Here is a 57,671-nt window from a genome sequence, read left to right on the forward strand (position 1 = left end):
GGCCGTGGTCGAACTGGGCCGAGCTGAACAACTACTGGAAGCTCGCCGGCGACCCCACGATCGCCTATAGCCCCGCCTCCAAGACCATGACGGTCTTCGCCCGTGGCCAGGGCACCCCGACCGCGCAGATGGGCTTCACGCAGAGCGTGAACGGCGGTACCTGGTCGCCGTGGTCCTCGGCGAACCTCTACTGGACCTTCGTCGGGCCCTGAGCCGCAGGCGACCGGCCGTAGGGACTTCGCCCCTATGGCCGGTTCACATCCCTGTACCGCACCGGGCCGGGGTTGCACTATGGAGCCATGTCCGGGAATCAGGATGCTGTGTGGAACACCGCGATCGGGCCCGACGACTACGAGGCGTCCGGGGAGAAGTATCAGAACGCGGTCCTGGAGCAGTACAAGCTCTGCGTCACGATGTCGGACAACCTGAGCGCGCGGCGGAACCTCGCCAACACCTTCTTCCTCACGCTGAACAGCGGCGTCGTCGCCGTGCTGGCCGCCGCCTCCAGGGGCCAGCGCGCGGCCGGCGTCTCGGCCTGGGTGGTGGTGCCGGGTTTCGTCATCCTGCTCGCGGAGTGCCTGGCGTGGTTCGTGCTCATCCATTCGTACAAGCAGTTGAACGCGGCCAAGTTCGCGGTGATCAACACGTTGGAGGAGCGGTTGCCCGCGTTCGCGTACGTGCGGGAGTGGGAGATGGTGCTCGCGGCCCGGGGGCGGCAGCGCTATCCCCAGCTGACCTGGGTCGAGAAGTCCGTGCCCCTCACCTTCGCCGCCGCCTACCTGGTGGCCTTCCTCGGAATCCTGCTCTGACATGCCGACGCTCGCGGTGACCGGGCACATGGATCTCGGGGCTGATACCGTCGCGCTGGTCCGGCGGGTTCTCCGGCGGCTGTTCGACGAATGGGGTGCGGGCGAGGAGCCGTTGGTCGGCGTGTCCTGCCTCGCCGCGGGTGCGGACACCGTGTTCGCACAGGTCCTGCTGGACGCGGGCGGCTCGCTGACCGCGCTGATCCCCTCGCGCGACTACCGGGCCGCGCACGTGCCGGCCGAGCACACGCCGGACTTCGACCGGCTGCTGGCCGCGGCCGACGACGTCGTGGTGCTGCCCGCCGAGCGCGCCGGGCGGGAGGCGTACGACGAGGCGAACGCCGCGCTGGTGGCGCGGGCCGATCTGCTGGTCGCCATCTGGGACGGCGCCCCGCCCTCCGGGCGGGGCGGTGGTATGGCGGACGCGGTGGCCACGGCGCGCGCGGCGGGTGTCCCGGTGCGGCTGGTCTGGCCGCCGGGCGCGGTGCGCGGTTCCGCAGAGGCCTGACACGCGGCGTGATGATCGCAATTTCCGGCGGCCGCGCATAGCCGGAGCTTGAGTGAGAGTGAAACCCACGCATGGCTTTCCCCCACATAGGCCACAGTGGCGCATCTCTCCGCTAGGCTCTCGCGTGTCTTGGTGGAAGCATGTATAGCCAGTGCACGCTTTTCGGTAATGACAATCAAGATGCCGTGCGCCATGCTGCGAACAGGGGCGCAGGGGCTACGGTCGGCACCGGACTCGGGAGGCTGCGAGTGAGAACGCTGGTGGTGACCGAGGGCGGCCGGGGACTGGCGGTGGAGTCCTGGGGCCCGGAGGACGGGTATCCGATCCTGTATCTGCACGGCATGCCCGGAAGTCGCCGCGGGCCACGACCCCTTGTCAACCACTTGCATAACTCCGGCCTCCGGCTCATCGCCTACGACCGGCCCGGATACGGCGGCTCGGGGCGGCTGGAGGGCCGCAGCGTGAGCCATGCCGCCGCCGACGTCGCGAGCATCGCGGACGCGCTCGGCCTCGAGAAGTTCTCCGTCATGGGCCGCTCCGGAGGCGGTCCGCACGCGATGGCGTGCGCCGCGCTGTTGCCGGAACGGGTCGAGAACGTGGCCGTTCTGGTAAGCCTGGCGCCCTTCGACGTGGATCCCGCGGAACTCGACTGGTTCGCCGGGATGACACAGTCCAACATCCACGCGTTCACTCTCGCCGCCGAGGATCACGGATCGCTTCACGAAGAACTGCTCCAGCGCCATTCGGCACTGAACTCCGATCCCCAGCAGATGATCAGATCGCTGGTCCCGGAAATGTCACCGGGAGACCGCCGCATCGTCTGGGAGACGGGCGTGCGCCGCATGCTGGTGCAGAACTTCGACGCGGCCTTCGACCCCGAGGAGGCGGACACGGACGTCCGGGACCACGGCCTGCAGGGCTGGTTCGACGACGTCGTCTCCCTGGTCAAACCCTGGGGCTTCCAGGTGTCGGACATCGAGGTGCCGGCCCTGCTCTGGCACGGCGAGCTGGACACCTTCTCCCCGATCGACCATTTCTACTGGCTCGCCGACCACCTCAAGAACGCCACGACCATGCTCGCCCTCAACACCGCCCACTTCGGCGCGATCCCCGCCATGCCCCGGATCCTGCGCTGGCTGGCTAACACGGCGAACCGGGCCGGTGCCGTGTCGGGGCGGTGACGGCGCATCCGCCCGCCCCGGGTGTCACAGCGCGCCGAGCTCGCGGCCGCGCTTCGCGGACGCGACGTCCATGCGCGCTCCCTTCGCCGATCGCTGGGCGGTCTCGACGCCGGGTACCGCAGCGGCGCCGGAACCCGGTGTTCCGGCGCCGACGTGCTCAGCCCCCTGTTTTCCGGGCTCTGATCGCAATCCTCTGACGGCCGCCTCCGCTCACAGCGGCGTCGCGTCCAGCTCCCGGTCGGCACGCTCCCACCGGTCGAGCCGTGCTGTGCTGGGGTGTTTCTCGCCGCGGGTCGCCGCCAGCAGCTTGCGCACCCGCGCCCGCTCGGTCTCGGCCTGCTCCTCCCGGCCGGTCTCGTGCCACGTGACCGCCAGGTTGGCCTGGCACGCCAGCAGGTCGGGGTGGCTCTCGCGGGCCGCGGGCTCGGCCGGGGCCAGCACCGTCCGCAGGTGTCCGGCCGTCGCCTGGTACAACTGCTCGGCCTCCTCCGGCCGGCCGGTCTCGGCGAGGGCGTTCCCGAGGTTGATGGCGCAGCCCAGGGTGCTGAGATGGGTCTCGCCCAGCGCCGAGGTCAGTTCGGCGAAGGTGATCCGGAGGCGTTCCAGCGACTCCTGGGTGCGGCCCAGACGGCGCAGGTAGATCGCCACGTTGTTGGCGCAGACCATGGCGTCGGGGTGGTGGGGCTGCTTGGCCTGGTACTTCGCCAGCGTCGTCTGCGCCAGGTCCAGGGCGCCCTGGACGTCGCCGCTGCCGGCGCGGTGCGCGGCGGCGTTCAGCGCGTAGCCGAGCAGCGGCACCGACTCCACGGACTCGGGGGCGCCGAGCTGGTCGCGGAGCCGGGCCAGGAGCTTGCCGGCCTCGGTGTAGTCGCCCGCCTTGCGGTAGCTGGTGGACAGCGCGCGGGCCGCCTCGATGGTGGCCGGGGCGTCGTCGCCGAGGGCGTCGCGGGCGTCCCGGTAGGTGACCTTGAGCAGCTCCAGGGCGCCTGTGCGGTCGCCGCAGTCCCGGAGGTCGCGGGCGAGGTTGATGGCCGACTTGAAGGTCAGGAAGTCCGTCTCCCCGAGCACGTCCCGGCGGTCGTCGAGGGTCTGCCGGTCGATCTTCAGCGCCTCGAAGGGCTCGCCGGCCGCGCGCAGCGCCACGGCCAGGTTGCTGGCCGCCAGCAGGGTCCGGGGGTGGTCCCGGCCGATGTAGGCGAGGAAGTCGGCGTGGTTCGCGCGGTCCAGTTCCAGCGACTCCTGGAACCGGCCCAGGGCCCGGTAGTCGCTGGCCAGCCCGCCGACGGTCATCAGCGTCGCCAGGTGTTCCGGCCCCAGGTCCGGGTGCGCCCGCTGGCGGGCCACGACGTCGGTGTCGATCTCCAGCGCCCGGGCCGGGTGGCCCAGCGCGCGCAGCGCGTTCGCCAGCTCGAAGCGCATGCTGAGGTTGCGGGCGTCGTCCGGTCCGATCTCCGGGTCGGCCTCCCACAGCGCGACCGTCTCCTCGGCCAGCTCGGCCGCCGGTCCGGGCTCGCCGCGCAGCCGGAGGTGGCGGACCCGGTCGACGTAGAGCTGCCGGGTCTCGGCGTTGCCGCGGCGCGCCTCGGAGTGCAGCAGGTGCGGCCAGATCTCGGCGTAGACCGGCCAGGTCCGCGCGTTGTCCACGTCGCCCTGCGGCGGGCGGGCCGCGACCAGGACCTCGTGGATCGCGCGGCGCAGCGTCTCCCGGTCCTGCGGATCGGGGATCTGGTCCCGGACCACCTGCTGGATCAGCCGGTGGACCTGCAGCGGCTTGTTGGTGCCGCGCGGCACCGTGACCAGGCCGTAGTTGTTGAGCAGCTGGACGTACTGGCCGATCGGGCCCTTGCCGGAGCGCAGCCGGGTGTCGTACGGCAGCAGGGCCCGGCTCATGGCGTCGCCGTACACGAGGTTGGCCGCGACCGGCTCGGGGCCGCAGAACGCCAGCAGCTGCAGCAGCCGTGCCGCGCCCGGGGACAGCTCCCCGATCCGGGCCACGTTCAGCCGCCAGGCCGCGATGACCGAGCGGTCGTACCCGGAGGCGTGCCCGCGCTCCAGCGTCGCGGCCGGGTCGCTGCGCAGCAGCTCCAGATAGGCCTCGACCGGCATCCCGGTCTCGGCCAGCCAGGAGCCGGCGATCTCGACCGCCAGCGGGAGGTTGCCGACCTCGTCGGCGACCAGCCCGGCGTGCCGCTGCGACAGCCCGGGCACGCGGCGGGTGAGCAGGGCGACGCTCTCCTCGGGGTCGAACACGTCGACCTCCAGCGCGGGCACGACGCCGGCCCACTTCGAGTTGTTCGAGGTGACCAGCACGTGGCCGTTCGCGGCCGAGGGCATCCGGTCCAGCAGCCGGTCGGGGTCCTCGGCGTTGTCGTACACCAGCAGCCAGCGCCCGCCGCGCCGGCCGGTGCGCAGGTCCTCCCGGACGGCGTCGGCGGCCTCGCCGACGTTCTGGACCTCCAGTCCCAGCCGGCGGGCGAGTTCGGCGAGGTCCTCGGTGACGAAGTTGGGGTGCTCGGCGCGGATCCACCAGACCACGTCGTAGTGGTGCTGGAACCGGTGGGCGTACTCCACGGCCAGCGCCGTCTTGCCGATGCCGCCGATGCCGAGCACCGCGTGCGTGAGGTCCGCGCCGGTGCCCGCGGTGAGCTGGGCGCGCAGCCGGGCCAGGCTGTCCTCGCGCCCGGTGAACCGGACGATCCGGTTCGGCACGTTCCAGTGGTCGGGCCGGGACCGGGGGTACCGGACCCTGGTCCCGATCCGCTCGGCCTCGGTCAGCGCCTGCTCGGCGGTCATCGGCGAGCCCAGCGCCGCCAGCAGCGCGCCGGCCACGTCGGCCTCGCTGCGGTTCACCGTCTCGACGGCCGGCGACCAGCGCAGCGGGCTGCCCGGCACCGGCGGCTCGACGTGCAGCGCCACCAGCCTGCCGAGCTGGGTGGGCACGTCGTTGCGGCTGGCCCACACCGACCGGCCCAGCGCCGACTGCTGGTAGGCGGCGGACACCAGGACCAGGGTGAAGGGGGCCGACCGCATCTGCTCGGCGGTCAGCGGGTCCAGGGCCCGGCCGTCGGCCGCGGACGCGTCGTCCACCGACGACTCCAGGCCCGCGCCGCGCAGCAGCCAGCGCAGCCACGCGACCCAGGTCCGGTCGGCCGCCAGGTGGCTGATGCAGACGTCGGCCAGCGCGACCGGCGCCCGCCGGAAGAACTTCTGCCGGTAGCGCAGGCGCAGGCCCTCGTCCATCCGGGCCAGCGAGGTCACCCGGCCCTCGGTGATCAGCCCGACCAGCCGTTCCATCGCGGCCAGCACCGACTGCGGGTTCCCCGGCGAGTCGCCGAAGACGGCGAGCAGCTCCTCGTAGGAGTAGAGCGCCTTGTAAGGGATCTGCGCGACGTTCCAGTACGCCGCCGGATCGTGGGACCCGATCCGGCTCACGAACGGGGCGAACCGCGCCTGCGCGACGGCCAGGCCGGTGTCGAGCCGGTCGGAGTCGGAGTCGTCCACCCGGGTCACCACCGGCAGGATGCGGACCGGGGAGCGCAGCCGGTTGGCGCCGCGGATCTCGTCGACCCGGGCCGCCATCTCCGCGGTCCCGTCGATGTTCTGGCCGCTGAGCGTGAAGCACACGACCAGGTCGTCGGGCAGGTCCTTGGTGCAGATGGTCTCGATGTCGCTGTTCCCGGTGCGGCTGTCGATCAGGATGTAGTCGTAGGCCTGCTTGAGCTGCAGCCGCATCTGCTCCAGGTACCGGTTCCCGCCGAGGTGGTGGTAGAAGGCGTACCAGTCCATGGCCGAGATCCCGGAGGAGTGCACCGCGGCGGTGCGGCCGGCCCGGATGAAGTGCAGGCTGCCGTCCGATCCGAAGTCCCAGTCCAGCTGGACCGCGTTCTCCGCCACGTGGGCGTTCTCCGCCCACCAGGCGACCGGGTCGATCGCGCCGCCGGCCGCGCCGTCCTCGCCGGTCAGCCGGGCGTTCGCGGAGTCGCAGTACTGGTCGATCATGTTGATGATGCCCGGCACGTCGCGCAGCCGCTCGTCGCCCAGGAGGGGCTCGAAGAACCGGTGCAGCCCCGGCGCCTCCAGGTCCCAGTCGATCATCAGCACCTTGTGCCCGGCGGCGGCCAGGATCCAGGCCGCGTTCGCCAGCGCCATGGTCCGGCCGGTGCCGCCCTTGTACGAGTAGAACGTCACGATCCGGCCGCCGGCGGCCTCCGAGCCCGTCATGGTCACACCTCCGTCGTCGTCGACCAGTGCTGTGTCGTTCCGTCCGCGATCGGTCACCGGGACCCCCGGAACCGGAACAGGCCCGCGGCGAACTCGGCCACGGTCGAGAAGTGGGAGGGGAAGCGTTCGCGCGGGCCGTCCCCGGACGCCGCGTGCTGGACGTTCGTCTGCAGGGTCTGCAGGCTCGCGGACAGTGTCCCATCCACCGCGGCCCGCAGCTCCGCGCCACGCTGGCCGGTCTCCGGATCGGAGTCGTCCCGGACCACCATGAACGTCTCCCAGGCCGGCCGTTTCGCGGCCGGGTCCACGTACGCCGCGACCTGGTCCCGCCAGGCGGTGTCGAGCAGGGCCCAGTTGTCGATCAGCAGGACGGTCGGCGCGCTGGGCAGGGTGCCGGCCAGCAGCGCCGGCGCGACGTCGTCGAACCCGACGATCTCGGGGGCGTAGCCGAGGTGGTCGGCGATGGTCCGGACGTCCGCGGCGAGCGTGCGGTCCCGGCGGTCGCCGTACGGGGCCACCCAGTCGGTCTGGGCGTCGCCGTAGTGGCCGTCGGCCGTCCGGCCCTCCGGGGACCGCTCCCGGGTCGGGGCGAGGACCACGATCCGCAGCACCAGCCGGGTGCGCGCGGCCCGGAAGGCGTTCTGCTGCCCCAGCAGCGAGGGCAGCGTCCGGGCCGGCAGCGGGTGGTCCCGGACGACCCGGCTGATCGTCCGGGCGACGTCGTCCACGACCAGGTCGTAGGGGCTGCCCCGCCGCTTCGGGTCCTCGTCGAACATGAGCGGGTACAAGCCGTCGACGGTGTCGGCCCGGCCCCCGCGCGGCGTGTTGAAGTCGACCTCCAGCACGGCCGGCGGGATGTTCGCCGGCTCCACCGGCGCCCACGTCACCGGGACGAAGTGGAGCGCGACGTCCCGAGCCCCGACGCGCTGGCGGAACGCCGACCACTCCAGCCCGCAGCGCCGGGTGCTGAAGTACTGCGGGGAGATCAGCGGGACGAAGACGTGGCACACCGACAGGGCCCGCAGCGTGGGCTGCTCCGGCGCCTCGGCGTCGGCGGCGTAGCCGAGGTCGCCGGGCCACTGCCGGGGCAGCAGGGTGCTGAGCCGCTGCGTGAGGTCGTCGAAGAAGGTCAGGAAGAGGTCCCGCTCCATGCGGGGACGCTCCGCCTCCGGCTCCTGCGGGCGCGCATAGCTGAGAAAGAACAGCGGTTCGCGGACGGACCGTTCGTCACCGGACTGCCGGAAGCCCCCCATACCCTTCTGTCCCTTCACGTCATTCCGATTCCGCACTGAAGGCATTGGCATCCTGCGAGAACTCCGAGATGTCACACGGGGGGATCTGCGTCGACCGGGCAATCCTGACTATGGTGCGGGCGATCGCGATGGTGGCCCGCTTGTAGTCGTGGTCGTACATCCCGAAACGCAACTCCCAGAGTCCTTGCGTCCGATAGCGGTCGGGCTGCCCCGCGTCCTCATACTGCACCGGCCTCGCCGCCTTGGGCAGGGGATCGGGCAGACTGGCCTCGTCGACCCACAACACGGGGATGATCGCGTCGTAGGCGATCGAACCCGCCTCCCGGGCCAGCTGCTGCCGCCGCTCGAACGCCGCCCACTCGCGCCCGCACCAGGTGCTCTCGAAGTAGGCCGGTTTGTAGAGGGCGACGAAGGTCCGGCAGGTCGCCAGGGCCTCCTGGACCGCGACTTCCCACTGGGTCGCCGTGCCCATCGCCCGGTCCAGGTAGCCGGCCTGCGCGCCCGGCTTGACGACGGCCAGGTGGCGGATCGCCGTGCACAGGTCCTGATAGAACTCGATGACGTCCTTGTCGGCCTCACCGCGGAATGCGCCGATGTCATTGGTGGGAGGCATCCGCGCGTAACTCAGGAAGAAGTAGGGAGCCTCGGCAAGGCTCACCATTCCTTCCTCTGCCACCTGTGGATTCCTTCCGACCAGCCGGGCCGACGCACTGCGGAGTGTACCGGTCGCGAGTAGTGACGCAACGTTCTGTTAAACGAGTTCGGGGTTATCGATGAGTGCTTTCGGCGACGCGGGCCACCAGGCGTTCGCCCAGGTCGGTCAACACCCCGGAAACCGTGAGGGTATGAGCGACCCGGGCGACCGCCCGGCGCCAGGTGGCATACTGCGCTCCCGCCTTGGACCGTTCCGGCTCCGTGGCCGCCTCGCGCAGCCATCGCGTCCGCCAGACGTCGGCGACGGCGGCGTGGGCGTACAGGCCCTGCAGTGCCGCCCCGGGTGGTCGTTCGTCCTCCGGAGGCCGCCACGGAACGGGGAAGGTCAGGGGCGAGGTCGGGTCGTAGAGGTCGAACATGTCCATCAGGGCACCGAGTTTGACGTGCTGGAACTCGTGGATGATCAGCAGGGCGAGATCGTCGGCGGTGTCGGGCAGCGCCACCGCGATCGCGCCGAACGCCTGGCGTGCGGTCGCGCTCGTCTGCGTACCGGGTCGGGGCGCCAGCGGCACGATGGTCGACAGTCCCGCGCCGATGGCGGGCGCGTAGCCGGGGTATTCGGTGACGATGAGGTGCCAGGCTTCGGCGAACATCCGCCGCCAGGCGGCGACCGCCGCCGGTTCCAGCCGGCCGACGAGCGGTTTCCCATAGCAGTCACGGCAGGGGTCGACGTCGTCGAGGGTGACCGTGAGGCCGTCGGCGACGAGCCGCGACCGGTCCCGGCGATCGGCGATCGCCGCCCGCAGATACTCCTGATCGGCCGACTCGGGCGTGGCGTCGAGATAGCGCAGGGCCCAGACCCGGAGGAACGGATGGATCAGGGCCTTGCGCAGGGCCTCCGGATCCCGCCGTTCCAGGGCGTCGATGGCCTGCCAGGGCCGCCGGGAGAACTCCCCGCGCTCGCGGGACACCGTGAACACCTGGTGGAGCAGTCCGCGGTTGATGCTCTCCTGAGCCGCCGCCAGCTGCCGGACCGCGGCGACGTCCCCGAAGCCGGCGGCCAGATCATCGAAACAGGCCCCGGACATCTCGTGCGCCGCGGGGGTTCCCGTGATCGCCGCCGCGGGACGCGAGGTCTCCGTCTCCGTCATGTAGGTGATGACTTTCAACAGGTCGGCGCAGTGCACCGACGGGTTGTCGAAGCCGTTGTCCTTGCTGTACCGGTGCGCGTACAGCCCGCCGCCGCAGATCTCGACGACCGGGCACCGGCGGCAGGTCTGACACAGCCCCGCCGCGCCCGCCTCGCGGAGCGCGAACCCCGGGTGCGCCGCCGCTTCGTCGAACGAGTGCTCCAGGACGTGGAAGCCGGTGCGCGGGGCGCCGTCGTAGGCGGTCTTCAGCGAGTCGGCGAGTTCGATCGATCCGTCGGTCTCGACGACGGCGAGGTCGCAGGGCTCCGTGCCGAGGGCCTCCTTGAGGCTCTCACCGCCGGCCAGCGCGGACCGGATCGAGTCGAACACCCGGATGGGCAGGCGCTGCCCGTCCGCGGACCAGCGTCGGTGTACCGCGATCAACCAGTCGGCGTACGGTGCCGTGCCGCCTCGCTCGGGCCGGGACGGAGGCGTGTCCCAGTTCGCATGCGGTAGCAAGTAGTCGATCCGTGGGGGATCCAGGCCGGCCAGCGTCTGGTAGCTCTCCACGGGGTCGTTCCTCGGATCGATCGTGCACAGGAGCCCCGAGAAGGCTCGCCGGTAGCGGGGCGAACCCAGGCGCTCCACCCCCGCGACCACTTCCCGGAAGCTGCTCGCCCCGTTGTGGTGGACACGGTGGCGGTCGTTGGCGGCGCGGTCCCCGTCCAGCGAGACGCCGACCTTGACGCCGGTCTCCAGAAGCGTCCGGCACAGCTGCTCGCCGTCGGTGCCGGCGAGCAGCACGCCGTTGGTCTGGAGGTGGAGTTCGAGCCGCGTCGCCGGCGGCAGCGCCGCACGGAGGCGGTCGGCGATCCACCGTATGCGCGGACCGCCGGCGAGGAGGGGTTCTCCGCCGTGGAGGACGACCCCGACCGCCGGGAGCCGGTGCGCGGCGGCGTGCTCCCCGATGCGTGCGGCCAGGCCCTCGACGACCTCGTCGCTCATGGCGACCGGGCGGGTCCGCCAGCTCTGGTCGGCGTGTTCGTACATGTAGCAGTACGTGCAGGCGAGATTACACCGGCTCTGGATCTTCACCACGAACAGCGAGAACGGCCGCACAGAACCGTCCAAGGCCGAACCGGGGCCCGGCTCAGATCATGGAGTCGAACGCGGCCACCGGCACCTGGTCCCCGGCCCCGCCCAGTACCCGGCCCCGCTCCACCGGCGCGCGGTCCGCGACGAGCCGCCGCACCGGAACCCCGTTCAGGTCGGCGACCTTCGAGATCAGCGTCTCGGAAGCATTGGTCTGCGGCTGCCTGTCGGACGTCTTCATACGATCCCCCTGGGCTGGCGGCGAGTCCTCCGTTCTGGGAAGCATTGCGCCGATTCCGGACGGTGGCAAGGTGAGAGCGCTGCGGTAAGGGGTGTTTCGGGGACATCGCGGGAGCCCGCGCCGTGCCGGGTATATCCAGGTATATCAGAGGCCTCATGCGCATCGAGGGTTACGGGATGACTCGCTCCACCCATCCTGAGTCAGACCCCTGACGCGCCACGGGAATCGAAGCATGAGGTGAAGGCAGCCCCGGCTTTCCGGCCGGGGCTGATCCCCGCGATCAGGCGGCGAGGGGTTCGGCGCTGACCCGGAAGTCGCGAGCCGTGCCGATGATCGCCGCCTCGACCTCCGCCGCCGTCGTGCCGCGGAAGCGGAACCGTCCGCCCACGTGCTCGTAGTAGGCGTCCGCCGCGGGCAGGATCTCGCCGGCGGTGAGCAGCGCCTCGGCGTACGGCCCCGGCTCGCGGCCAAGCATCGAGGTGACCGTGGTGATGCGGCACGGACGCGCGGCCGGCGCGGGGACCAGGAGGAAGCCGCCGACGCCGGCTCCGGAGCCCGGGCTGGAGCCGGTGGACAGCGCGGCGCTCCACGGCTTCGGGTCCAGGCCCAGGCCCAGGCGGAAGCCCGCCTCCATCAGGTCGTAGCCGTGGATCTCCCGCCAGACGAAGGGGATCTCGCCGCCGCCGACCCGCGCGCCGACTTCGAGGAACGCGCAGGCGCCGGTCTCCCGGTCGACGAACACCTCCAGGTGGAACACCGTGGGCTGGTCGGTCAGGGCCGCGAGCGCGCGCGAGCCGAACGTGCCGATCGCGCGGGCCAGCTCCGGGTCGTCCTCCTCGACCGAGCCCAGACACGTGCCCTCGCGGAAGCCCAGTGGCGTCGTGTTCAGATACCGCGCGGCGCGGAACGGCCCGAAGGACGTGCCGTCGAAGCACCCGTCGACGTGGTAGATCTGCCGCGGGTCGTAGGCCTGGGCCAGGACCGGCTCGGAGAAGTCGAGCGCGGAGCAGTCCTCCGGGCCGGTCAGGTGGACCACGCCGGCGCTGGAGCTGCCGATGCGCGGCTTCACGATGACCGGCCAGCCGTGCCGCGCGCCGAAGGCGCGGACGTCGTCGGCGGTGCGGACCGCCGTGAAGGCCGGGACCGCCACGCCGGCCGCCGCGACCGCCTCGGCCATCAGCAGCTTGTCCCGGAACGGCAGCAGCTCGGCCTCGGTCGGCCCGGAGCAGCCCCACTCGGCCCGCAGCCGGGCCGCGACCAGCAGGTCGTCCTCCTTCAGCGCGATGATCGCGGCCGGCTTGCCGAGGTCGGCCGCCAGCTCGTGGATGCGGTCGCCGACCGCCTGCTGGTCGTCCGTGGCCTCGACCAGGGCGACTGCGGCGGCCAGCGGGGTCACCGAGCAGGCGCCGACCTCGGTCGTGATGTAGCTGACCGCGTTCTCGCGGTGGTCGACGTAGCGCTCGTACTCGGCATAGCGGGCCCGCCAGCGGTGGATGACCACCACGTGCGGACGCATCAGGACTCCTGGTCGAGCTCGTAGAAGCCCGCGCCGTCGAGGTAGCGGACGGTGCCGAAGTCGCGGACGACGACCTCCTCGACCTCGTGCATCAGGTTGATGATGATCGGGCACGTCAGGTCGTCCACGGTCCGCCGCAGCGTCCCGCCCGGCGGCACCAGCTGCCGCGCCTCCACGAAGCTCTCCAGCGCCTCCACCTGCGGCAGCAGCGGGTAGGAGCGCAGGCGTCCGGCGGTCGTCGTGCAGTTCATCGCCGAGATGAAGTACCGCTGCAGGCGGTAGTCGTCCTTCCACCGCTCGGCGAACCGCTCGGGTCGCACCGCCGCGTCGACGATCCACTCCAGCTGCGACTCGCCGACGGCCAGCCGCACGTAGCTCGGCCAGTCCACGCCGGCCATCCGCGCGCCGACCTCGACCACGCACGGTCCGCTCGGCGTCAGCTTCACCTCGATGTGCGCCGCGCCGTGCGCGATGCCCAGCGCGTCGAGCACGTCGAAGCAGTACGGCACGAGCTCGTCCTGGACCTCGCCGTGCCGCGGCAGGATCCGCAGCCCGCAGGTCAGGTCCGTGATGCCGTTCGCGCCGATCTTCTCGTACTTCCACATGTCGGTGACGTGGTGCTGTCCGTCCCGGCTGACCGTGTCGACGATGTACTCGCCGCCGACCAGGTACTCCTGCGCGACCACGCCCTCGTTGCGGATGTCGAAGACGTTCTCGGCGTCGACGATGGCGCGGTACCCGGCCACCGCTTGCTCCGGCGTGTCGCAGAACGAGACCCCGTCGCCGGCGGCGCTGCGGATCGGCTTGACGACGATCCGCCCCCCGACCTCCCGGTGCCACGCGGCGAGCTGTTCCGCGCTCGTGACCAGGATCTGCTTCGCGGCCCGCAGCCCGGCGGCGCGCACGGTCTCGATCATCACGTACTTGTCCCGGCGCGCGGTGCTCAGCGCCGTCCCGTTGGTCAGCAGCCCCAGGGCCTCGCTGACCTGGTCGGCGAGCTCGACGCCGAGTTCGCCGCCGGCCACCACGGCCGCGGGCCGGTGCGCGGCGACCGCCTCGACGGTGGCCGACAGGTCGCCGGCGTGCGTGATCAGGGCCTTGTAGCCGGACATGTCGAACGCGGCGGCGTAGCCGCGGGGCGGTTCGGGCGTGCTCAGCAGCCGGACCACCTCGTAGCCGGCCTTGACGAACTCCGGGGCCAGCCGCTTGGTCGGCGCGTACACGTCGGTGATGACGACCGTCTTGGACGGGCTCGGCGGGCTCATGGGCAACACCCTTTCTGCACGGCTCCGGCACAGGCTGCGGAAGATCGCTTGAGTGTGCGCCGGGGGACTTCGGATCCGCTGCAGATCCACTGTGAATCCACTGCGGCCCGGGCTTGCCGCGCCCCGCGGTGCCGCCCAGCGGACAGGACATGCGGACAATGCAGGGTCCGGAGTCATACAGCGGATTCGCAGCGGATTCGAAGAACATTTCCAGAGCCCCTTGCGACGCTCGGCCCATGACCGACTCGACAAGCACGCTGCGCCGGCTGTGCTGGGTGTTCCCGGACCGGGAGTCCACCCGCACCAACGCCAAGTGGAAGGCGTCGTTCTGGGACACGTACGCCGAGATCGCCAAGGAGCTCGACCTGTCCTTCGACCGGGTCGCGCCCGAGGCCGTCACCGTCGACGCGCTCGACGTGCGGAACCCGAAGACCTACGTCGACGGCGTCCCGGTGACCCCGCAGGACACGGTGTTCATCACGTCCCCCTACACGCTGCCGTACCAGTCGGTCGACGCGTTCAACCAGTTCACCCTCTACTCGGTGCTGGAGCAGGCCGGCTTCTACCTGCCGCACCCCTCGATGTTCGCGCCGATCGGCAACGACAAGCTGGCGACCCTGCTGTTCTTCAAGGACTGCCCGCTGCCGCCGGTGCCCACGGTCCGCGTCACCGCCGGACGCGACCTGCTGTTCGACGAGTACATGGCGGCCACCGCGCACCTGCCCTGGCCGGCCTTCGTCAAGCCCGCGGGCTGGATGGCCGCGCGGGGCATCAACCTGGCCCACGACTCGCACGACGTGCGGGGGCTGCTGAGCCTGGCCCAGGGCGGCGACACCACGCTGGTGTTCCAGCCCTACCTCGGCAAGGGCACCATCGACTTCCGGGTGTACGTCGTGGACGGCCGCGCGCACACCACGATGGTCCGCGAGCCCGGCGAGGGCGCGATCTTCCCGCAGGTGACGACCGGCGCGAAGGCGTACTTCACCCAGACGCCGGCAGAGTTGCTGCCCGCGGTCGAGTACTGCGCGGAGAAGCTGCCGATCCCGTACTTCTGCGCCGACTTCCTGTACGACGGCAAGCAGTTCTGGCTCTCCGAGATCGAGCCCGACGGCATGATCTTCTGCCCGGACCCGGGCGACCCGGCGATCGTCGAGGCGACCCACACGCTGATCCGCGACCGCTTCCTCGCCTACCGCGACCGTCACAGCGCCCTGTTCGCCGGTTCCGCCGTCTCCGAGGAGGCCTCGTCATGACCCCCCGGTTCGCCAGCACCCTGCCCGACGCGCTCGACACCGTCCGCGCCACGCTGGCCAAGCTCCGCTCGGTGCCCGCGCTGGCCGACCGCTACGCCGACGTCGTGGCGCTGGACAGCCTGGAAGACCTGATCCACGTGCCGGTGATGGTGAAGGACGACCTCAACGTCGCCCTGGACCACCTCAAGCCGAAGGCGCACCGCGGCGCGACCTGGACCTTCCAGAGCGGCGGCAGCACCGGTTCGCCGAAGCTCGGCTACGCCCCGACCGGGCTGTACATGAACGAGGTCTACGAGCAGTGGAAGCCGCTCGGTCCGGACGACCTGTTCGTCAACGGCTGGGGCGCCGGCAAGCTGTGGGGCGCGCACTACCTGATGGGCTGCTACGCCGACCTGGCCGGCTGCACCGGCGTCGGGCTCGGCGCCGTGAACCGGACCGAGTACGACGTCTGGCTCGAGTTCTTCGCCGAGCGCGGCGTCACCTCGTTCGGCGGCACCCCCAGCGTGCTGCGGCCGATCTTCGGCCGGGCCCGCGAGATCGGCATCAAGCTGCCGGAGCTGCGCAGCGTGCTGTACCTCGGCGAGGAGTGGAATCCCGGCCTGGACGAGGACCTGCCGCTGGTCGCCCCGAACGCCAAGCGCTGGGGCCTGTTCGGCAGCACCGAGACCTGGGTCGCCGGGACCAACACCCCGGAGTGCGCCGCCGACACCTGGCACCTGCTGCCCTCGCAGCTGGTGCACGTCGGCGAGAACCAGATGCTCGACTTCACCTCGCTCAAGCCGCACGGCCTGAACCCGGTCCTGCGCTACCAGACCGGCGACGCGGGGGAGTGGGTAACCTGCACCTGCCGCGAGTCCGGGCCGGCGCTGCGCGTGCTCGGCCGCCGCGACGGCGAGGTGAAGTTCCGCGGCCTGCTGCTGAACGCCGACACGCTGACCGCCGAGGTCGCGACCCGGCCCGGCGTCTCCCAGGTGCAGCTGGTGCTCACCGAGTACGCCTCCCGCGGCAGCACGCTGGAAGTGCTGATCGTCCCGGCCCGGGACGCCGCGGGCGACCTGGCCGAGGCGATCCGCGACCACATCCTCGGATCGGCCTTCGGCGGGCCCTCGACCGCGTTCCACCGCGACCCGGAGGCGCTGGTGGTGCGGCTGGTCGAGGACCTGATCAGCAATGAACGCACCGGCAAGACCTCCAAGCTGGTCCAGCGGCGGGAGCCGTGAGCGCGGACGCGGCCGCCCCCGCGCCGGAGAAGAAGGGGCGGCTCGGGCTGGGCCGCCAGTTCAACCTGCTGTGGGCCGGGCAGTCGGTCAGCTACGTCGGCGACAAGGTGAACATCTTCGTCGTCCCGGCGGTGATGATCCTGCTGCTGCACGCCTCGGCGTTCCAGATCGGGCTGGTCGCGATGGCGCAGTACCTGGCCATCCCGCTGCTGTCGCTGGTGGCCGGGATGCTCGTGGACCGGTGGGACCTGCGGTTGACGCTCGTGGTCTGCGACCTGACGCGGTTCTCGGTGATCCTGCTGGTGATGGTCGCGTACTGGACGCACCACCTGTCGGTGCTGCTGCTGTTCTTCAGCGTCGCCGTCGTCAACGCGGCGTCGGTGTTCTTCAATATCGGCTACACCGCGACCATCGCCAACGTCGTCCCCGTCGAGGGCCGGGTGGCGGCGTACTCGAACATGGAGACCAGCCGGACCGCGTCCGAGGTCGTCGGCCCCGCGGTCGCGAGCTTCCTGTACCAGGTGATGGGGATCGCGGCGCTGCTCGTGGACGCCGGCAGCTACCTGTTCTCGGCCGGCGCGATCCGTTCCATGCGCTCCTACGGCGAGCGCAAGAAGATCGAGCAGACGATGTGGCAGCGGCTCAAGGCCGGCGTCACCCTGAACTGGACCGACCCGGTCCTGCGCGGCACGCTGATCGGCACGTTCATCATGAACGTCGGCGGGCCGGTCTACGTCACCGTGATGCCGATCCTGGCCTATCGCGGGCTGCACCTGTCGGTCGGGACCTACGGCATCGCGATGTCGGTCGCCGCCGGGGCCGCCCTGGTCGGCGCCCTTCTGGCGCAGCGGGTCAGCAGGCTGATCGGCCCGGCCCGGCTGATGCCGATCGCGGTGTTCGCGCACTCGGCGGTCGGACTGGGGATCCTGCTGGCCCCGACGCTGCCCTCGGCGCTGGTCGTCGGCGCGGTGCTGTCCCTCTACGGCGTGACCATGGTCTGGTACAACGTCTGCACCGCGGCGGTGCGGCAGGTCCGGATCCCGGTCGCCGACCAGGCGGTCTCGGCGGCCGCCTTCCGGACCCTGACGTGGGGGATCATCCCCGTCAGCGCCCTGATGGCCGGGGTCTTCGTGCAGCTGCTGACACCGGGCCACGGGATCCTGAACGCCTGCAAGATCACGATGGCCTGCGCCACGCTGATCGGCACGTTCTTCGCCTGGCCGCCGGAGGCCGGCATCCAGCGGAAGATCAATCGCGAGCAGGCGCTGGCCGAGGCGGCGTCCGCCGCCGGCCCGGCCGCGCCGGTGGGGAGCACGGCATGAGCGGCACGAACGACGCGGGCGGCCCGGGCGGCATGAACGGCACGACCGACGCGGGTGGCACGACCGACACCGACCGGGTGGTCCTGATCACCGGATGCTCGTCGGGCATCGGTCTGGAGACCGCGGTCGCCGCGGCCGGCGCCGGCTTCCGCGTCGTGGCGACGATGCGCGACCCCGACAAGGCCGGACCCCTGCTCCAGGCGGCGTCCGGCGCCTCGGTCGCGGTCGACGTGCGCCGGCTCGACGTGACCGACGAGGAGTCGATCGACGCCTGCCTGAAGGAGGTCCTCGCCGAGTACGGCCGCCTGGACATCGTGGTGAACAACGCCGGCGGCGCGAACTCCTTCGCGACCATCGAGACCGCCACGATGGCCGAGTACCGCGCGAACCTCGAGGTCAACTTCTTCGGCGTGGTCGCCGTGACCCGCGCCGCGCTGCCGCACCTGCGCGCCACCGGGGGCCGCGTGGTGACCGTCGGCAGCACCCGGGGCCTGATCGGCCAGCCCTTCAACGAGGGCTACTCGGCGGCGAAGTTCGCGGTCGAGGGCTTCTTCGAGTCGCTCGCCCCGACCGTCGCCGCGATGGGCGTCTCGGTGGTGCTCGTCGAACCCGGGCCGGTGCTCGGCACGGCGTGGGGCCCGAACTCCGGGCTGACCCGCGAAGGGCTGCTCACCGCCGCCGGGCCCTACGCCGACATCCTGGAACGGTATATGGCGTGGGTCGCCGACTCCGGCTACCCCGGCGCGCAGAACGGCGCCGAGGTCGCGGAGGTCGTGGTCGAAGCCCTCAAGGCGGAGAACCCGGACTTCCGGATCCCGACGTCGGCCTGGGCCCGGGAGTACGCCGCGCTGAAGCTGGTCGAGGTCAGCGGCGCGGCGGTGCAGGACATGGCGCGGACGTGGCTGGCATGACCGTCACCTCGCAGACCCCTGATCTGCTCGCCGACTTCACAGCGGCGGCGCGGCGGTACCCGGACCGCGTCGCAGTCCTCAGCGACGGTACCCCGCTCACCTACGCGCAGCTCGCACAGCGCGTGGCGGCGCGGGCCTCGGAACTGGGGCCCGCGCCGGGCGCGGTCGAAGTTCCGGCCGTCCGGGCGCCGGAGACGGTGATCGGGCTGCTCGGAGCCGTCACCGCGGGCGGTGCGTACTGCCCGGTCGACCCCGCGTTCCCGGCCGAGCGCCGCACCGCCATGCGCAAGGCGCTCGCCGCGGGCGTCCCCGACGGCATCGCCTACGTCCTGTTCACCTCCGGATCGACCGGCGAGCCCAAGCCCGTGCTCACCCCGCGCACCGCGATCGGCACGGTCGTCGCGTCCCTGCGCGAGCTGTTCGCGCTCACGCCCGACGACCGGGTCCTGCAGTTCGCCTCCCTGAACTGGGACACCTGCTTCGAGGAGATCCTGCCGACCCTCACCGCCGGCGCCGCGCTCGTCTTCGACGCCGAGGCCCACACCGGCTCCTTCCCGCGCTTCCTGCGTATGGTCGAGCAGCGCGGGATCACGGTTCTGGACCTGCCGACCGCCTTCTGGCACGAACTCGTCCGGCACCTCGCCGAGGAAGGCCGCGGACTCCCGGCGTGCCTGCGCCTGGTGGTCATCGGCGGCGAGGCGGCCAATCCCGCGCGCGTCGCCGAATGGCTGGCCCTGGCCCCGCAGGTCAGGCTCCTCAACACCTACGGCTGCACCGAGACCACGCTCATCACCCACGCCGTCTACGTCGATAGTGACACGGCCACCGCCACCGCGGGCGTCCCGCCGATCGGCCGCGCCCTGCCGCATGTCAGGGAGCTGATCACCGAGGACGGCGAGCTCCTGGTCGGCGGCCCGGCGCTGGCCGCCGGCTACCTCGGCCGCCCGGAGGCCACCGACGAGCGCTTCGTCCTGCGCGACGGCGCGCGCTGGTTCCGCACCGGCGACCGGGTGCGGCGCGAGCCCGGCGGGCTGCTGTTCCACGAGGGCCGGCTGGACCACGTGGTCAAGATCCGCGGCGTCCGCGTCGACCCCGGCGAGGTCGAGGCCCAGCTGACCCGGCACCCGGCGGTCGACGCCGCCGCGGTGGTCGGCACGGCGCTCGCCGGGCGTACCGCCCTGGTCGCCTACGTCGTCGCCCGCGACGAGAACGACGACCTCCTCGGCTGGCTCCGCGCGCGGGTGCCCGCGCACCTGGTGCCCAGCCGCCTCATCTATGTCCCCGAACTCGAACGCACCGCGAGTGGCAAGGCCGACCGGGCGGCGACGCACCGGCGGTACGCCCCGGCGGGCCGTGCCGCGCAGGCAGGAAAGGCAGTGAACCGATGACCGCAGACGACGTCCTGGCGATCTTCCGCACCGTGCTGGAGACCGAGGACATCGCCGCCGCCGACGACTTCTTCGACCTCGGGGGCGACTCGCTGCTGGCCACCCGCGTGCTCAGCGCGCTGGCCCGCGCCACCGGCGAGGAGCTGACCATGGACGACTTCCTCATGGCCCCGACGCCGGAGCTGCTGGCGGCCCGGATCGGCGGGGTGGTCGTGCCGTGAGGGTCCTGATCGTCGGTGCCGGCCTGGCCGGGCTCGTCGCCGCCGACCGGCTGCGCCGGGGCGGGGCCGCGGTGACCGTGCTGGAGGCGCGCGAGCGGGTCGGCGGCCGTACGCACGGCGTCGAGGTGGCGCCCGAGGCCGCGCCCGGCGCGTGGGCCGACGCCGGCGCGGCGTACCTCGGCGACCGGCACACCGAGCTGCTCGGGCTGCTCGCCGAACACGACCTGAAGACCACGCCGACCAGCACCGAGGGCTCCAGCGTCTTCGAACTCGGCGACTCCCCGGACGGGCCGCGGACCTGTCCCGGCCGCTTCCCGCCGCTCAACGCCGTCGTCCTCGGCGAGCTCTTCGACCACCTCGCCGACCTGACCAGCCGCGTCGACGTCGCAGCCCCCTGGAACACGCCGGGCGCGGCGGAGCTCGACGACACCACGGCCGCCGAGTGGGCCGAGGCGACGCTGCGCCATCCGGACGCCCGCGTCTTCTTCCCGCTGTTCCTCGGCGAGATGATGGCCGCGGACCCGGCCGACATCTCGGTGCTGCACATGGCGTTCTACCTCCGTTCCGGCGGCGGCCTGCGCTATCTGAACGCCTTCGAGGGCGGCGCCCAGGAGTACCGGGTCGACGGTGGCGCGCACCAGCTGGCCGAGCGCCTGGCCGCCGAGCTCGACGTCCGCCTCGGCGCCGTCGTGACCGCGGTCCACCAGCACGCCGGCGGCGTCAGCGTGCTGACCGAGGACGGCGGCCGCCACGAGGCGGACCGCGTCGTGGTCGCGATCCCGCCGGTCCTGGCCGACGGCGTCGACTTCGTGCCGCAGCTGCCCGCGACCCGATCCACCACCCGCACCGCCCCGGGCTGCGCGGTGAAGGTCCAGCTCGTCTACCCCGAGCCGGCCTGGCGCGAGGAGGGGCTGTCCGGCTGGTCCGTGAACGCCGCGGGCCCGCTGCTGTCCACCGTCGACGACTCCCCGGCCGGGCACCGGGTCGGCGTCCTGACCGGCTTCGTCACCGGCGCCGAGGCGCACCGCTTCTCCTCGCTGCGCCCCCAGGAGCAGCGCGCCCGGGCCCGCACCCAGGCCCGGCGGCTGTTCCCGAACCTGCCGGACCCGCTCGCGGTCCACGTCACCGACTGGATCGCCGACCCCTACGCCCGCGGCTGCTACGCCGCGCTGTTCGGGCCCGGCGACTGGCTGCGCCTGGGCCCGCGGCTCACGGCGCCGCACGGCCGCGTCCACTGGGCCGGCACCGAGACCAGCACCGAGTTCTTCGGCCTCATGGAGGGCGCGATCCGTTCGGGCCGGCGCGCCGCGGCCGAAATCCTCACCCTGCCCGGATCCTGAAGGAGTCCGCGATGAGCGACATCAGTCCCCTCGCACCGCTGGCCGTGCGCGAGAACTTCATGACCGAGCCGGACCTCGGCGCGGGCAACTTCCTGGACTACGCGCTGCGGGACAACCCCCACCGCGACGTCCCCTACGTGTACAGCCACAGGACCGACCACCGCGGCCAGGTGGTCCTGCGCGGCCACAGCCTGGTCGAGCTGGCCGCGCTGCGCGACCGGTACGCCAAGTGGTACCACGTCAACGGCGTCCGCCCCGGCGACCCGGTCGGCGTGCTGGTGCCGGAGGGCTTCGAGCCGCTGGTGCACTTCCTCGCGCTCTCGGCCCTCGGCGCCGTCCCGGCGATGATCAACGACGCCATGCGCCCGGACGTGCTGGTCCGCTATCTGGACCACGTCGGCGTGGTCGGCGTCGTCGCGTTCGACACCACCCGGCTGGCCGCCGCCTACCGCGAGAACCCGCAGAGCCGGCCCCGCTTCCTGGCCCTGGCCAGCGAGGTGCAGGCGTTCGACGCCTCGGGGGCCGGGCTGCCGGAGCAGTACCCGTACCAGCACGCGGCCGACGACGTCGTGGCCCTGATCCACTCCTCGGGCACCACCGGCATCCCCAAGTCCACGATCCTGGGACACCGCCAGTTCTGGGACGGCAAGCAGCCGCGCATGACGCGGTTCCCGGCCGAGCCCTACGACAAGCTGATGTCGCTGATGCCGCACACGCACGCCGGCGGCCTGAGCTACTTCCTCACCGCGACGCTGCTCGGCCTGCCGACCGTGGTCATGGGCGACTGGACGCGCGCCGGCGTCGAGCCGGTGATGGAGGCGTTCCAGCCGACGATGATCGCCTCGTTCCCGCGCACCTTCGTCGAGCTGGCCACGGGCGAGCTGCCCGTGAAGGGCGCGGCCCGGATCCACAGCTGGTTCAACACCGGCGACTCCGCGCACTACGGCCACATCAGGAGGCTGGTCACGCTCGGCGAGCGCCCGGCCGGCCTGATCAAGCCGTGGCTGCTGCCCTCCGAGCGCGCCACCGAGGACGCGCTGCCCGGGTCGCAGTACGTCGACGGGCTCGGCTCGTCGGAGATGGGCATGGCGAACTTCGGGCAGGTGTGGACGCCCGAGACCGAGCGCGACGACCGCTGCGTCGGCCGGAAGCTGGAGACCGTCACCGAGGCCGCGGTGCTGGACGGCGACGGGCACCCGGTGCCGGACGGCGAGGTCGGCCTGCTGGGGGTGAAGACGCCGTCGCGCACCCCGGGCTACTGGAACGCCGCGGAGCTGACCCGCTCCTTCGAGCTGAACGGCTACTGGCTCACCGGCGACGTGGCGCGCCGCGACGGCGACGGCCGCTTCTACCACCTGGACCGCACCGTCGACGTGATCGACGGCGTCTCCGGGCCCGTCTACACGCTGGAGCTGGAGGAGGTGCTGATCGCCGACGTGGCCGAGTACGTGCAGGACTGCTCGGTGTTCGGCGTGCCGGGACCGGAGGGCGGGCAGGTGCCGGTGGCGATGGTGCGCCTGCAGGCCGGCGCCGCGGCCTCCGACGTCGCCGGCGTCACCGAGCAGCGGGTGCTGGAGGCGGCGAACAAGCAGCTCGCCGACGCCGGCCGGGCGCCGCTGGCGGCCGTCCGCATCGCCCGCGAGGCGGCGGACTATCCGCTGGGCCCGACCGGCAAGGTCCTCAAGCGCGAGCTCCGCACCCGGTTCGCGACCCTGTTCGCCGCGCAGAACGCCCTCTGATGGCGCCTAAGAACGATCTCCAGCCCGGGGAGCCCTACCGCTACGTCCGCCCGACCCTGGTCGAGCCGGACTGGCGGCGGCTCCCGGGCTGGCGCGAGGTCACCGCGGAGCAGTGGCGTGATCCGCAATGGCAGCGCGCGCACAGCGTCAAGACGGCCGCGCAGCTGCGGAACGTCATGGGCGGCCTGCTGTCCGCGGCCTTCTACGACGACCTGCACGCCGACCGAGAGCGCTTCGCGACCATGGCGATCATGGTGCCGCCGCAGATGCTGAACACGATGGTGCCGCACGCGCCGCCGGACGACGCCGCGTTCCTGGCCGACCCGGTGCGCCGGTACCTGCTGCCGGTGGCCTCCGACCGCGACCCGGACTGGCCCAGCCATCCGCACGCGCAGCGCGACTCGCTGCACGAGGCCGAGATGTGGGTGGTCGAGGGCCTCACGCACCGGTACCCGACCAAGGTCCTGGCCGAGCTGGTGTCCACCTGCCCGCAGTACTGCGGGCACTGCACCCGCATGGACCTGGTCGGCTCCTCGACGCCGCAGGTCGCCAAGAACCGGCTGGTGCTGCGGCCGGCCGACCGGCAGGAGGCGATGCTCGACTACCTGAAGCGCACGCCGGGCGTCCGCGACGTGGTGGTGTCCGGCGGCGACGTGGCGAACGTGCCGTGGCCGCGGCTGGAGGCGTTCCTGCTGCGGCTGCTGGAGGTCGAGTCGGTGCGGGACATCCGGCTGGCCACCAAGGCCGTCGTCGGGCTGCCGCAGCACTGGCTCCAGCCCAAGGTGCTCGACGGGATGGCGCGGGTGGCGCGGCTGGCCGCGCGGCGCGCGGTGAACCTGGCCGTGCACACCCACGCCAACCACGCGAACTCGGTGACGCCGCTGGTGGCCGCGGCCGCGCGGGCGCTGCTCGACGCCGGGGTGCGGGACGTGCGCAACCAGGGCGTGCTGATGCGCGGGGTGAACGCGACCCGCGACGGCCTGCTCGACCTCTGCTTCGCCCTGCAGGGCGAAGCGAACATCCTCCCCTACTACTTCTACATGTGCGACATGGTGCCGAACGCCGAGCACTGGCGGGTCTCGCTGGGCGAGGCGAAGGCGCTGCAGGACTCGATCATGGGGTACCTGCCCGGGTACGCGACGCCGCGGATCGTGTGCGACGTGCCGCTGCTCGGGAAGCGGTGGGTGCACATGGCCGACGCGTACGACCGGGAACTCGGGGTGTCGACGTGGGCCGGACGGCAGTACTACGACCCCATCAGGACCCTGTCGGAGGCGGGTCGGCGGCGGTGGGCCGAGCAGTGCCCGCCGGAGGGGCCGGCGGAGCGGTCGTCCGGCCGGCCGTCGGACCGGCCGCCGGAGCCGCCGACGCAGCACCCTGAGCGCCCCGGGCACCCGGGGCACCCGCAGCACCCGGGGCACCCGGAGCAGCGGCTGGCCGCCCGGACAACGTGACACTCTGCCCGCGGAACTCGGCGATCACCGCGCCGTCCTTCGGACGGCGCACCGTCACGTCGTACAGCCCGGTCCGGCCGGACCGGGCCCGCTCCACCGCCTCCGCGACGAGCTCGTCGCCGGGCCCGGCCGGCTGCAGGAACGTCACCTGCGCCGTCTGGGCCACGGCGGCCGGGCCGTGGGAGTTGCACGCGTACGCGAAGGCGGCGTCGGCGAGCAGGAAGAGCCAGCCGCCGTGCGCGATGCCGTGGCCGTTGACCATCTCCCGGCCCAGCCGCATCGTCAGCACGGCGCGCCCGGGCGCCACCTCGTCCAGCGTGATGCCGAGGCTCCGGCAGGTCAGATCCTGCTCCAGCATCGCCTCGGCGCGTTCGCGCACTGTCATGAAGCTCCGTTCTTCATAAGGGTCGTGGTTCCCGGCGCCGCGGTCGTGCTCACAGCACCCACGGCACCGAGGGTGACGGCAGCGGCGGCGCGCGGTGCTCCGGCGGGACCGGGACGATCATCGGTTTCGGAACGCTCAGCTCAGCGGGGTCGAGCGGATGGCCGGCACCGCCCGGTACCGCGGCGCCGACCGGGGCCGCGTCCTCCCGCCGGTCGGGCCGCGGGGGAGGCGGCAGGGCCTCGCTGATCGCGACCAGCGCGCGGGCCAGCGCGCGGTCCGGCGCGGCGACCCGTGGGGCGTCCAGCCGGCGCGCCAGATAGCCGAGGAACTCCTCGCCCTCCCGGGAGTGGGCGGCCGCGCCGGACCGCTCGAAGCGGCCGCCGACCGCCGCCGCGCCCAATATCAGGGCCTGGGCGAACCGCTCCTGACCCTTGCGCACGTGTCCGGAGCCCGCCAGGACCTCGGCGTACCCGACCAGCGTGATCGCGTAGGACAGCGGTTCCCGGCCCGGATCCAGACAGCCCAGCGTGTGCTCCATCGCCGCCCGCGCCTCGTGCGGACGCCGCTGGCGGGCCCGCAGGCGGCCCAGGGCGAAGGAGGCGGCGCGGTGCAGCCGGCTCGCGTCCGACTCCAGCTGTTCCACGGCCACGGTCAGGTGCCAGTCCGCCTCCGGCGCCAGCGCCGGATCGGCCAGCAAGGCCACGCCGAGCTGGGCGTGGGCGGCGCCGAGCGCGCGCGGGTCGTCGAGCCGGGTCGCCGCGGCCAGGCCGAGCCGGCACACCTCGGCCGGGACGGCCGGGTCGGCCGCGTAGGCGTGGGCGATGAACCGCCACGTCAGCTCGTCGTCACCGCGCCCGGCCAGCCAGCGGGCCACCGGGGCCACGTTCCCGCGCTCGAAGTCCAGGAACAGGTCCGCGTCCTCGCCGGCGAACGGCAGCCACTCGGCCGGGCCCGCGGTGTTCAGGGCCCGCGGTCCTCCGGCCGGAAGCTCCCGGCCGGGATCGCGCAGCCAGGCCGGCCCCGTCCCGCCGTCCCGGTCCCCGGTGTCGCCGTCCGGGGCCGTCTGCCGGGAACACGCCTCGAAGACCCGCACGTACCACCGCGCCACGCGTTCCTCGACCACGTCCCGGTCCGGCAGCTCGGCGCCGCAGTGACGCGCGTACCGCAGCACCATGTCGTGCAGCCGGTAGCGGTCCGGGCCGGTCTCCACGACCAGGTTCGCCGAGATCAGCTCGTCCAGGAGCCGGCGCGCGCGCAGCACCGAGACCCCGGCGGCGGCGGCCGCGAGCTGCAGGCACACCGAGTCGCCGGGCAGCACGCCGAGCTGGGCGAACAGCCGCGCGGCCGCCGGCTCCAGCCCGTCGCGGGCCTCGGCCAGCGCCGCGCGCACGGTGCGCGGGTCCCCGGCCACCGTCAGCGTGTCGATCCGCTCGCGCAGCTCCTCGGCGAACGACGCCGGCGACTGCCCGGCCCGCGCGGCCAGCGTCGCGCCGGCGATCCGCAGCGCCAGCGGCCAGCCGCCGCACAGCTCGACCAGCTCCGCGACGCCCTCGCCGCGCAGCCGCTCGGCGCCGACGATCGCGCTCAGCAGCTCCAGCGACGGGTCCGGGCCCAGCGGTTCGATCGTCAGGGTCCGGACGGCGTGATGGATCGACAGCGCGGTCAGCCGGCTGCGGCTGGTGGCCACGATCAGACTGCCCGGCGTCGGCGGCACCAGCGGCAGCAGCTGCCCGACCGCCTGCACGTCGTCCGCGACCACCAGCACCCGGCGGCGGTGGACCATGGTCCGGTACAGCGCGGCCCGCTCCTCGGTGCTGACCGGGAGCTTGTCCGCGCTCACCCCGAGGGCCAGCAGCACCGCGCCGAGCGCCGTGCCGGCCTGCGGCGGTCCGCTGGCGCGCGCCGGGCGCAGCCCGACGAAGATCTGGCCGTCCGGGAACCGGTCGGCCACCGCGTGCGCCCAGCGGACGACCAGCGCGGTCTTGCCCAGCCCGCCGGCGCCGGACACGACCAGCACCCGCGGCTCGTCGCGGGGTCCGGGCAGGGCGGCGGTCAGCGCGGCCAGGTCGCTGTCCCGGCCGAGGAAGTGCCCCGAGCTGGCGGGCATCTGCGCTGGCGGTGGGGCCGTCAGCGAAGAGGGCGCGGGCTGGGGGGTGGCGCCGGTCGCGGCTCCGTCGTCGTCGGACACCGGTTCCGTCGGAGCGGGGCGTCTGGATCTTCGCGCCTGCGGGGTGGCGGCCGGTCGCGGTGTGGCGGGCGGCTTCGGTGCGGCCGCCTTGTGGGCCGTGGCCGCGGGCCGGCCGCCGGTCTTCAGGGTCCTGATCCCGACGGCGGGCTGTTCGACGGCCGGCCGTTGCGACGACGCGGTCCGGGGCCGCGGCACGACGGCGCCGGCCGGCGCCGTCCCCGACGCGCCGTCCGGCCGCGCCGGCGGCGTCTCGTCCGGCAGCGGCTCGCCGCGCAGGATCAGGGCCCGGAGTTCGCGGACCTCGGGGCAGGGCTCGGCGCCCAGCTCCTCCTCCAGCCGCTCCTGCAGCGCGACGTAGGTGCGGACCGCGTCGGCCTGCCGGCTGCACTTGTAGAGCGCGGTCATCGACAGCAGGACCAGCCGCTCGCGCAGCGGGTACGCCGACACCGCGGAGGCCAGCTCGCCGACCACCTCGGCGTGCTGGCCCAGCGCCAGTTCCGCCTCGAAGCACTGCTCCATCAGCCCGACGCGCAGCTCGGCCAGCCGGGCCCGGTCCGGGTCGGCGCCCGGCGCGCAGGCCCCGTCCAGCGCCTCGCCGCGCCACAGCCCGAGCGCCAGCCGGGCGATCTTGGCCTTCTCGGCCGGTGTCCGCGCGGCCCGGACCTGCCGGGCCAGCGCCTCGCAGCGTCCGCTGTCGACGGCCTCGGACGGCACGTCGAGCAGGTAGCCCGGCTGGCGCGTGACGAGGGCCGCGCCGACCTTGCGGCGCAGCCCGGAGACCAGGCCCTGGACCCGGGAGCGCGGCGCGGCCGGCGGCCGCTCGCCCCAGAGCCCGTCGATGATCCGGTCGGTGGACGACACCGTCCCCGGCTGCAGGGCCAGGAGTGCCAGCAGATCCCGCTCCAGCGGGGCCAGCGGTACCCGGACGGCGCCGGCCCAGGCCTCCACCGGCCCGAGCAGGAGAATCTCCAACAACGCAGCATCCTCCCCAGAATGCCAATGCTCATGGCGGACCCGCGCACGACGAGGAGCATCGCCCGCGGTCCCGGCACCTCTGGCACGGCTCGGGCCCTGGTATGGTTCAGGACCCGCACGGGCGCTCGTGAGCAGCCCGTCTCCCGCCCTTCGGTGGCATGTCAGGCGTCTCATTATTCGGATCGTACCGTCGGGCGGCAATAAAGAGTCAGGACGAAGAAAACTGATTCAACAGGTACTTCGCCGAGGATTGGGAAGCGGCCCGGAAGGGTATACACGAGCCCTGTTATTACTGCTCGGTTTCCCGGGGCGACCTGCGGAACGGTCTGCGACAGAAAGATATCACACGGTGACGGAGAGCATTTGTTTCCGCGCTTTCTCGGCCTTGATGTCAATGACTTGTTCGCGGCCTTCGACGAAGGGCCGGGAAGTGCGGGTGACCGGCACTGTCCGTCAGCTTCTGCGCGGAGGGCGCCGTCGTCGCGCCGAGGGCCGGAGCCGAGGGGGTACCGTGCGGGCCGTGATACCGGGTCACGTTCTCAATATCCTGCGACGCCACCGCCGCCGGCCCCGGCCGCCGGCGGTCCGGGCGGCGGTCGACGGGCTGCCGGCCGTCGTGCTCACCGTGCCGTCGCCGGCGCTGTTCGTCCTGGCCGACGGGCTGGCCGTCCGGGCTTTCCCCGATCCGGCCGGGCCGCTGCTGCCCGGAGACGCCGTGCGCCTTCGGCACGACGCGCACCGCCTGGTGGCCTCGCCGGTGGGCCCGTGACCGCCGATCCCTCGGTCTTCGCGCGCCACGGGTACCAGGAGCGCATCCCGCTGGTGCTCGTGCTCGACACCTCGGCCTCGATGGGGCGCCCGGCGGGGCGGCCGCGCATCGACCAGCTCGGCGCCGCCCTGGCCGAGCTGCTGGCCGGTCTGCACCGCAATCCCGCCCACGCGGCGCGGGTCGACGTCGCGATGGTCCGGTTCTCCTCGCGGGTCGAGGACCTGGACGGCGGTTTCCGGCCGGTCGGCGAGGTCCGGGTGCCGCCGCTGGCCGCGGGCGGGCACTCCGTGATGCTGCCCGCGATCCGGCACGCGCTCGAACTCGGCGCCGCCTATCGCAGCGGTCAGCTGCACCGGCACGTCCCCTGCCGCCCTCCGGTCGTCTGCCTGATCACCGACGGCGCCCCCACCGACGAGGACGGCGCGCCGCAGGACCACCGGGGCTGCGCGGCCGCGGCCACGGCGCTGCGCGCGGCCGCGGCGCGCGGCAGCCGGTTCGTCGCGGTCGGCGTGGGCGGCGCCGACATGGGGCTGCTCGCGACGCTGGCGCCCGCGGCGCACTACGAGGTCGACGACTTCGACATCGGCCGGGTCGTGGAGATCATCACGGCCAGCGTCGAGACCTCCGGGGCCGGCGGCGACCCCGACGCCGACTACGAGCGGATCCGCCGCCTGCAGGAGATCAGGAGACTGGAGCAGGGGATGTGAGCGGCCGGCCGTCGGTGGCCGGCTGGACCCAGACCGGCTCCTCCCACGCGGCGCGCGGCCGGGAGACCCAGGACGCGTTCCTCGCGCGATCGGTGCCGGAGCAGGACGTCCTCGTGCTCGCGGTCGCCGACGGGGTCGGATCGCGGGACCGCAGCGCACTCGGCTCGCGGCTCGCCGTCGACGTCGCGTGCCGGATCCTGGCCCGCGACGCGCCGGATCCGGCAGGACCGGCGGCCGTCTGGCGGGACTGGGCGCGCGCGGCGGCCACCGCCGTGGCCGACGAGTTCCGCCGCTGTGTCCGAGCCCTGGGACCGGACGAGGACGGCCGCGAGCTGGCGACCGCGTTGGCGGCGGCGGTCGTCCGGGGCCCCTGGGCCGGCTTCGTCGCGGTCGGCGACTGCTTCGCGGCCGTGCGGACCACCGCACCGGGAGCGGATTCCGGCGGCGGGACCTGGCATCTGGTGCTGCCGCCCGGAAACCCGGCCGCGCTGCCGACCGCCGCCCGCTCCGAGATCCGGGCCTTCGCCCTGTGGGATCCGGAGCTGTCCGGGATCCTGCTGGCCACGGACGGCTGCGCCCCGCTGGCCCTGGAACGGCCCGACGGCCTCGGGCTGCCCGACGCGGCCGGCCCGCAGCCCGCCCCGGCGTTCTTCGCCGAAGTGGCGCGCGGGATCCGGGACGGAGGCGGCTCCGCGGCGCTGGCCGACCTGCTGCGCGCCGGCTCGGCCGAACGGTCCGCCGACGACCTCACCGTGCTCTGCGCGCTGACCGCGGGACCCTGACCGTGCCGATCGAAGCCGTCACGGCCGACGGCGGCAGCCTGACCCTGACCGACCGCGTCGGCGCGGGCGCCCAGGGCGGCGTGTACCGGGTCCAGGGCTCCCCGCTGCTCGCCAAGCTCGTCGTCGGCGCCGGCGACCCGGCGTCGATCGCGCACAAACTCGACCGCATGGTCCGCCAGGGCCGCGCCCCGCGCACCGTGCGGCTGCTCGGCGACGGAGCCGAACCGCCGCGCACCGCCTGGCCTCTGGCCCGCATCGCCACGCGCAGCGGCAGCGCGACCGGCTTCCTGATGGCCGACCTGCACCACTGGTACGTACCCTTCGACGTGTTCTTCGCCCCGCAGCGGCGCCGCGCCGTGTTCCCCGCCGCGTCCTGGGCCCTCGGTCTGGCCGCCGCCCGCGAACTGAGCCGGCTGGTCGCCGACCTGCACGCCGAGCACTACGTCATCGGCGACCTGACCGCCGGGAACCTGTGGCTCGACGCCGGCGGCCGCGTCGCCGTGAGCGACGTCGACTCGTTCCAGTTCACCGACGGCGAGGCCTTCTTCGCCTGCCGCGTGCGCACTCCCGGCTACACCGCCCCGGAACTGGTCGCCGACCCGGACCTCCCGCCGGACGAGAACACCGACCGCTTCGCCCTCGGCATCCTGATCCACCGACTCCTGATGTGCGGCGTGCATCCGTTCGCCGGAGTCGCGCCGGACGGGGAGTACCGGGGACTGGACGGGAACGCCGTGCTGGGCCGCACCCGTCTGCTCGCCCCGGCGGCGGTGCGGATGCCGGCCGGCACACCGCCGGTCGCGGTCCTACCCCGGCCGGTCCGCGCCCTTCTCAAACGGTGCTTCGGACCCGGCGGCGCCGCCCCGCGCTCGCGTCCGTCGGCGCAGGAGTGGGACGCCGTACTGTCCGCGTGCTCCGCGTCCCGCATGGTCAGACAGTGCTTGTCCGTCAGTAGTCACTGCTATCCGGCGGAAACGCCTTGGTGCCCCTGGTGCGATCTGCGGGCGGTCGGCGTCGACTGCTTCCCGCCGCCGGAGGGACACCGCTAGCGCCGACGTGCCACGGGAATGGGGAGGGGCGGACCTTGAGCGGATCCCCGAAGTACAGCGTCATCGCCTACAACGCGCTCGCCGTCCAACGGGCGGCGCGCGCCCGCGAGCGGCGGGAGCAGGCCCGCCGCGAGCAGGAACAACGCCGGCAGGCCCGCGAGCGGGACCGCGTCGAGCGGCTGACCGCCGCCGGCCGCGAGAGCACCCGAGCCGCGCTCGGACCGGCCCGGGACCTGGCCGCCGAACTCCGCCGGAACGCCGGCGCGGGCTTCGACACCCGCCTGCGCACCCTCGAAGAGCGCATCAGCACCCTGACGGCTGCCGTCGGCACCTCCACCCTCGCCGAGCAGAGCGAGATCGTCCGCGCCGCCCATCAGGTGCGCGGTGACCTCGCCGGGCTGCGCGTCCAGATGGCCGTCGCGGCCGGCGTGGCGATGCGCTCCGAGGTGGTCCGCACGCTCCGGGCGGCGCTGGACGGCGCCGTCGCGAACGCCGACGCCGACGCCGAAGCCGAAGCCGGCAAGCACATCGGCAAGGCCCGTGAGGAGCTCGACCGGCTCCAGGAGACGGTGTCCGACACCGACGGCTTCGCGTTCGACGTCCGGCGCGGCACGGCCGAGGCCGCCGTGAACCGCGCGGTGCACACCGCCGCGGAGGCCGTCGAGCGGCAGCGCACCGAACAGCGGGAGCGGGCCGAGGCCGAGGCCCGGCTCGCCGTGCTCACCGAGCGCGTCGAAACAGCGGTGTCCGACGCCGCCGGGTTCGCCGCGGACGACCTCGGCGAACCCTTGCGCACCGCGCTCGCGGCAGCGCGGGAAGCGGTGCGCACCGGACCGGCGGGCAGCGCCGCTCCGCTGCTGGACCACGCCGAGCGCCGGACCGCCGAGGCCGAGGCCCGCCTGGACGAACTGGCGGTGGCGGCCGAGCAGCGCGTCGCCCTGGCGGACGTCCTCAAGACGGCGATGGCCCGCCAGGGGCTGCTGTACATAAAGGGCGAGGACCACGGCAGCACCCTGACGATGAACTTCCAGCGTCCCAACGGCGCGGTGTACCGGACCCGGATCGAGGACAGCGGTCCCGGCGGCGAGGGCGCCGTCCTGACCTACAGCATCACCGGCGAACCCGACGTGGCCGAGGACGCCGAGATCACCGTCGCCGCCGACCGCGTCTGCGACGAGACCGCGGCCCTGCTCGGCCGCGTGCACGGCGATCTGCCGGAGGAATACCGGGCCGGTCCGTTGTTCTGGTCCGGGCAGCCCAAGCCGCGGGACCCCGGCCCGGAGGGGCGGGAGCGGGCCAAGCCGATAGACCAGGGCGCCGACCGGTCCGAGGCCCACCGGCGGGAGCGCCGCCGGTGACCGAGCCGCTCCCCGGTCCGCCGCTCGACAGGCCGCGTCCACCGACCGACCCCGCGCCCGCGCCCGCGCCGGCCAACGGGAGTCTTCCGGTCTGGGCCGTGGTCCTGGGCTGGGAACTGCGGCGCGGCCGCCAAGTCATCCTGCACGGCGAAGTCAACGACCGCTTCTGGCTCTGGGGCCGGCCCGCGGGATTCCAGGAAGTGGTGGCCGACTATCTGGCCACCACCGGCGCCGAGATCGTCCTGTGGTGGGATCCGCTCGACGGGGTCACCTTCCCCTTCCCCCACCACGCCGAGCGTTTCGCCGACCTCCTGCTCGCCCTCGGCCGGGCCGACGCGGACACGCTCGCCCCGGCCGGCCCGGACCGCGGCCCCGGGCATCCCGGTGATCCCGGTGATCCGGGCGGTACCGGTGATCCCGGCGATCCCGAGCAGCCTGCCCGTCCCGGCTCACGCCGGGCGGCCTCGGCGCGTGCCGCCCGCGGCGTGCTCAGGGCGCACGGCCCCCGCGCCGCGCTGCCCACCGACGTCACCGAAGTGCTCGACATGGCGCGCCGCGTCGCGGCCAGTCCGCTGGCCGCCACCGCGTTCGTGTTCCAGGACCTCGACGTGGCGCTCCCGGTCTCCGACCCGGCCAGCGCCGACGGCTACCTGCGGCTGCGCGCCGCGATGACCGGCGCCGCCGTCCCGGCCGCGCCGGCCGAGGAGGAGCCGCACCGGCGCAACGCCGTGCTGGCGGTGACCGGGAGTCTGGCCCGGCTGCCGCACTGGCTGCACGCCGAGGACCCGCGGGTCGTCACCCTCCAGGTCAACCGCCCGGACCAGGGTGAGCGGCGCTGGTGGCTGGACCAGCTGCGGCCCGGGATCCACGGCGCCGGTCCCGGCGACGATCTGGAACCGCTGGTGCGGGCCACCGACGGGCTGGCCGGCTGGGAGCTCGACGCCCTGGTCCGCACCTCGGTGCTGCGCGGCATCCCGGCCGACCGGCCCGCGCAGCTGCTGGACGCGCTCCGGTTCAACGTCCGCACCAACCCGTGGGAGCGGCTGGACCGGGACACCATCGTGCACAGCGCCGAACTGCTCGGCGCCCAGGTGATCGGCCAGGAGACGGCCGTCGACGCGGTCGCCGAAGCGCTCAAGATCGCGTATCTGGGCCTGGACTTCGGCGCCTCCGGCACGGCGCGGCCGCGCGGCGTGTTCTTCTTCGTCGGCCCGACCGGGGTCGGCAAGACCGAGCTGGCCAAGGCGGTCACCCGGCTGCTGTTCGGCGACGAGGCGGCGTTCGCCCGCTTCGACATGAGCGAGTACCGCGAGGAGCACGCGGCCGAGCGGCTGGCCGGCGCGCCGCCCGGCTACGTCGGCTACGAGCAGGGCGGCGAGCTCACCCGGCGGGTGCAGGCGCGGCCGTTCAGCGTCCTGCTGTTCGACGAGATCGAGAAGGCGCACCCGGTCGTCCTGGACAAGTTCCTGCAGATCCTGGAGGACGGCCGGCTCACCGACGGCCGGGGCCAGACCGCCCACTTCTCCCAGTCGCTGATCATCTTCACCTCCAACACCGGCGCCGACGCCATGTGGGACCTGATCACGACCACCGCCGACGACCTGCCCTACCGCGAGGTGCGGGAGCACTTCACCCGGGAGGTCGAGAACGCGTTCCAGAACCTGCGGCGGCCGGAGATCTACGGGCGGCTCAAGCCCGGCGTCGTGGTGTTCGACCTGCTGCGGTCCCGGCACGTCGCGGGCATCGCCGACCGCCTGCTGGACCAGATCGCCGAGTCGGTGCTGGAACGCCGCAAGGCCGTCCTGGACCTGGACCGGGCCGCGATCGGCGACTGGATCCTGGCCCGGATGCGGATGCCGGAGAACGCCCGCTACGGCGGCCGGCAGATCCGGAACGAGCTGGAGGCGCTGCGCATCGCCCTGGTCGAGTACTTCCTCCGGGCGGACCCGGAACCGGGGAGCCGGCTGCGGGTCGGCATCACGCCGGACGGCGTGTTCGAGATCCGGAACATGACGACGGGGAGCGGTCCATGACAGTGTTCGGCATCGACCTCGGGCGGAGCGCCGCGCGCCTCGCCTGGCCCGCGGGCGGCCCCGGCGCCGCGACGGGGACCGCGGGGTCGGTCGCGGTCCCGGCGGCGGTCCGCTTCGCCGGGCCGGACGAGACCCTGGTGGGGGAGGACGCTCTGCGTCCGCCGGCCGGGCCGGCCTCGCCGGCCGGGCCGGCCGGGGCCGCCGACGCGGCGCAGGTCTTCGTGCCCTCGGTGCGCGATCTGCTGGTCCGCTCCGCCGAGGCCGCCGACGCCGATGTGCGAGCCTTCGAGCGCACCTACTCACCGGAGTCCGTGGCCGCCCTGGTCCTGGCCGAACTCGCGACCCGAGCCCGCGCCGCCACCGCGGGCCAGGTGCGCGACGTCGTCCTCGCGACACCGACCGGCTTCGGGGTCGGGCCGGGCGCCGCCCAGCGCCGGGCCGCGGAGGAGGCCGGCCTGGCGGTGAAGGGCACCGTGCTCGCCCCGGTCGCCGTCTGCCTGCACTACGGCGCGGTCGGCGAAGGCGTCAACCAGAACCTCGTGGTCTGCGACGTCGGCGCGGGCGGCCGGGAAATCAGCGCCCTGCTGGTCCGGGAGTACCTGGTGGACCTCGTGCCGGTGCCGCACCTCGCCGAGGACCTCGTCGCCGCGGTCCGCGCCGCCGGTGCCGCGATCGGCGGACCGGACCTCGACGACCTCGACGCCGTCCTGCTCGCCGGCGACGGCGCGACCGAAGACGTGGCCGTGCGGCTCGAGGAGGCGCTCGGCGTCCCGGTACGCCGCGCCGAACCCGAGACCGCCGTCGCGAACGGCGCCGCGCGGTCCGCGAGCTTCGGGTTCCTGCGGGTCAACACCTCGGGCGCGCCCACGTCGAGCCCGCGGCCGGACACGTATCAGAGTCCTGTGGCCGACGTCGACGACCCGGAACCGGCGACATCCCGGCGGCCGCCCGCCTCGTTCGAGCAACGGATCGGCCGGACATCGCCCCCGGCCCCGCCTCCGTACGAGGAACCGCCCGCATCATCATCATCATCACCGCCGCCGCGCGCCGAGACCGTCCTCCCTCCCCGCACCGAGCACGTCCCACCCCGCGCCACCTCCTCCGCCCCCGCCGACACCGGCCCGGCCCGCCCGCAGCCGGTCGCCGCGCTGCACGCCGTCCGCCGCGAGGACCACGCCCTCCTCACCTGGATCTGGCCGCCCGACTGCGTGAACTCCGTGGTCCGCTGGCGGATCGGGACCAGCGACGACGGCCGGAGCGGCGAGACGGTGTGCAGCCGCCGCGTCTACGAGCACGAAGGAGGCTTCCTGCTCCGCGTCGGCCTCACCGAGAGCCTGTTCACCGTCGAGGCCCTGGTCCCCGGAGCGCACCCGGATCCCGGCCCGCCGTCGTCCGTGGCGCTCGCCGCCCTGCCGCCGACCGTCCGCTACGCCCTCACCGTCACCCGCGGGCGCCGCCGGACCGGCCGGGTCACCCTCACCGCCGACACCGACTGCTCGTTCCCGACCATCGACGTGGTCCTGTCCGAGGGCCGGTACCTCCCGCGCGGCGCGCACGAAGGCGAAGTCGTCCACCGCATCGCCGGCGCGCGCCTGGCGCAGCGGACCCCGCTGACCGTCGAGTTCCCGGTCCCGCGCTTCCGCGGACCGGCCTGGCTCGTGTGCTTCCCCGCCGACCCGGCGGACTCCCTGGTCGAACTGCTGCCCGAGTCGCTGCACCGGTTGAAGGTGGGATGAGGATGCCGCTGCTCCGCAAGCTGACCCGGACACCGCTGGCCCCCAAGCCGCTGACCTGTCCCTACTGCTACGAACGGTTCCCGATCCGGGACATCCTGTTCCGCTGCAACACCCGCATGAGCCGCACCGGCCGGCGCTGCGTCGCCAAGACCGACGGCATCCTGGAGGAACGCACCGGCAACCGCCGCGAACTCGGCCCGGTGTTCTCCGCCGACGGCCGCAAGACCACCGCGGTCTGCCCGGACTGCGCGAGCGAGACCCGCTACCGCGTCTGTCCGGTCTGCCACAGCCAGCTCCCGACCCAGTTCGGCCTGGTCGACAACCTGCTGATCGCGATGGTCGGGTCGAAGGACTCCGGCAAGACCGTCTACATGACGGTGCTGCTGCACGAGGTGATGAACCGCATCGGGGCCCGCCTCGACGCCTCGCTGCTGGCCGCGGACGAGCACACTCTGAGCCGGTTCCGGCTGAACTACGAGGAGAGCCTCTACGCCGAACGGCGGCTGCCCACGACCACCACGTCGGCCGGCACCCGCGACGGCCGCGTGGACCCGCTCGTGTTCCGCTTCAGCGTCCGCCGGAACGGGCCGATCCGGCAGGCCCCCGTGCACACGCTGCTGTCGTTCTTCGACGCCGCCGGCGAGGACCTCGTCTCGCAGGAGAGCGTCGACCTCAACACCCGCTACCTCGCCAACGCCGACGGCGTCCTGCTGCTGCTCGACCCGCTCCAGATGCCCGGCGCCCGGCAGTCCGCGGCCCCGGACACCCGGCTGCCCGGCGTCGGCGCCCGGTACGACACCTCGGTCGGCGTCCTGACCCGGATCACCGACATGCTCCTGTCCCAGCCCGGCCTGCTGAACCGGGGCCTGATCGACGTCCCGGTCGCGGTGGTGTTCCCCAAACTGGACGCGTTCCGGCACCGGCTGCGGCGCGGCAGCCCGCTGACCGTCGAACCGCCGGCCGGTCCCCGGTTCGACGTCGCGGACAGCCTGGACGTCCACACCGAGATGATGGGCCTGCTCCGGGACTGGGACGGCGTGCAGATCGACCAGGTGATGGCCAACAACTACCGGCGCTACCGCTACTTCGGCGTGTCCGCGCTCGGGGCCAACCCCACCTCCGACGCGGAGGTGGCGCAGACCGGCATCCAGCCCTACCGCGTGGCCGACCCGTTCGTCTGGCTGCTGAGCGAGCTCGGCGCCGTCGGCCGCGAGGGACGCGGGTGACGTGACCCTCGAGCAGCTCTACTACACCTCCTGCGAACGCGGCCTGAGCGGCTTCGCCGGCTACCAGTTCAACGCGGTCAGCCCTGGCGCCTCCGCCGAGACCCAGCGCGAAGTCCTGGCACAGATCGCTTACAAACCGCCGCGCTCGCAGATGTTCCCGGCCCAGGCGGAGGAGCTGGAGCGCTGCCCGGTGAACCTGTGCTTCCGGCCCGGCACGCCGTCGATTCTGGCCACCGTCCAGTACGTCGGCCAGGACTTCTCCAAGCGCTTCGGCAACTACTTCGCCCACGCCCTCGCCGCCGACTCCCCGGCGCACCTCGCCGAGGCGCTGGGCCCGCTGCTGCCGATCGAACTGTGGCGCGCGCCGGTGTGGGCCCGGGAGCAGGCCGCCGGGACGGAGCTGCCGCGGCTCGCCGGGCGGCTGCCGCGCGGCGTCGTGAGCCCGGCCGCGGTCCGCGACTTCCTCGCCGGCCACCCGCGCGCCGACCGGCTGGCCGCGCTGTTGTCCGCCGCGGCCGCCGCCCTGGAGGGCCGCGGGCATCCGGTGCTGCTCGTCGACGACGACTCCGACCGCGTCGCGCAGTGGATCGCGGCCGTGTCGTACCTGTTGCCCCCTCAGGCCGGGGCGGCGCTGGCGTTCTCCACCTACTGCGCGGACCCGTCGGCCAGCCGGCTCCACGTGATCGGCGCCGTCCCGGAGACCGCCGGGGAGCTGCCGCCCGACGTCTTCGCCTCCTTCGTGCTCTTCGACATGGCGGCCGGGGACACCGCCGACACCGCGCCCCATCCGCTGGCCGACCTCGCGGTCCGCGTCGGGGTGGCCTCCGCCCGGGCCCTGTGGCAGACCGCTGCGACGCTCGCCGCCGCCGGCACATCCGGCCTCGACGCCTGGTTGGGCCCGGCCGCGGCCGCCGCGGCCCTGGGCCGGATCCAGCTCACCGCCGCGGAGGTGGACCGCGCGGTGACCTGGGCGTCCGGCGCCGACCTGGAACCGCCCGTGCTGGCCGAACTCGCCCTGCTCCTGCACGGCCAGCCGGCCCGCCCGGACCGGCTGCTCCCGGCCCTCGTCGAGGTGGCGCGCCGCGGCGGCGACCCGGCGCTGTGCGACGAGATCCGGTTCGAGCAGATCGACGCCGAACTGGGCCGCGTGCGCGGCACCGACCCCGACGGCTCGCCGGCCGTCCGCATCGAGTCCTCGACCATCCGCCGCCGGATCGCGGTCCGGCTCCGCGAGCTGCTCGGCACCGCGAACGCCGCCGAGGCGCTGCGGCTGTTGCGCTGGGCCAAGCGGGCCGGCCTGGAGCAGGAGCTGGACCTGGTGTTCCTGTACGGGTTGAGCCGGCGCGTGCTCGTGCCCGAGGTCGTCGGCGGGCGCAAGACCGTCGGCGCCGCCTCGGACCTGCTGAGTGCCGCGCTGCGGGACTGGCCGGCCGTCCGCCGGGGCTTCGTCATGCAGCTGCGGGATCTCGCCGGCGATCAGCCGCGGGAAGCGGACCGGCTGCTCGACGGGCCGCTCGGCCGGTTCCTGGAGGAGACGGACTTCGCCACCGAGCTCGCGGACTATCCGCCGCTGCAGGAGGCGTACCTGCTGAGCCGGGGACGACGGCATCGCCGTCTGCGGGCCCGGGTGCTGCTCGACGTGCTGAGCCGGCGTCACCAGGACCTGCCGGACGCCGAACTGCTCAAGCGGCTGTGGCCGGAGACGCTGCTGTGGTCCAAGGACGACCTGTGCGCCATCGCCCCGAACGTGCCGCTGGACCGGCTCGACGACGACGAGGTCGCGATCTGGTTCCTGAAAGCCCTGGAGCAGGCGTCCGAAGCCGTCGACCTCGACTGGTACCTGGGCATCTCCCGCAGGTTCCTGGCGTCTCCGGCCGGGCAGCGCCTGAAGACCCCGCGCGCCCCCATGGAGGCCGCCCTCGCCTTCGACCAGGCCTGCCGCACCGCGAGCACCTTCGACGACCTGGTGCGGATCGTCCACCAGGCCGAGTCCGCCGCCCCGATGGTCGCGATGCTGGCCGGACAGCACCTGCCCTGGGTGCTCGCACGCCTCCCCTGGGAGGCGACCGACGTGGCCTGGGTCCTGGCCCGGCTCTCCCCGGACGTGGAGGACGCCGTCATCGCGGGGATCAGCCGGGATCCCTCGCAGCGCAGCGCGGCGGTCGTCAAACGTATCGCGGGCGTCTACATCCGCTACGCGACCATGTACGACTCCGGACGTCGAGCCGACGTCTTCAACCAGCTCATGGACATCGTCAAAACCCTGAAGAAACGCGAATGGGATCTGCTGGGGACCCTCGTCCTCACCCAGGCGCAGCCGCTCACCGACGACTACCGGAGCTTCGAGACCAGACACCGCAAGCAGACCCGGCTCGGCGTCAGAGTCCACCGCGGGGGAGGGTGAGATCGTTGGAAGACCTGTTCTTCTTGGTCGTCGTGCTGGCGGGCATCGCCTTGTACTGCGTCGCCGTCATCTTCTTCGCCACCACGGTCGCGCCGTTCCTCATCGGGGCCACGGCGCTCGCGTTCGTCGGGAGGGTGCTCGTCGCCCACGGCCAGGTGCTGCTACGGCGTATGTCCAACCCGGACCCGGCGGCCCGCGACCCGCGGGGCTACCCGCCGGACCAGGAGCCGGAACCGGCCTACCGGCAGTACTTCTTCGGACCCGCGCTCCACGACCTGCGGCGCGTCGTCACCGAGGGCGCCATGGCCGGCGCCCAGCTGTTCCGGGACTGGGGTTCGGCGATCACCACCCGCATGTTCACCGCGCCGGACCTCTCGCCGCTGGTCACCTGGCCGATCGGGATCGCGCTGTGGATCGGGCTGGCCGCCGGCGGGGTGGCGGCCGGGGCGCTGCTGGCCGCGATCATGGTGCTGCACGGCGTCGTGATCCTGCTCGCCCAGCTGGTGAGTCGTGCCGCGATCGGGATGCTGCGCGGCACGGACACCGCCCTGCTGGCCGCCAAGGGGATCAGGGGCATGACATGTCCGCACTGCTATCACCGGATCGAGTACCCGTCCTACAGCTGTGAGGCCCCCCACTGCGCCCGCCGCCACCGGGACGTCCGGCCCGGCCGCTACGGCGTGCTCCGCCGCCGCTGCGCGTGCGGCGCCAAACTGCCGACGCTGCTGCTCCTCGGGAGCCACCAGCTGCCGGCCCACTGTCCGGACTGCGGGAGGACCATGAGCGACGAGACCGGCCGCCGCCGCGAGCAGATCGTGCCGCTGCTGGGGGCGTCGAACGCGGGGAAGACCCAGCTGATGGCGGCGATCATGATGCTGCTGATGCGCGGCGCCGAGCGCGACCGCGTCCCGGCCCGCCTCGCCGACGCCGCCACGGCCGGCTCCTACCGGGTCCTGACCGAGATCCTGCGGCAGGCCGGCCACGTCACCGGCACCGGCCCGGAACTGCCGCGGGCTCACTCCCTCTATCTCGGCTCGGGCCGCGCCGAGCGCCTCATCCACCTCTTCGACGCGGCGGGCGAGCGGTTCACGGCGGTCGACCGGACGGACGAGCTGGAGTACTTCCGCAACGCGCGCTCCATGCTCTTCGTCCTCGACCCGCTGTCCGTCCCGGCGTTCCGCGACACCCTCGACCCCGACCACCGTGACGGCATCGACTGGTCGCTGGCGTCGAAGGAACCGCCGAGCCTGGTCTTCGACCAAGCGGTGCAGACGCTGATCCAGATGGGGGCCCAGACACGGCGCACCCGCCTGGCCGTGGCGGTCAGCAAATCCGACCTCTTCGAAACCCTCGGCACGGCGCCGGTCCGGGCGTCCGACCCGGACGCCTGCGAACGCTGGCTGAGCGACGAACTGGGCCTGGGGAACCTGATCCGGTCGATGCAGCACGAGTTCGGGGAGGTGCGGTTCTCCTTCACGGCGGCGGTGCTCCAGCCCGACGGGGACGTCGACTCGAGCATCAGCACCCTGGGCTCCTGGCTGCTCGGCGAGGCGCGGCTGCCGCGCCAGCTCAGGAAGCTGGCGGCGGCCCGGCCCCGGGCGGAGCCGAGCGCTCCATGACACGCTGTCCCGCTGTCCCTCAGCCGATCTCGTCGAAGCTCGTGCCCGCGGCGTCGGTCGAGGAGGGGTAGGAGTCCGGGGCGTCGGGGCTGTAGACGTTCGCTGATCGCGGTGCCGGAGATCGGCAGGATCGCCGCCTCCAGGTCGCGCACCTCGCGTCCGGGCTCAGCGCGTGCTCCTCCAGGAGCGTGCGCCGCAGCCGCCGGGCCCCGCGAGGGCCTCGGGCCTGCCGCCCCAGCCGAGACAACGCCGTCATCAGACGGCTGATAAGACCGCCGGGGTGGAGTGGAACGGCCTTGCGCAGGTGACAGTGTCGTCTTCGGCATGGCTGGCGCCTACGCGTGGAACATTTCGCACCACGAGTTCCTGATGCATCCGTGGCCGACGTTTCGCTATCTCGATGAGAGGGGGGCAGTCCCGGCGCTACGGTTGCCGATTCATCGAATCGTTGGCTTGTCGGGGCACTCCGCCTCGCTCCACCTGGCTGTGAGATCCCGGCACGCCATCGTGATCGATCCCGAGAGACATGCGATTTCGTGAGTGCATCCGTGGGTATCGGGCAGAATCTCATCCAGGATCACGGCGCCGAGCCGCCCCCAGTTCGGCTCCTGGCCCGGCACGTCTAGCACGAAGCGGTATATCCCGTGGTAGCGGACGGTCAGGTCTTCCTCATGCTTCCAGCAGTTGTGCCGGAATCCGAGTTCGATCCAGACATCGGCATCATCGGTTCCGCCTCGCAGATGTTCGAGTGTCAGATCCTTCGTGCATCGCTTGCTGCCGAAGTTGTAGTGGTCGGGGTCGGTAGCGAAGGCGCGGGCGCCCTCGGGCAGGGACGCGGCGAGGGTCGGCAACTGGTCGAGGTATGCGGTGGGGCTGATGACGTTGCCCATGTCGCCGGCCGTCAGGCTGATGTACTTCATCCTCTTGCGGTTCTCCGCCCCGACCTACACCTTCCTCCCGATCGCCCCCAACACAGCCAGCTCGACCGGCGTCCCGATATCCGTCGAATCCGGCCGCCACAGCGGACACGACACCAGTCCCGGCTCCACCAGCTCCAGCCCCCTGAAATAACTCGCGATCTGCTCGGGGCTGCGCAGGTTGTACGGGACCGCACCGCTCTGGTTGTAGCGGCTGATGGCCTCCTGGTAAGCGGCGTTGGTGTCGGTGCCGTCGCGGATGACGAGGTAGCTCCCCGACGGGACGGCGCTCATCAGCTGCTCGACGATGGCCAGGGCACGCTCGTGCTCGTCGATGTGCGCGAGGATGCCCATCAGCACGATCGCGACCGGCCGGCGGAGGTCCAGCGTCTTGGCCGCGTGGGACAGGATCGCGGCGGGATCGTCGAGGTCTGCCTCGATGTAGTCGGTGGCGCCCTCGGGGGTGCCGACGAGGAGCGCCTGGGCGTGTGCGAGGACCAGGGGGTCGTTGTCCACGTACACGATGCGTGAGTCGGGGGCGATGCCCTGCGCGATCTCGTGGGTGTTGTTCGCTGTGGGCAGGCCGGTGCCGATGTCCAGGAACTGGCGGATGCCCGCCTCGGCGGTCAGATGGCGGACGGTGCGGACCAGGAACTGGCGGCCGCTGCGGGCCAGGTCGACGATCTCCGGGAAGATCTCGCGGAAGCGGTCTCCGGCCTCGCGGTCGGCGGGGTAGTTGTCCTTGCCGCCCAGCCAGTAGTTGAAGATCCGGGCCGAGTGCGGTACGCCGGTGTCGATCTGCGGCATCGTTTCGTCCTGGGCTTCGTCCTGGGCTTCGTCCGTCATGGGGCCATCCTGCCCTGGGACGGCGGTGGGCGGAACGGGGGGTGGGGCGGAATCAGAGTCCTTCCATCATGCGTTTCAGGAAGCCGATGGTCCGCGACGGTGTCAGGGCCTGGACGCAGAGCCGGTCCACGACGGTGGCGTAGGCGTCCAGGTCCTCGCGTTTGTCCAGGTAGGCGGCACCGGTGAGTTGTTCGAGGTAGACGATGTCGGGGAGGGCCGGTTCGGCGAACCGCAGGATGGTGAACGGTCCGGCCGCTGTCGGGCCGCCGCGGTCGAACGGCACGATCTGCACGGTGACGTGGGGCAGCCGGCACAGGGTCAGCAGGTGTTCCAGCTGCGCGCGCATCACCGCCCGGCCGCCGGGCAGGCGGCGTACGGCGGCCTCGTCGATGACGGCCCAGATCCGGGGCGGCTCGGGGCTGTGAACCAGGCGGGTGCGGTTCATCCGCAGGCGTACGCGTCGCTCGATCTCGTCGGGGGCGGCCAGCGGGTAGCCGGCGCGGATGACCGCTCGGGCGTAGTCCTCGCTCTGGAGGAGGCCGGGGATGTACTGGGCCTCGTAGCAGCGGATGACCGAGGCGGCCTCCTCCAGTCCGACGTAGACCTCGAACCATCCGGGCATCAGGTCCGCGAAGCTGTGCCACCAGCCCCGCTCGTTGGCCCGGGCCGCCAAGGAGAGGATCGTCTCCCGCTCGCCGTCGTCGACGATGCCGTACAGGGTCAGCAGGTCTGCCACGTCGCGCTTCTTGAAGCTGACCTGTCCCAGCTCCATGCGCGAGATCTTGGTGTGCGAGCAGCGGATCTCGTATCCGGCCGCTCCGCGGGTGACGCCCGCGGCGACGCGCAGACGGCGCAGCTGCGCCCCCAGCACCATCCGCAGGACGGTGGGTCCGCTGTCCTCGGACCCTGCAAGCCGTTCGGCCGGGGGTCCGGCCGGTACCGCGCTCATCCGTGCTCCCAACGATGGTCCAAAGCAGCTCGGCGGAAACGGCGTCGTGCACCATGCCGCCTCTGCTGTCCCCCGCTGCGTCCCCTCAAGGCTAGCCGCTACGCGATGGGCGCGTGACATGACGGGTGTCCGGACTATCGCAGTAGCCTGTTTTACAGGATCGGTGACACCGATGCAGGCGCGCTCGGGCCCGGGTGTTGTATGTACTGGCTCGGGCCGAGATGCAGACCGAGGCCGAGGCGCCAGGCCACCCTGAGGGCGGGGCGAAGCGGCGCGGGCCCCTGCTCCCACACGGCACGGCCCACTGCTCGGCCGATCGCGCGTCATCGGCCGGCCGGGCGACTTCGAAAGCTGAGGTGCAGTCGGGTCTTGGCAAGCTGGGAGACGGCACTTCGCACTCCGTCTCTCTCACAGACGACCATCCAGCCCCGCCTGTGGAAACCCTCCGGAAGCAGCCGGAGCTGCCGAGACGGCCGCCAGGCGCAGCCCGGACGCCGGGCTGCCCTCCGCCGTGGTGCACACTCGCTCACAATTTCGGATAATCGTTATATGTCGGGCATCAAGGTGGTCGGCGATCCGCACCGCAGGATCGAGCACATCTCGGCCCTGGCCTCGGATATCGCGACTCAGGAACACATCGCCGTGAAGCTGCTGAGCACCACGGTGCGGGCGTTCTACGACTTCTTCATGATCGCCTGCCTCACGGTGGGCGTCGTGGCCCTCGTGCTCGGCAAGCAGGACAAGGCCGCCCTCTGGGGTGGCATGGGGCTCGCCCTGGCGCTCATCTGGATCCTCGCGTTCGTGGGGACCAAGGTCTCCAAGCGGGCCGTGCGGGCGCTCAAGGAGGAGCTGCACAAGGCCCCTCCCGGCCGTCAGTCGACCGCCGGCCACTCCCACCCCAGCTGAAGGAACATGCCCAGCCGGTCGCTGACGGCGCGGATCTCGCTGATCCGGCCCTCGCGGACCGTGAAGATCCAGATCTGCTCGACGTCGCAGTGCCGGCCCGTGGGCTCGGGCATGCGCGGGTGGTAGCCGGTGTGCACGCCCGCCACGCGGAGCCGGGCCATCACCTCGTCGCCCTCGGCCAGCAGCTGCTCGATGTGGAAGCCGTCGCCCTCCCGGCCGATGCTGAAGGCGGCCAGCTGCTGGCGGAACCCCTCGATCGCGGCGCCCGGGACGTCGTCCTCGCCGAAGATGATCTTGTTGTGGTCGACGACGTCCGCGGCCAGGTAGCGCGACCAGTCGGCGTCCGCGCCGCCGTTGAGGGCGGCGACGAAGTCGGTGACGACCTGCTTGTTCACGGTGGTTCCTCCCCTTGATTCTTACACGGTAAGATTCGGCCTCGGCCACTATGCTTCTTACGTCGTAAGAATGTCAACCCGGAGGAGCGCGATGCCCGCCGCGAAAACGTCCCGGACCCGCGGACCCGGACAGAAGGCCGGACTGAGCCGGGAGTCGGTCCTCGACCATGCGCTGACGCTGGTGGACCGCGTCGGCCTCGCCGCCCTGACGATGCGCGGCCTGGGTGCCGAACTGGGGGTGGAGGCCATGACCGTCTACCACTACGTCCCCACCAAGGACGCCCTGCTCGACGGCATCCTCGAACGCGCCTTCACGCTGGCGACGCCGGACATCGACACCACGCGCCCGTGGCAGGAGAGCCTGCACGACTACGCGCACGGCCTGTATCAGGGCCTGCTCCGCCACCCCGGCGTGCTCCCGCTGGCGTCGTCCAGGCCGGCGGCCACTCCGGACATGCTCGACCGTGCCGAGGACTACCTGCGTCTGCTGGTGGACGCCGGATTCGCCCTGGGTCGCGCGCTGCACATGGTCAATGCCCTGACGGTCTTCGTGATCGGCCACGCGACCGCGGCCGCGGCGGTGCGGACGGCGGCGCAGGGTGCGTCCCAGGAGCCGGAAGCCGACGCGGGCAGCACCGCGTGGGTCGCGGGCCTGGACGCCGACCGCTATCCGCTGCTGGTGGAAGCGGCCCGCACCGGCCAGGGGACGGATGACGACGAACGCTTCGCCTTCGCCGTGGACTCCCTGATCACGGGGTTCGCCGATCGCGGCCCGGCGTGACCGGGCCGCGATCGGCGGCCTGCTACTTGGCCGACGGGTCCAGCGCCGCCGGCGTGGCGAAGTACAGCTTGGCCACTTCCTTGCCCGTGGCATCCAGGCACCGCACCTTGGCCTTCTTCCAAGCGGGCTGCGCCCCCGGCTTCACCAGCGCGAAGTAGGGGATGTCGCCGTGGACGGTGAAGACCTTGCCGGTGAGCGGGGCCGACTGGTCGTCGAAGGTGGCCTCGACGGTCGCCGTGCCGGCCGGGACGGTGCTGGTGAGGATCGTCCCGCCGACGTCCCCGGGCAGGCCCAGATCCTTGGTGACGGGGATCGGGTTGGCGGGGAAGGGCTGTCCCTCGTCGGTCGGCGGCGGGTTGTGGACCGTCGAGCCGTCCATCTGGCAGGCCGCGCCGGGCAGGCTGCCGACCGTCTTGCCGTCGATGGCGAGCTCCCAGTAGTCGCAGTTGTCGTTGACCTTCGGGTCGCCGTCGTTGTCCAGGTACTGGCTGATGATGGCGAAAGACAGCGTCCAGGTGTGCGTTCCGAGCGGACCGGAGGTGACGATCTTCTTCGAGATGCGGGCCAGGGGACCGTAGGGGTCGCGTTCGGGGTGCGCGGTGAAGTCGTTGAGGAAGGCGGTGAACCGCGGGTCTTCCATCGCGGCGCTGACCTTCGCCGGGGTCAGGCCGCTGTCGTTGGCTCGGGCTCCGGCGCGGATCTGGAGCAGGGCCCAGGTGCTGCCGTGGGAGACATCGCCGTCGATGATCGTGAGCGTTTTGTCTCCCAGCCCGCGGCCGGCGGAGCGTGCTGTCCAGGCGGCGGGGCCCTTGGCGAGTTCGGCATGGAGGATGCCGCCTCCGGCGAGGTCCTTCGCCACACAGTCCGAACGGGTCGTGTTCCACGGCAGGGAGTCGTGGCACAGCGCGGAGGCCGGGTAATCGGGGGTGTGGTCCCAGACCTGAAGGGTCAGGAAGGCGTCCAGGACGTGGCCGCGGTACGTGATCCGGAGCGGGAACACGTCGTCGCGCTGGTGCCGGGCGGCGGGGTTCAGGTCGGTGAACATCGCCGCGCTGACCTTCGTTCCCGGCAGGACCTGCTCCAGAGTGTGCTCGATCTGGTCGGTGAACGCGTTCGTCGTCGTCGGCGCGGCGCCCGGGCCCGCCGGGTCCGGCGAGGAGCCGCCGGAGAACGCCGACCACGACACCGACACGGCCAGCGTGGCCGCCAGTGCGAGCGAGCCGACCGCCCCGAGCCGGCGACGGGTGCGGCGGCGTGCCCCGGCGGCGAGGATCGCGGTCCCGGGCAGCGGGGGCGTCGTGGCGCCGGCGGCCATGCGCTCCACGGCGCCGCGGAGGTCGTGCTCGTCCAGGATCGCGTTCATCGGGCCACCTGCTCTCGGGGTTCGGCGTGGGGACGCACGGGGATCGGCGAGACCTCCGGCGAGACCTCCGGGTGGAGGGTGCGGAGTTTGGCGAGAGCTTTGGACGCCTGGCTCTTGACGGTGCCGACGCTGCACCCGAGGACGGCGGCGGTCTGCGCCTCGGTCAGGTCCTCCAGGTAACGCAGGACGATCACGGCGCGCTGTCTCGGCGCCAACTGGGCCAGCGCCTGGGCGACCTCGTCGCGGTCGTGCAGGCTCTCGCTCGCCGCCGACGCCGCGGTGCTGCGGCGTTCGGGGACCGCGGACGTGAGCACCTCCAGCACGCGCCGCCGACGGCGGGCGGTGCGGAAGACGTTGATCAGGATCCTGTGGACGTAGACGGTGACGTCGTCCGCCTTCCGGATCCTCGGCCAGGCGCTGTAGGCGTTGGTGAGCGCCGTCTGGGCGATGTCCTCGGCGTCCTGCTGGTTGCCGGTGAGGACGTAGGCGGCGCGGACCAGTGGTTGCCAGCGTGCCGCCATGAACTGTTCGAAGTCGCTCTTGTCTTCGTCATGCATGTGGTACCTCCCGGCCTTACACAGTCGCCGTGGCCGGGGAAAGTTGCCGCCGGGGCGGCGTCCTCGCGACGACCGAGGAGACGCACACCGGCCCCCAGGCTGACGCGGACGTGCCGTGGGCCGGAATGTGTGGCGCGCGGGGAGCGACCGAGCGTGTCAGCCCTCTGAGCCGCTCAGTCGGCGAGCCGGGCGGGGAAGCCTCCGGTGGCGATCGGGCCCCAGCGACGCGGCGTCACCCGGATCAGGGACTTGCCCTGCTTCACCATCGCCTCGCGGTACTCGTCCCAGTCGGGGTGCTCGCCGGCGATGGTGCGGTAGTACTCGACGAGCGGCTCGACGGACTCGGGGACGTCCAGGACTTCCGCCTCCCCGTCGATCTGCACCCAGGGGCCGTTCCACTCGTCGGACAGGATGACGACGCTCACCGAGCTGTCCCGGCGGGCGTTGGCGGTCTTGGCCCGCTCCGGATAGGTGGACATGACCAGCCGGCCGGAGTCGTCGACGCCGCACGTGAGCGGGGAGGCCTGCGGCGTCCCGTCGGTGCGCCGGGTGATCAGGAGGGCGCGGTGCCTGGGGCGGACGAACTCCAGGAGGCCGTTGAGGTCGACGGGGGTGTTGGTGGCGATGGTGCGAGGCATGCCACGACTCTAGTCGCGGGCTCTTCAGATGCGGGGAAGCTGCATTGCGGCGGAGGTGCGAGCTGCCGCGAGGCGGGGCTGCCAGTTCGGGGCGGCGCGCCGCGCGAACCGGACTTCCAGAGGACTCGCACCACTGCTCGACCCGGGGAAATCGGTTTCGGCGGGCAGGACTTCGCACGAAGCCTGGCGAGCGCCCGCCGTCGATGCCAGGCTGGGAGCATCCTGATTTGCCAGGGTATGCGAGGGTGGCACTGGGTGGCACTGGGAGGGCGCGAGCGGTGCTGTTAGGACGCGATCGGGAGTCCGCACGGGTCGAGGAGGCGTTGGACCGGGCGTGCTCCGGCAGCGGGGAGATCCTGCTGTTGCGGGGTGACCCGGGGATCGGCAAGAGCGTGCTGCTGGCGCGCTCGGTCGAGCGGGCGGCCGAGCGGATGCTGGTGCTGCAGGCCCGCGGCTACGAGACCGAGGCGGAGATCGGGTACAGCGTGCTGGCCGACCTGTGCCGGCCGCTGGCCGCCGAGATCGCCGAGCTGCCGGAGCTGCTGCGGGAGGCGCTGCTGACCGCCACCGGGGCGGCGGCCGGCAGCGGCGAGGGCAGCAGCGCGTTCGCCGTCGGGCGGGCGCTGACCGTGCTTCTGCAGAACGTGGCGGCGCACCAGCCGGTGCTCATCGCCCTGGACGACGGGCACTGGGCCGACGAGGCCTCGGCCTACGCGCTGGCGTTCGCGGCGCGGCGGCTCGGGGACGTGGCGACCACCGTGCTGATCACGCTGCGCGACGGCGAGCCGAGCGTCTTCGACGGCCTGGACGTGCCGTCGGTGGAGCTCTCGCCGCTGGAGCGGGCCGCGGCCGAGGCGCTGATCGGCGCCGAGGCCGCGCGCCGGGTCGGGCCGCGGGTGGCCGAGCACATCCACCGGGCCGCGCAGGGCAACCCGCTGGCGCTGCTGGAGCTGGCCGACGCCGCGCTGAGCGGGCGCCTGGACCCGGACGACGACCAGGTCGTGCCCTCCGGGCCGCGCCTGGAGCACGCCTTCGCCACCCGGCTGAAGCGGCTGCCGGAGCGCTGTACCAGGGCCCTGATGGTGGTGGCGGCCAGCTTCACCGGCGGGCTGGCCGAGACCGACGGCGCCATGGCGCGGCTCGGGCTGTCGGTGTTCGACCTGGACCTGGCCCGGATGGAGCACCTGGTGTGGGAGGACGGGGACCGCTGGCAGCTGCGGCACCCGGTGTTCCGCTCGGTCGCCTACCAGCACTACCCGGTCGCCGAGCGGCGCCGGGCGCACCGCGCGTTCGCCGACTGGCTGGCCGACAACGGCGGCGGGGTCGGCGGGACGTTCCTGGCCGACCAGCGGGCCTGGCACGCGGCCGCGGCGGCGCTGCGCGGCGACGAGGAGGCGGTGGCCGCGGTCGCGCTGCTGGCCGAGGCCGCCGAGGCCGCCCGCGCCCGCGCCGCCCTGGCCGCGGCCCGGCGCGCCTACCTGCGCGCCCGCGAACTCAGCGCCGATCCGGAGATCCGGGCCCTGATGTCGATCGGCGCCGCCGAGTGCGCGCAGGTCTCCGGCGATGTGGAGACCGCGCAGGTCCTGGCCCGCGAGGCGCTGGGGTACTCGCGCTCGCCCGCCGTGGCCAACGCGGCCAACCGGATCCTGCACCAGATCACCCTGGCCCGGGCCGGCGCGCAGGAGGTGCTGGAGCTGTTCGAGGCCGACGCCGACGAGGTGGGCGCGCACGACCCGGACCTCGCCGCCTCCTACCTCGGCGCGGCGGCGGCGACCGCGATCACCGCGACCCGCCTGCGCGACACGCTCCGGCTCAGCGCGAAGGGCGTCGCCCTGACGCCCTCGGGCCGGGGCACCGGCGCCGCGGCCGCCCGCACGATCAACGCCTTCGGGCTGGTCAGCAGCGGCCGCGCCCCCGAAGCCGCACGCGTGATGGCCGACTACTTCCCGGCCTTCCGCGAGGCCGACCCCTGGCGCCAGAGCTTCGAGACCGTCGGCGTCACCGGCATGGTGCTGATCTGGCTGGGGATGATCGCGAAGGCGGGGGAGTACGTCAGCCGCACCGCCCGCCTCCTGCGCCAGGCCGGCGCCGAGGAACACCTGCCCCTGCTCCTCATCCCGCAGATCCTGCTGGCCATCCGCAAGGGCGAGTTCGCCGCCGCGCACGAGGCGGCCGAGGAGTCCCGGCGCCTCGGCGGCGAACTCGGACAGCGTCAGGTCGCCCCGCTGGCCGTGGCCCTGGCCGCGCGCCTGGCCGCGGTCCGCGGCAACTTCACCCGCGCCCGGGACCTGGCCACCACGACCGAGCAGCTCACCGAGGCCACGGGGGCGACCTTCTACCGCGACATCGCGAACACCGCCGTGGGCTCCGCAGACCTGGCCGAGGCCCGGCACCGGGAGGCGGCGTCCGTCCTCGCCGGCGTCCGCGAACGCATGCTCGCCGGCGGGATGGTCGAGCACAGTCTGTTCATGCCGACGTTCGGCGACTACATCGAGGCACTGATCCGCCTCGGCGCCGACGACCAGGCCCGCCGCGAAGTCGCCGAAGAACTGCCGCGCGCCGAAGGCGGCGGCCTTCCGGCCTCGCTGGCCGTCGTCTACCGCTGCCAGGCGCAGGTCCTGCCGCCCCGGGAGGCGGCGCCCTGGTTCGACCGCGCGCTGGCCGCCCACGCGGACTCCGTCGACGCCTTCGAGCAGGCCCGCACCCAGCTCGCCTACGGCCGGTTCCTGCGCGAGGACGGCGAACCGGTCGCGGCCGGCCGGCTGCTCGCGGGCGCGGTGGCCGCCTTCACCGCGATGGGCGCCGACGCGTGGCTGGAGGAGGCCGAGACCGAGCTGGACCTGCTGGCGCTGCCCGCGGAGCTGTCCGGCGCGCGCCTCGCGACGCAGGAACGACGCGTCATGCGGCTCGCGGCGGAGGGCGCGACGAACGGCCAGATCTCCGAGGCGCTGGGCATCGCGCCGCGGACCGTGGACCACTACCTGGAGCAGGTGCTCGACAAACTGGGCGGCAAGCAGCGGTCGGAGCTGGCCGGGCTGCTCCAGAAGGGGCCGGGAGGGTGGCAGGCCGTGCTCTGAACGGCGATCCGGCTAGACGGCCACGCCGAGGGTCTTGGCGGTGCTGGACGCCGGGACCTCGTCCTTGGCCGGGTAGGTGTTCAGGACCTTGTCGGAGACCGGGGTGACGATGCCGAACCAGTAGTTCTCGTTGCGGAAGTGGTGCAGCTGGTGCGTCCGGCGGATCGTGCGGTAGAGCGCGGTCTTGGGCCGGTAGGGCGAGTGGATGAGGAAGTGGGTCCACTCGTAGGCCGTGAGGGAGGCGACGGCGGTCGCGAACCCGGTGAGCGCCGGACGCAGGGCGCGTGCCCCGGTGAGGTTGACGACCCCGAGCGCGGCGATGGCCGGGACCAGCGTGGCGCGCGGGATGAAGACCAGTTCCGGGTCGCGCGGGTCGCGGTGGTGGGCGCGGTGCGAGCGGGCGAGCAGGCTGTCGACGGTCTCGCCGTTCACCTCGCGCGGCCGGCGGTGCAGCACGTGCACGTGGATCAGCCACTCCACGAACGGCTCGGCGCCGACGATGACGGCCGCCGCGGCGGCGTCGCGCTTCGTCCACTTGCCGAGGGCGAGGCGGGCCACGGCGGCGGCCGCCGTGCTGCCGGCGAGCACACGCGCGTTGCGGTGCCGTGCGAACAGGCCCGCCGCGTCCCGCAGGGACATCCCCGTGCGGGTGAACTCGGTGCGGGTGAACGCGGTGCGGGTGAACGCGGTCATCGGTCCTCCAGGGTTTCATCGGTGTTCTGGGGCGTCATCGGTCCTCGCCCGCCAGGAACGCGCCGACCGCCGCCGTGCCGACGGCCAGCAGCTCCGCCGCCGCGGACCGGGCCGCCTCGGCGTCGTGGGTGTCGATCGCGTCGATCACGGCCTCGTAGCGTGCCCGGTCGGCCAGCTCGCCGGCCAGAATGCGGCCGACCAGCGCCGCAGCGGGCTGATACGCCTGGCGCAGGGCGTTGAGCGACAGGCGGTAGCAGATGTTCCGCGACCCGTCGATGACCAGGTCCCAGAAGAGGGAGTCGAGATCGGTGGCGGGGTCGCCGCCGGCGCCCAGGCCGGCCACGGCCTCGCGCAGCGCGGCCGTGTCGTCCATCCGCGTCGCGCACAGGGCCGCGGCATCCGCGCCGATGGCCTGGCGCATCTCCATCACCGAACGCACGACCTCGTGGTCGAGGCTGCCGTCCGCGCGGCGGAACAACCGCGGCAGCAGGTCCAGTCCGGCCCGCACCCGGTAGTCCTGCACGCGCGTGCTGCCGCCGTGCCGGATCTCGACGAGACCGAGCTGGTCGAGGCGCTGCAAGGCCTCGCGGACCACCTGCCGGGTGACTCCGAGCTCTGATGTCAGGGTCCGCTCGGACGGCAGCGGCGAGCCGGGGCCGAGGGAGCCGTCGAGGATCTGGGCCAGGATCTGCTCGAAGACCGCCGAGGAGAAGGAACGGCGGTCGACGGGGGCGAAGGTGCTCACGTCCTCGAGCGTCGCGGACGATGGTCTGGAGGTCAAGTGGTCAGACCAGTTTTCTCGAAACGCCTTCGGGACGCGGCACGGGTGGCTACGCTCTGCGCCATGCTTCAGCGAACAGTTCGCACGGTTGCTGCGGGAACGGCGTTCCTCCTCATGGCGGCCTGCTCCTCGGCGCGCGCCGGGAAGGACGCCGCGTCGGCTTCGAGCCCTGGTTCGCCGTCCGCGACCTCGGCCCCGGCCTCGTCGCCGGCCTCCGTTTCCGGCTCGACGGGCGCCTCCGCCGCCACGCCGGCATCGCAGACCTCGCCGAAGGCTCCCGCGGCGACACCGACGACCGCCGAGACGCCCGCCTCGACGACCCCGCCGCGGGCCGCCACCGGCGCCTCCGGCCTCGGCGGCTGCGCGGTCGCCCCGCCTGACAGCGTTTGGCGGACCCGCGTCGACCACCTCCCGGTCTCGGCCCGCTCCGCCGCCTACATCGCGAGCATCGGCAGCGCCCAGCACGTCCACGCCGATTTCGGCGCCGGGCTCTGGGACGGCGGCCCGATCGGCATCCCGATCACCCTGGTCCCGAACGGCACCCCGTCGGCCCACGTCACGTTCGACTACGCCGACGAGAGCGACAAGGGCCCGTACCCGATCCCGGCCGGCGCCGCCATCGAAGGCGGCCCGCAGGCGTCCGGCGACCGCCACGTCATAGCACTCGACCCGGCCACCTGCACCGACTACGAGCTCTACGACGCCCACCCGGCCGGCGGCGCGTGGAAAGCCGGGTCGGGAGCGGTCTTCGCACTCCGCTCCGATGCCCTGCGGCCCGCCGGCTGGACGTCCGCCGACGCCGCCGGCCTGCCGATCCTCCCCGGCCTCGCCCGGTACGACGAGGCCGCGACCGGGACCATCGACCACGCACTGCGGATCACCGTCCCGCGCTCGCAGAGCGCCTACCTCTGGCCGGCCCGGCACCAGGCTTCGAGCAACGCCGACCCGGCGCTCCCGCCGATGGGCCTCCGGTTGCGGCTGAAGGCGTCCGTCGACATCTCCGGCCTCCCACCGCAGGCGCGCGCCGTCGCCCAGGCGCTGAAGACCTACGGAGCCATCGTCGCGGACAACGGCTCGGCCTGGTACATCAGCGGCACGCCGGACGACCACTGGAGCAACGACCAGCTCCAACGCCTCGGCAGCCTGGCCGGCTCCGACTTCGAGGCGGTGGACGAGTCGGGCTTGCGGATCTCGGTGGACTCCGGGGCGGCGCGGTCGGGGTGATCGCCGCCCAGGAGGCCGACCCGAACTTTGTCGCCGCGGAAGCTTTGATCACATCCGCCTCGGCTGTCGTCTCTTGTTCACCTCACCGTTCCCGCGCGGATCACCGGTACGAACATGCTGAGTCGCTGCGGGGATGGAACTCACCGAGGAGACATGATGAACAGAAGGTGGCACCTGGCGGCCGGGCTGGCCATGGTGACGGGCACCATCCCGCTGACCGCCGGCACGGCGGACGCGACGGCCGGGCACGGCGCCCGCGGCGCGTTCACCGTGGCGGTGTACGGCGACGCGCCGTACGGGACCTCGCCGACGGACACGTCCGAGTTCCAGGCGACGCCGGCGTTCATCGCCGCGGTCAACGCGGACAAGGACGTCAGCACCGTGATCCACGTCGGGGACATCCACTCCGGCAAGCAGTACTGCACCGAGGCGTACGACCAGTCGATCGCCGCGCTGTGGAAGACCTTCTCCGACCCGCTGGTCTACACCCCCGGCGACAACGAGTGGGCCGACTGCCACAAGGCCGGCGAGGGCGGTGGCAAGTACAACGCGGCCACCGGGCAGATCGACCCGGTGCTCGACCCGGCCACCGGCCAGCCGGTGGACTACGCCTCCGGCAACCCGGTCGCGAACCTGGACCTGATCCGCAAGACGTTCTTCGCCCAGCCGGGCCACACCCTGGGCAGCGGCACCCTGCGCGTGCTGTCGCAGGCGCAGGTCCCGTCCTGGGAGCACCCGGAGGACGCGAAGTACGTCGAGAACGTGCTGTGGGTCCGGAACGGCACCCTGTTCGTCACCGTCAACGTGCCCGGCGGCTCCAACAACGACGCCGACCCCTGGTACGGCGCCCCGGCTGCTTCCCAGGCCCAGCAGGACGAGGCCGCGCAGCGCACCGCCGCCGACCTCCGGTGGCTGGACACCGCGTTCGCCCTGGCCCGCTTCGGCGGCGTCTCCAGCGTCGTGGTGGCCACCCAGGCCGACATGTGGGACCTGGACGGCAAGACCGGCGCCCACCTGACGAACTACGAGCCGATCGTCTCCAGCCTGGCCTCCCACACCACGGCCTTCGGCAAGCCGGTGCTGCTCCTGGTCGGCGACTCGCACGTCTACCGCTCGGACAACCCGCTGCAGCAGGGTGCCCCGTGCACCGGCGACGGGGGCGTCTGCTCCTACGACGCCTGGAACAGCCACCCGAACTACAACGTGCCGAACTTCCACCGCATCGTGGTGCACGGCAGCACGACCCCCCTGGAGTACCTGAAGCTGACGGTCACCCCGAACGCGCACAACCCGGCGACCGCCACGTCTTTCGGGCCCTTCACCTGGACCCGGGTCACCGGGAGCTGAGTCCGGAAACGGACCTCACCGTCGCGGGCCGGACGCGGATCCGGCCCGCGCCAGCGTCAGGCCGCTGTCCTCCGTCCGCGTCGTGATGCCAGCACCCGCAAGACGATGGCGGGCCGCACCAGAGCCTCCGGACGGTCCACCAGCGAGCCCACTCGGATGAAGGCGACCGCCATCCGCACGTCGTGCGCTGCGGCCTCGTGGACGCGCGGCAGGTAGGCGTTGATCATCCGCACGGCGGGCGTGCGGTGCCCGTCCACCTCCGGAAACGCCAGGTCTCCACCCGCGGAGATCTGCCAGGGCGGATCGACGGCCCGGGCGAGTGCGCGGAAGTAGGGTCGCCAGGTCAGCGCCCTCCCGTCGGCCAGCACGGACCGCATCGCCTCGGCCTGCATCGCGGCCGAGGTCATGCCCTGCCCGTAGACGGGGTTGAACGCGCTGACCGCGTCGCCCAGGAGCAGGAACCCGTCGGGGAAGCTGCGCATCCGCTCGAAGCGATGGCGCACGTTCGCCGGGTACTGGAACGGGACCGGGTCGTCCACCGGTTCGGCGTCGCGGACGGCCTCGAAGATGTCGGGGAAGTGGAGGCTGGCCGTGAACGCGTCGAAGGCCCTCGGATCCGTGGGCGGACGGTCCCCGAGCATGCCCGCCAAGGTCAGGCGGGCCAGGCCGTTCTCCTGCTCGGACAGCACCGCGGCCCGCTGGTTCCCGGGAGTCGCGTTGGTCAGGATCAGCTGGTCCTTGCCCATAGCACCGTCCGGCAGCCGGTAGGTGCGCGTCGCGTAGCCCAGGCCGACCCGCACCTTGTCGACCGTCGGCCGGCCGTGCCCCAGCTGTTCCAGCCACAGTGGCGCCCGGGTGCCGCGCCCGGTCGCGTCCACCACCAGATCGGCCTCGACGGTCTCCTCGGCGCCGCCGTCGGCCCGGATCCGCACGCCCGTCACCCGGCGGCCGTTCGCCGTCGCGGCCAGGCCGACGACGTCGCAGCCCTCGACGAGACCGACACCGGTCAGAGCCCGGACCCGGTTGCGGACAAGGCTTTCCAGCAACGGTCGCCCACACAGCAGCGAGTGCAGGCCGACGTCGGTCTGGAGCAGCCGATGGCCGGACAGCAACAGGCGAACCCGGCCCAGGGCGTCCGTCAGCGGGGCTCCGGCGGCCACGGCCTCCGCGAGGAACCCGGGGAACAGGTCGTCCAGGATCGAAGCTCCGCGGGCCAGCAGCACGTGGACATGCCGAGACTGGGGAACGCCC

The 57,671-nt window shown here is 72.9% G+C and carries 46 protein-coding genes and 3 pseudogenes (1 of these 49 running past the window's edge); 29 read left to right on the plus strand and 20 right to left on the minus strand.

All coding sequences use genetic code 11. The features are described 5' to 3' along the window. From ABD466_RS08420 to ABD466_RS08435, 4 genes and pseudogenes are all read left to right on the plus strand, one after another. Window positions 1-212 (plus strand): annotated as a pseudogene (locus ABD466_RS08420) (hypothetical protein); the annotation flags it as partial. Between the two features lie 87 nt (window positions 213-299). Next, a complete protein-coding gene (locus ABD466_RS08425) occupies window positions 300-809 on the plus strand; it encodes a RipA family octameric membrane protein (RefSeq protein ID WP_344656393.1) in 510 nt (169 codons plus the stop codon). Between the two features lies 1 nt (window position 810). Further along, window positions 811-1,314: a hypothetical protein gene (locus tag ABD466_RS08430; RefSeq protein WP_344656394.1), complete on the plus strand. Its 504-nt coding sequence runs from the start codon at window positions 811-813 to the stop codon at window positions 1,312-1,314. Between the two features lie 248 nt (window positions 1,315-1,562). After that, entirely contained in the window at window positions 1,563-2,495 is a 933-nt protein-coding gene (locus ABD466_RS08435) for an alpha/beta fold hydrolase (RefSeq protein WP_344656395.1), read from the plus strand. Window positions 2,496-2,705: 210 nt separating this feature from the next. Here the strand turns inward: ABD466_RS08435 and fxsT are convergent, their stop codons facing one another. The 7 genes from fxsT to ABD466_RS08470 all read right to left on the minus strand — a co-directional run bounded on the left by fxsT (window position 2,706) and on the right by ABD466_RS08470 (window position 13,867). Continuing rightward, entirely contained in the window at window positions 2,706-6,716 is a 4,011-nt protein-coding gene (fxsT, locus tag ABD466_RS08440; RefSeq protein WP_344656396.1) for an FxSxx-COOH system tetratricopeptide repeat protein, read from the minus strand. 53 nt (window positions 6,717-6,769) lie between these two features. Beyond that, window positions 6,770-7,867 (minus strand): FxsC protein, encoded by a 1,098-nt coding sequence (gene fsxC / locus ABD466_RS08445; RefSeq protein ID WP_344656397.1) that lies wholly within the window; start codon window positions 7,865-7,867, stop codon window positions 6,770-6,772. Window positions 7,868-7,988: 121 nt separating this feature from the next. Continuing rightward, complete coding sequence (locus ABD466_RS08450; RefSeq protein ID WP_344656398.1) at window positions 7,989-8,627, minus strand: TIR-like protein FxsC; 639 nt, start codon at window positions 8,625-8,627, stop codon at window positions 7,989-7,991. Window positions 8,628-8,736: 109 nt separating this feature from the next. After that, entirely contained in the window at window positions 8,737-10,884 is a 2,148-nt protein-coding gene (locus ABD466_RS08455; protein WP_344656399.1) for an FxsB family cyclophane-forming radical SAM/SPASM peptide maturase, read from the minus strand. Window positions 10,885-10,903: 19 nt separating this feature from the next. Beyond that, entirely contained in the window at window positions 10,904-11,086 is a 183-nt protein-coding gene (locus ABD466_RS08460) for a hypothetical protein (protein WP_344656400.1), read from the minus strand. A gap of 280 nt (window positions 11,087-11,366) precedes the next feature. After that, complete coding sequence (locus tag ABD466_RS08465; protein WP_344656401.1) at window positions 11,367-12,602, minus strand: ATP-grasp domain-containing protein; 1,236 nt, start codon at window positions 12,600-12,602, stop codon at window positions 11,367-11,369. Then, window positions 12,602-13,867 (minus strand): ATP-grasp domain-containing protein, encoded by a 1,266-nt coding sequence (locus ABD466_RS08470; RefSeq protein ID WP_344656402.1) that lies wholly within the window; start codon window positions 13,865-13,867, stop codon window positions 12,602-12,604. Before ABD466_RS08470 ends, ABD466_RS08465 begins: the two co-directional genes overlap by 1 nt. Before the next feature lie 236 nt (window positions 13,868-14,103). Here ABD466_RS08470 and ABD466_RS08475 point away from each other — a divergent pair, with 236 nt between their 5' ends. The 9 genes from ABD466_RS08475 to ABD466_RS08515 are packed head-to-tail and all read left to right on the plus strand — an operon-like array spanning window position 14,104 to window position 24,715. After that, on the plus strand, window positions 14,104-15,120 hold the full coding sequence (locus tag ABD466_RS08475) for an ATP-grasp domain-containing protein (protein ID WP_344656403.1): 1,017 nt from the start codon (window positions 14,104-14,106) through the stop codon (window positions 15,118-15,120). Next, the gene (locus ABD466_RS08480) at window positions 15,117-16,340 is read left to right on the plus strand and encodes an AMP-binding protein (protein ID WP_344656404.1); all 1,224 of its coding nucleotides are present in this window, start codon (window positions 15,117-15,119) and stop codon (window positions 16,338-16,340) included. Before ABD466_RS08475 ends, ABD466_RS08480 begins: the two co-directional genes overlap by 4 nt. Beyond that, window positions 16,337-17,662, plus strand: coding sequence for an MFS transporter (locus ABD466_RS08485; protein ID WP_344656405.1), 1,326 nt, complete (start codon window positions 16,337-16,339; stop codon window positions 17,660-17,662). Before ABD466_RS08480 ends, ABD466_RS08485 begins: the two co-directional genes overlap by 4 nt. Then, window positions 17,659-18,573 carry an SDR family oxidoreductase gene (locus ABD466_RS08490; RefSeq protein WP_425558587.1) on the plus strand — a complete coding sequence of 305 codons (915 nt, stop codon included), beginning with the start codon at window positions 17,659-17,661 and terminating at the stop codon, window positions 18,571-18,573. Before ABD466_RS08485 ends, ABD466_RS08490 begins: the two co-directional genes overlap by 4 nt. After that, complete coding sequence (locus ABD466_RS08495) at window positions 18,570-19,961, plus strand: amino acid adenylation domain-containing protein (protein ID WP_344656526.1); 1,392 nt, start codon at window positions 18,570-18,572, stop codon at window positions 19,959-19,961. The genes ABD466_RS08490 and ABD466_RS08495 overlap by 4 nt, the downstream gene beginning before the upstream one ends. Next, on the plus strand, window positions 19,958-20,182 hold the full coding sequence (locus ABD466_RS08500) for a phosphopantetheine-binding protein (RefSeq protein ID WP_344656406.1): 225 nt from the start codon (window positions 19,958-19,960) through the stop codon (window positions 20,180-20,182). The genes ABD466_RS08495 and ABD466_RS08500 overlap by 4 nt, the downstream gene beginning before the upstream one ends. After that, window positions 20,179-21,522, plus strand: a complete 1,344-nt coding sequence (locus ABD466_RS08505; protein ID WP_344656407.1) for a flavin monoamine oxidase family protein — start codon at window positions 20,179-20,181, stop codon at window positions 21,520-21,522. The genes ABD466_RS08500 and ABD466_RS08505 overlap by 4 nt, the downstream gene beginning before the upstream one ends. A gap of 11 nt (window positions 21,523-21,533) precedes the next feature. Further along, window positions 21,534-23,261: a class I adenylate-forming enzyme family protein gene (locus tag ABD466_RS08510; protein ID WP_344656408.1), complete on the plus strand. Its 1,728-nt coding sequence runs from the start codon at window positions 21,534-21,536 to the stop codon at window positions 23,259-23,261. After that, window positions 23,261-24,715, plus strand: coding sequence for a KamA family radical SAM protein (locus tag ABD466_RS08515; protein ID WP_344656409.1), 1,455 nt, complete (start codon window positions 23,261-23,263; stop codon window positions 24,713-24,715). Before ABD466_RS08510 ends, ABD466_RS08515 begins: the two co-directional genes overlap by 1 nt. Before the next feature lie 10 nt (window positions 24,716-24,725). On the opposite strand, the pseudogene paaI reads toward ABD466_RS08515, so the two are convergent. Then, window positions 24,726-25,100, minus strand: a pseudogene (gene paaI, locus ABD466_RS08520) (hydroxyphenylacetyl-CoA thioesterase PaaI); the annotation flags it as partial. A 49-nt stretch (window positions 25,101-25,149) separates the two neighbouring features. Continuing rightward, window positions 25,150-28,263, minus strand: a complete 3,114-nt coding sequence (locus ABD466_RS08525) for an AfsR/SARP family transcriptional regulator (RefSeq protein WP_344656410.1) — start codon at window positions 28,261-28,263, stop codon at window positions 25,150-25,152. A gap of 511 nt (window positions 28,264-28,774) precedes the next feature. Between ABD466_RS08525 and ABD466_RS08530 the strand changes: the two genes are divergently transcribed. From ABD466_RS08530 to ABD466_RS08575, 10 genes are read left to right on the plus strand one after another with little or no spacing between them, the layout of a single operon-like run. Beyond that, the gene (locus tag ABD466_RS08530) at window positions 28,775-29,032 is read left to right on the plus strand and encodes a hypothetical protein (RefSeq protein WP_344656411.1); all 258 of its coding nucleotides are present in this window, start codon (window positions 28,775-28,777) and stop codon (window positions 29,030-29,032) included. Continuing rightward, window positions 29,029-29,739, plus strand: coding sequence for a vWA domain-containing protein (locus tag ABD466_RS08535; protein WP_344656412.1), 711 nt, complete (start codon window positions 29,029-29,031; stop codon window positions 29,737-29,739). The genes ABD466_RS08530 and ABD466_RS08535 overlap by 4 nt, the downstream gene beginning before the upstream one ends. Continuing rightward, entirely contained in the window at window positions 29,736-30,521 is a 786-nt protein-coding gene (locus ABD466_RS08540) for a protein phosphatase 2C domain-containing protein (protein WP_344656413.1), read from the plus strand. Before ABD466_RS08535 ends, ABD466_RS08540 begins: the two co-directional genes overlap by 4 nt. 2 nt (window positions 30,522-30,523) lie before the next feature. Beyond that, a complete protein-coding gene (locus ABD466_RS08545; protein ID WP_344656414.1) occupies window positions 30,524-31,570 on the plus strand; it encodes a protein kinase domain-containing protein in 1,047 nt (348 codons plus the stop codon). A 35-nt stretch (window positions 31,571-31,605) separates the two neighbouring features. After that, the gene (locus ABD466_RS08550) at window positions 31,606-32,928 is read left to right on the plus strand and encodes a coiled-coil domain-containing protein (RefSeq protein ID WP_344656415.1); all 1,323 of its coding nucleotides are present in this window, start codon (window positions 31,606-31,608) and stop codon (window positions 32,926-32,928) included. Continuing rightward, window positions 32,925-34,961 (plus strand): AAA family ATPase, encoded by a 2,037-nt coding sequence (locus ABD466_RS08555; protein ID WP_344656416.1) that lies wholly within the window; start codon window positions 32,925-32,927, stop codon window positions 34,959-34,961. Before ABD466_RS08550 ends, ABD466_RS08555 begins: the two co-directional genes overlap by 4 nt. Continuing rightward, entirely contained in the window at window positions 34,958-36,697 is a 1,740-nt protein-coding gene (locus ABD466_RS08560; RefSeq protein WP_344656417.1) for an Hsp70 family protein, read from the plus strand. Before ABD466_RS08555 ends, ABD466_RS08560 begins: the two co-directional genes overlap by 4 nt. Continuing rightward, window positions 36,694-37,923 (plus strand): TRAFAC clade GTPase domain-containing protein, encoded by a 1,230-nt coding sequence (locus tag ABD466_RS08565; RefSeq protein ID WP_344656418.1) that lies wholly within the window; start codon window positions 36,694-36,696, stop codon window positions 37,921-37,923. Before ABD466_RS08560 ends, ABD466_RS08565 begins: the two co-directional genes overlap by 4 nt. A gap of 1 nt (window position 37,924) precedes the next feature. Continuing rightward, window positions 37,925-40,327, plus strand: a complete 2,403-nt coding sequence (locus tag ABD466_RS08570; RefSeq protein ID WP_344656419.1) for a GTPase-associated protein 1-related protein — start codon at window positions 37,925-37,927, stop codon at window positions 40,325-40,327. Window positions 40,328-40,332: 5 nt separating this feature from the next. Next, window positions 40,333-41,946 (plus strand): TRAFAC clade GTPase domain-containing protein, encoded by a 1,614-nt coding sequence (locus ABD466_RS08575; protein ID WP_344656420.1) that lies wholly within the window; start codon window positions 40,333-40,335, stop codon window positions 41,944-41,946. A 19-nt stretch (window positions 41,947-41,965) separates the two neighbouring features. On the opposite strand, the gene ABD466_RS08580 is transcribed toward ABD466_RS08575, so the two are convergent. Then, the gene (locus ABD466_RS08580) at window positions 41,966-42,202 is read right to left on the minus strand and encodes a hypothetical protein (protein WP_344656421.1); all 237 of its coding nucleotides are present in this window, start codon (window positions 42,200-42,202) and stop codon (window positions 41,966-41,968) included. 44 nt (window positions 42,203-42,246) lie between these two features. Here ABD466_RS08580 and ABD466_RS44390 point away from each other — a divergent pair. Next, window positions 42,247-42,486: pseudogene (locus ABD466_RS44390) on the plus strand (hypothetical protein); the annotation flags it as partial. Here the strand turns inward: ABD466_RS44390 and ABD466_RS08585 are convergent. Genes ABD466_RS08585 through ABD466_RS08595 form a run of 3 tightly spaced genes read right to left on the minus strand, consistent with a single transcriptional unit; the run spans window position 42,384 to window position 44,658 of the window. Then, the gene (locus ABD466_RS08585) at window positions 42,384-42,866 is read right to left on the minus strand and encodes a hypothetical protein (protein WP_344656422.1); all 483 of its coding nucleotides are present in this window, start codon (window positions 42,864-42,866) and stop codon (window positions 42,384-42,386) included. The pseudogene ABD466_RS44390 and the gene ABD466_RS08585 sit on opposite strands and share 103 nt — an antisense overlap. A gap of 24 nt (window positions 42,867-42,890) precedes the next feature. Further along, window positions 42,891-43,709, minus strand: a complete 819-nt coding sequence (locus ABD466_RS08590; RefSeq protein ID WP_344656423.1) for an SAM-dependent methyltransferase — start codon at window positions 43,707-43,709, stop codon at window positions 42,891-42,893. A 52-nt stretch (window positions 43,710-43,761) separates the two neighbouring features. Next, window positions 43,762-44,658: a helix-turn-helix domain-containing protein gene (locus ABD466_RS08595; protein ID WP_344656424.1), complete on the minus strand. Its 897-nt coding sequence runs from the start codon at window positions 44,656-44,658 to the stop codon at window positions 43,762-43,764. 549 nt (window positions 44,659-45,207) lie between these two features. Between ABD466_RS08595 and ABD466_RS08600 the strand changes: the two genes are divergently transcribed. Then, complete coding sequence (locus ABD466_RS08600; RefSeq protein ID WP_344656425.1) at window positions 45,208-45,564, plus strand: hypothetical protein; 357 nt, start codon at window positions 45,208-45,210, stop codon at window positions 45,562-45,564. On the opposite strand, the gene ABD466_RS08605 is transcribed toward ABD466_RS08600, so the two are convergent. Continuing rightward, window positions 45,531-45,959: an ester cyclase gene (locus ABD466_RS08605; RefSeq protein ID WP_344656426.1), complete on the minus strand. Its 429-nt coding sequence runs from the start codon at window positions 45,957-45,959 to the stop codon at window positions 45,531-45,533. The genes ABD466_RS08600 and ABD466_RS08605 overlap by 34 nt on opposite strands. Window positions 45,960-46,050: 91 nt before the next feature. Between ABD466_RS08605 and ABD466_RS08610 the strand changes: the two genes are divergently transcribed. Continuing rightward, a complete protein-coding gene (locus ABD466_RS08610) occupies window positions 46,051-46,740 on the plus strand; it encodes a TetR/AcrR family transcriptional regulator C-terminal domain-containing protein (protein ID WP_344656427.1) in 690 nt (229 codons plus the stop codon). 22 nt (window positions 46,741-46,762) lie between these two features. Here ABD466_RS08610 and ABD466_RS08615 read toward each other — a convergent pair whose 3' ends face one another. The 3 genes from ABD466_RS08615 to ABD466_RS08625 form a co-directional block, all read right to left on the minus strand. After that, window positions 46,763-48,103, minus strand: a complete 1,341-nt coding sequence (locus ABD466_RS08615) for a hypothetical protein (protein ID WP_344656428.1) — start codon at window positions 48,101-48,103, stop codon at window positions 46,763-46,765. Next, window positions 48,100-48,660: a SigE family RNA polymerase sigma factor gene (locus ABD466_RS08620; protein WP_344656429.1), complete on the minus strand. Its 561-nt coding sequence runs from the start codon at window positions 48,658-48,660 to the stop codon at window positions 48,100-48,102. The genes ABD466_RS08615 and ABD466_RS08620 overlap by 4 nt, the downstream gene beginning before the upstream one ends. 173 nt (window positions 48,661-48,833) lie before the next feature. After that, on the minus strand, window positions 48,834-49,298 hold the full coding sequence (locus tag ABD466_RS08625; protein WP_344656430.1) for a PPOX class F420-dependent oxidoreductase: 465 nt from the start codon (window positions 49,296-49,298) through the stop codon (window positions 48,834-48,836). A gap of 278 nt (window positions 49,299-49,576) precedes the next feature. On the opposite strand from ABD466_RS08625, the gene ABD466_RS08630 reads away from it, so the two are divergent. Beyond that, window positions 49,577-52,375 carry a helix-turn-helix transcriptional regulator gene (locus ABD466_RS08630; RefSeq protein ID WP_344656431.1) on the plus strand — a complete coding sequence of 933 codons (2,799 nt, stop codon included), beginning with the start codon at window positions 49,577-49,579 and terminating at the stop codon, window positions 52,373-52,375. Window positions 52,376-52,387: 12 nt separating this feature from the next. Here the strand turns inward: ABD466_RS08630 and ABD466_RS08635 are convergent, their stop codons facing one another. Continuing rightward, a complete protein-coding gene (locus ABD466_RS08635) occupies window positions 52,388-53,068 on the minus strand; it encodes a sterol desaturase family protein (RefSeq protein WP_344656432.1) in 681 nt (226 codons plus the stop codon). Window positions 53,069-53,102: 34 nt separating this feature from the next. Continuing rightward, window positions 53,103-53,813, minus strand: coding sequence for a FadR/GntR family transcriptional regulator (locus ABD466_RS08640; RefSeq protein ID WP_344656433.1), 711 nt, complete (start codon window positions 53,811-53,813; stop codon window positions 53,103-53,105). Window positions 53,814-53,912: 99 nt separating this feature from the next. On the opposite strand from ABD466_RS08640, the gene ABD466_RS08645 reads away from it, so the two are divergent. Both ABD466_RS08645 and ABD466_RS08650 read left to right on the plus strand, forming a co-directional pair. Beyond that, window positions 53,913-55,073 carry a hypothetical protein gene (locus ABD466_RS08645; protein ID WP_344656434.1) on the plus strand — a complete coding sequence of 387 codons (1,161 nt, stop codon included), beginning with the start codon at window positions 53,913-53,915 and terminating at the stop codon, window positions 55,071-55,073. A gap of 153 nt (window positions 55,074-55,226) precedes the next feature. Next, a complete protein-coding gene (locus ABD466_RS08650; protein ID WP_344656435.1) occupies window positions 55,227-56,420 on the plus strand; it encodes a hypothetical protein in 1,194 nt (397 codons plus the stop codon). Window positions 56,421-56,476: 56 nt separating this feature from the next. Here ABD466_RS08650 and ABD466_RS08655 read toward each other — a convergent pair whose 3' ends face one another. After that, window positions 56,477-57,671 carry the 3' portion of an FAD-dependent oxidoreductase gene (locus ABD466_RS08655; RefSeq protein ID WP_344656436.1) on the minus strand. Its footprint extends 143 nt past the window's final position, so 1,195 of the gene's 1,338 nt are visible here — the last part of the coding sequence; its start codon lies off the right edge, out of view; the stop codon is at window positions 56,477-56,479.

Origin of the sequence: Catenulispora subtropica, assembly GCF_039531675.1 — a bacterium.
Lineage (GTDB): Bacteria > Actinomycetota > Actinomycetes > Streptomycetales > Catenulisporaceae > Catenulispora > Catenulispora subtropica.

What these genes read in the sequence shown, in the direction of transcription:
- ABD466_RS08620 (WP_344656429.1), bottom strand. Translation starts at nt 48,660, where the DNA reads ATGCATGACGAAGACAAGAGCGACTTCGAACAGTTCATGGCGGCACGC.
- ABD466_RS08430 (WP_344656394.1), top strand. Translation starts at nt 811, where the DNA reads ATGCCGACGCTCGCGGTGACCGGGCACATGGATCTCGGGGCTGATACC.
- ABD466_RS08425 (WP_344656393.1), top strand. Translation starts at nt 300, where the DNA reads ATGTCCGGGAATCAGGATGCTGTGTGGAACACCGCGATCGGGCCCGAC.
- fsxC (WP_344656397.1), bottom strand. Translation starts at nt 7,867, where the DNA reads ATGGAGCGGGACCTCTTCCTGACCTTCTTCGACGACCTCACGCAGCGG.
- fxsT (WP_344656396.1), bottom strand. Translation starts at nt 6,716, where the DNA reads ATGACGGGCTCGGAGGCCGCCGGCGGCCGGATCGTGACGTTCTACTCG.
- ABD466_RS08490 (WP_425558587.1), top strand. Translation starts at nt 17,659, where the DNA reads ATGAGCGGCACGAACGACGCGGGCGGCCCGGGCGGCATGAACGGCACG.
- ABD466_RS08495 (WP_344656526.1), top strand. Translation starts at nt 18,570, where the DNA reads ATGACCGTCACCTCGCAGACCCCTGATCTGCTCGCCGACTTCACAGCG.
- ABD466_RS08645 (WP_344656434.1), top strand. Translation starts at nt 53,913, where the DNA reads ATGCTTCAGCGAACAGTTCGCACGGTTGCTGCGGGAACGGCGTTCCTC.
- ABD466_RS08610 (WP_344656427.1), top strand. Translation starts at nt 46,051, where the DNA reads ATGCCCGCCGCGAAAACGTCCCGGACCCGCGGACCCGGACAGAAGGCC.
- ABD466_RS08475 (WP_344656403.1), top strand. Translation starts at nt 14,104, where the DNA reads ATGACCGACTCGACAAGCACGCTGCGCCGGCTGTGCTGGGTGTTCCCG.
- ABD466_RS08460 (WP_344656400.1), bottom strand. Translation starts at nt 11,086, where the DNA reads ATGAAGACGTCCGACAGGCAGCCGCAGACCAATGCTTCCGAGACGCTG.
- ABD466_RS08500 (WP_344656406.1), top strand. Translation starts at nt 19,958, where the DNA reads ATGACCGCAGACGACGTCCTGGCGATCTTCCGCACCGTGCTGGAGACC.
- ABD466_RS08635 (WP_344656432.1), bottom strand. Translation starts at nt 53,068, where the DNA reads ATGACCGCGTTCACCCGCACCGCGTTCACCCGCACCGAGTTCACCCGC.
- ABD466_RS08560 (WP_344656417.1), top strand. Translation starts at nt 34,958, where the DNA reads ATGACAGTGTTCGGCATCGACCTCGGGCGGAGCGCCGCGCGCCTCGCC.
- ABD466_RS08595 (WP_344656424.1), bottom strand. Translation starts at nt 44,658, where the DNA reads ATGAGCGCGGTACCGGCCGGACCCCCGGCCGAACGGCTTGCAGGGTCC.
- ABD466_RS08515 (WP_344656409.1), top strand. Translation starts at nt 23,261, where the DNA reads ATGGCGCCTAAGAACGATCTCCAGCCCGGGGAGCCCTACCGCTACGTC.
- ABD466_RS08565 (WP_344656418.1), top strand. Translation starts at nt 36,694, where the DNA reads ATGAGGATGCCGCTGCTCCGCAAGCTGACCCGGACACCGCTGGCCCCC.
- ABD466_RS08615 (WP_344656428.1), bottom strand. Translation starts at nt 48,103, where the DNA reads ATGAACGCGATCCTGGACGAGCACGACCTCCGCGGCGCCGTGGAGCGC.
- ABD466_RS08510 (WP_344656408.1), top strand. Translation starts at nt 21,534, where the DNA reads ATGAGCGACATCAGTCCCCTCGCACCGCTGGCCGTGCGCGAGAACTTC.
- ABD466_RS08465 (WP_344656401.1), bottom strand. Translation starts at nt 12,602, where the DNA reads ATGCGTCCGCACGTGGTGGTCATCCACCGCTGGCGGGCCCGCTATGCC.
- ABD466_RS08480 (WP_344656404.1), top strand. Translation starts at nt 15,117, where the DNA reads ATGACCCCCCGGTTCGCCAGCACCCTGCCCGACGCGCTCGACACCGTC.
- ABD466_RS08600 (WP_344656425.1), top strand. Translation starts at nt 45,208, where the DNA reads ATGTCGGGCATCAAGGTGGTCGGCGATCCGCACCGCAGGATCGAGCAC.
- ABD466_RS08650 (WP_344656435.1), top strand. Translation starts at nt 55,227, where the DNA reads ATGATGAACAGAAGGTGGCACCTGGCGGCCGGGCTGGCCATGGTGACG.
- ABD466_RS08585 (WP_344656422.1), bottom strand. Translation starts at nt 42,866, where the DNA reads ATGAAGTACATCAGCCTGACGGCCGGCGACATGGGCAACGTCATCAGC.
- ABD466_RS08470 (WP_344656402.1), bottom strand. Translation starts at nt 13,867, where the DNA reads ATGAGCCCGCCGAGCCCGTCCAAGACGGTCGTCATCACCGACGTGTAC.
- ABD466_RS08590 (WP_344656423.1), bottom strand. Translation starts at nt 43,709, where the DNA reads ATGACGGACGAAGCCCAGGACGAAGCCCAGGACGAAACGATGCCGCAG.
- ABD466_RS08580 (WP_344656421.1), bottom strand. Translation starts at nt 42,202, where the DNA reads ATGACGGCGTTGTCTCGGCTGGGGCGGCAGGCCCGAGGCCCTCGCGGG.
- ABD466_RS08625 (WP_344656430.1), bottom strand. Translation starts at nt 49,298, where the DNA reads ATGCCTCGCACCATCGCCACCAACACCCCCGTCGACCTCAACGGCCTC.